Origin of the sequence: Thalassobaculum litoreum DSM 18839 (assembly GCF_900102465.1) — a bacterium.
In the GTDB taxonomy this organism is placed as follows: domain Bacteria; phylum Pseudomonadota; class Alphaproteobacteria; order Thalassobaculales; family Thalassobaculaceae; genus Thalassobaculum; species Thalassobaculum litoreum.
In genome coordinates this window covers 1-55,743 of sequence record NZ_FNBW01000015.1, presented here as the reverse complement: position 1 = coordinate 55,743, position 55,743 = coordinate 1, and the positions used below count along the sequence as shown (strand labels likewise).

The 55,743-nt window shown below is 68.4% G+C and carries 51 protein-coding genes (1 of these 51 only partly in view); 28 read left to right on the top strand and 23 right to left on the bottom strand.

The window, feature by feature from the left end; translation table 11 throughout:
- Positions 1–1,379, top strand: partial view of a Na/Pi cotransporter family protein gene (locus BLS34_RS20435; RefSeq protein WP_093153382.1) — the 3' portion only. 262 nt of this gene lie to the left of the window's left edge; the window shows 1,379 of its 1,641 coding nt (coding positions 263–1,641); the start codon falls outside the window, past its left edge; it ends in the stop codon at positions 1,377–1,379.
- A gap of 33 nt (positions 1,380–1,412) precedes the next feature.
- Complete coding sequence (gene hisE, locus BLS34_RS20430) at positions 1,413–1,724, top strand: phosphoribosyl-ATP diphosphatase (protein ID WP_028794444.1); 312 nt, start codon at positions 1,413–1,415, stop codon at positions 1,722–1,724.
- Positions 1,725–1,775: 51 nt separating this feature from the next.
- Here hisE and BLS34_RS20425 read toward each other — a convergent pair whose 3' ends face one another.
- Entirely contained in the window at positions 1,776–2,684 is a 909-nt protein-coding gene (locus BLS34_RS20425; protein WP_093153379.1) for a LysR family transcriptional regulator, read from the bottom strand.
- 104 nt (positions 2,685–2,788) lie between these two features.
- Here BLS34_RS20425 and tcuA point away from each other — a divergent pair, with 104 nt between their 5' ends.
- Positions 2,789–4,291: an FAD-dependent tricarballylate dehydrogenase TcuA gene (gene tcuA / locus BLS34_RS20420; RefSeq protein ID WP_093153376.1), complete on the top strand. Its 1,503-nt coding sequence runs from the start codon at positions 2,789–2,791 to the stop codon at positions 4,289–4,291.
- A 47-nt stretch (positions 4,292–4,338) separates the two neighbouring features.
- Here tcuA and BLS34_RS20415 read toward each other — a convergent pair whose 3' ends face one another.
- On the bottom strand, positions 4,339–4,845 hold the full coding sequence (locus tag BLS34_RS20415; protein WP_093153374.1) for a 4'-phosphopantetheinyl transferase family protein: 507 nt from the start codon (positions 4,843–4,845) through the stop codon (positions 4,339–4,341).
- A 53-nt stretch (positions 4,846–4,898) separates the two neighbouring features.
- On the opposite strand from BLS34_RS20415, the gene BLS34_RS20410 reads away from it, so the two are divergent.
- Positions 4,899–6,185, top strand: a complete 1,287-nt coding sequence (locus BLS34_RS20410; RefSeq protein WP_093153371.1) for a DUF2254 domain-containing protein — start codon at positions 4,899–4,901, stop codon at positions 6,183–6,185.
- 84 nt (positions 6,186–6,269) lie between these two features.
- Positions 6,270–7,118 carry an alpha/beta fold hydrolase gene (locus BLS34_RS20405; RefSeq protein ID WP_028794439.1) on the top strand — a complete coding sequence of 283 codons (849 nt, stop codon included), beginning with the start codon at positions 6,270–6,272 and terminating at the stop codon, positions 7,116–7,118.
- 68 nt (positions 7,119–7,186) lie between these two features.
- Here the strand turns inward: BLS34_RS20405 and BLS34_RS20400 are convergent, their stop codons facing one another.
- Genes BLS34_RS20400 through BLS34_RS20385 form a run of 4 tightly spaced genes read right to left on the bottom strand, consistent with a single transcriptional unit; the run spans position 7,187 to position 10,621 of the window.
- Positions 7,187–7,867 (bottom strand): cysteine hydrolase family protein, encoded by a 681-nt coding sequence (locus BLS34_RS20400; RefSeq protein ID WP_093153368.1) that lies wholly within the window; start codon positions 7,865–7,867, stop codon positions 7,187–7,189.
- Between the two features lie 40 nt (positions 7,868–7,907).
- A complete protein-coding gene (locus BLS34_RS20395) occupies positions 7,908–8,813 on the bottom strand; it encodes a polysaccharide deacetylase family protein (protein WP_093153365.1) in 906 nt (301 codons plus the stop codon).
- Positions 8,810–9,727 (bottom strand): polysaccharide deacetylase family protein, encoded by a 918-nt coding sequence (locus BLS34_RS20390; RefSeq protein ID WP_093153362.1) that lies wholly within the window; start codon positions 9,725–9,727, stop codon positions 8,810–8,812. The genes BLS34_RS20395 and BLS34_RS20390 overlap by 4 nt, the downstream gene beginning before the upstream one ends.
- A 12-nt stretch (positions 9,728–9,739) precedes the next feature.
- Positions 9,740–10,621 (bottom strand): isocitrate lyase/PEP mutase family protein, encoded by an 882-nt coding sequence (locus BLS34_RS20385; RefSeq protein ID WP_093153359.1) that lies wholly within the window; start codon positions 10,619–10,621, stop codon positions 9,740–9,742.
- A 157-nt stretch (positions 10,622–10,778) separates the two neighbouring features.
- Between BLS34_RS20385 and BLS34_RS20380 the strand changes: the two genes are divergently transcribed.
- Entirely contained in the window at positions 10,779–12,146 is a 1,368-nt protein-coding gene (locus BLS34_RS20380; protein WP_245702096.1) for an acyclic terpene utilization AtuA family protein, read from the top strand.
- A complete protein-coding gene (locus BLS34_RS20375) occupies positions 12,146–12,475 on the top strand; it encodes a DUF4387 domain-containing protein (RefSeq protein WP_028794433.1) in 330 nt (109 codons plus the stop codon). Before BLS34_RS20380 ends, BLS34_RS20375 begins: the two co-directional genes overlap by 1 nt.
- Before the next feature lie 10 nt (positions 12,476–12,485).
- Here BLS34_RS20375 and BLS34_RS20370 read toward each other — a convergent pair whose 3' ends face one another.
- Positions 12,486–13,154, bottom strand: a complete 669-nt coding sequence (locus BLS34_RS20370) for a GntR family transcriptional regulator (RefSeq protein ID WP_028794432.1) — start codon at positions 13,152–13,154, stop codon at positions 12,486–12,488.
- Between the two features lie 287 nt (positions 13,155–13,441).
- On the opposite strand from BLS34_RS20370, the gene BLS34_RS20365 reads away from it, so the two are divergent.
- Positions 13,442–14,833 carry a dihydroorotase gene (locus BLS34_RS20365; protein ID WP_093153353.1) on the top strand — a complete coding sequence of 464 codons (1,392 nt, stop codon included), beginning with the start codon at positions 13,442–13,444 and terminating at the stop codon, positions 14,831–14,833.
- A gap of 4 nt (positions 14,834–14,837) precedes the next feature.
- On the opposite strand, the gene BLS34_RS20360 is transcribed toward BLS34_RS20365, so the two are convergent.
- Entirely contained in the window at positions 14,838–16,235 is a 1,398-nt protein-coding gene (locus BLS34_RS20360) for a nitroreductase family protein (protein WP_093153350.1), read from the bottom strand.
- 246 nt (positions 16,236–16,481) lie between these two features.
- Here BLS34_RS20360 and dctP point away from each other — a divergent pair, with 246 nt between their 5' ends.
- From dctP to BLS34_RS20345, 3 genes are all read left to right on the top strand, one after another.
- Complete coding sequence (gene dctP / locus BLS34_RS20355) at positions 16,482–17,507, top strand: TRAP transporter substrate-binding protein DctP (RefSeq protein WP_028794429.1); 1,026 nt, start codon at positions 16,482–16,484, stop codon at positions 17,505–17,507.
- A 97-nt stretch (positions 17,508–17,604) separates the two neighbouring features.
- Positions 17,605–18,150 carry a TRAP transporter small permease subunit gene (locus tag BLS34_RS20350; protein ID WP_028794428.1) on the top strand — a complete coding sequence of 182 codons (546 nt, stop codon included), beginning with the start codon at positions 17,605–17,607 and terminating at the stop codon, positions 18,148–18,150.
- Between the two features lie 10 nt (positions 18,151–18,160).
- Positions 18,161–19,471, top strand: coding sequence for a TRAP transporter large permease (locus BLS34_RS20345; RefSeq protein ID WP_028794427.1), 1,311 nt, complete (start codon positions 18,161–18,163; stop codon positions 19,469–19,471).
- Positions 19,472–19,671: 200 nt separating this feature from the next.
- Here BLS34_RS20345 and BLS34_RS20340 read toward each other — a convergent pair whose 3' ends face one another.
- The 3 genes from BLS34_RS20340 to BLS34_RS20330 are packed head-to-tail and all read right to left on the bottom strand — an operon-like array spanning position 19,672 to position 23,131.
- The gene (locus BLS34_RS20340; RefSeq protein ID WP_093153347.1) at positions 19,672–21,024 is read right to left on the bottom strand and encodes an FAD-dependent oxidoreductase; all 1,353 of its coding nucleotides are present in this window, start codon (positions 21,022–21,024) and stop codon (positions 19,672–19,674) included.
- A gap of 3 nt (positions 21,025–21,027) precedes the next feature.
- Entirely contained in the window at positions 21,028–22,413 is a 1,386-nt protein-coding gene (locus tag BLS34_RS20335) for an MmgE/PrpD family protein (protein WP_093153344.1), read from the bottom strand.
- Between the two features lie 10 nt (positions 22,414–22,423).
- A complete protein-coding gene (locus BLS34_RS20330) occupies positions 22,424–23,131 on the bottom strand; it encodes an isochorismatase family protein (RefSeq protein ID WP_028794426.1) in 708 nt (235 codons plus the stop codon).
- Positions 23,132–23,237: 106 nt separating this feature from the next.
- Here BLS34_RS20330 and BLS34_RS20325 point away from each other — a divergent pair, with 106 nt between their 5' ends.
- Positions 23,238–24,131, top strand: a complete 894-nt coding sequence (locus tag BLS34_RS20325) for a polysaccharide deacetylase family protein (protein WP_093153340.1) — start codon at positions 23,238–23,240, stop codon at positions 24,129–24,131.
- A gap of 189 nt (positions 24,132–24,320) precedes the next feature.
- Here BLS34_RS20325 and BLS34_RS20320 read toward each other — a convergent pair whose 3' ends face one another.
- The 3 genes from BLS34_RS20320 to BLS34_RS20310 form a co-directional block, all read right to left on the bottom strand.
- On the bottom strand, positions 24,321–25,652 hold the full coding sequence (locus BLS34_RS20320; RefSeq protein WP_093153337.1) for an amidase: 1,332 nt from the start codon (positions 25,650–25,652) through the stop codon (positions 24,321–24,323).
- Positions 25,653–25,776: 124 nt separating this feature from the next.
- Entirely contained in the window at positions 25,777–28,050 is a 2,274-nt protein-coding gene (locus BLS34_RS20315) for a DEAD/DEAH box helicase (RefSeq protein ID WP_093153334.1), read from the bottom strand.
- A 182-nt stretch (positions 28,051–28,232) separates the two neighbouring features.
- The gene (locus tag BLS34_RS20310) at positions 28,233–28,484 is read right to left on the bottom strand and encodes a DUF7218 family protein (protein ID WP_093153331.1); all 252 of its coding nucleotides are present in this window, start codon (positions 28,482–28,484) and stop codon (positions 28,233–28,235) included.
- A gap of 195 nt (positions 28,485–28,679) precedes the next feature.
- Here BLS34_RS20310 and BLS34_RS20305 point away from each other — a divergent pair, with 195 nt between their 5' ends.
- From BLS34_RS20305 to BLS34_RS20295, 3 genes are read left to right on the top strand one after another with little or no spacing between them, the layout of a single operon-like run.
- Entirely contained in the window at positions 28,680–31,556 is a 2,877-nt protein-coding gene (locus tag BLS34_RS20305; protein WP_093153328.1) for a hypothetical protein, read from the top strand.
- The gene (locus tag BLS34_RS20300; RefSeq protein ID WP_093153325.1) at positions 31,556–32,548 is read left to right on the top strand and encodes a lysylphosphatidylglycerol synthase transmembrane domain-containing protein; all 993 of its coding nucleotides are present in this window, start codon (positions 31,556–31,558) and stop codon (positions 32,546–32,548) included. Before BLS34_RS20305 ends, BLS34_RS20300 begins: the two co-directional genes overlap by 1 nt.
- A gap of 10 nt (positions 32,549–32,558) precedes the next feature.
- The gene (locus tag BLS34_RS20295) at positions 32,559–33,650 is read left to right on the top strand and encodes a glycosyltransferase family 9 protein (RefSeq protein WP_093153322.1); all 1,092 of its coding nucleotides are present in this window, start codon (positions 32,559–32,561) and stop codon (positions 33,648–33,650) included.
- Between the two features lie 10 nt (positions 33,651–33,660).
- Here BLS34_RS20295 and BLS34_RS20290 read toward each other — a convergent pair whose 3' ends face one another.
- Positions 33,661–34,686, bottom strand: coding sequence for an ABC transporter permease (locus tag BLS34_RS20290; protein WP_215906175.1), 1,026 nt, complete (start codon positions 34,684–34,686; stop codon positions 33,661–33,663).
- 309 nt (positions 34,687–34,995) lie between these two features.
- Between BLS34_RS20290 and BLS34_RS20285 the strand changes: the two genes are divergently transcribed.
- The 6 genes from BLS34_RS20285 (at position 34,996) to BLS34_RS20260 (ending at position 42,220) form a co-directional block, all read left to right on the top strand.
- Positions 34,996–35,988, top strand: a complete 993-nt coding sequence (locus BLS34_RS20285) for a sugar-binding protein (RefSeq protein ID WP_093153319.1) — start codon at positions 34,996–34,998, stop codon at positions 35,986–35,988.
- A gap of 80 nt (positions 35,989–36,068) precedes the next feature.
- Positions 36,069–36,836, top strand: a complete 768-nt coding sequence (locus BLS34_RS20280; protein ID WP_028794418.1) for an SDR family NAD(P)-dependent oxidoreductase — start codon at positions 36,069–36,071, stop codon at positions 36,834–36,836.
- Between the two features lie 95 nt (positions 36,837–36,931).
- Positions 36,932–38,026, top strand: a complete 1,095-nt coding sequence (locus tag BLS34_RS20275; protein WP_093153315.1) for a substrate-binding domain-containing protein — start codon at positions 36,932–36,934, stop codon at positions 38,024–38,026.
- A gap of 86 nt (positions 38,027–38,112) precedes the next feature.
- Positions 38,113–40,389 (top strand): ABC transporter permease, encoded by a 2,277-nt coding sequence (locus tag BLS34_RS20270; RefSeq protein ID WP_093153312.1) that lies wholly within the window; start codon positions 38,113–38,115, stop codon positions 40,387–40,389.
- Complete coding sequence (locus BLS34_RS20265; RefSeq protein ID WP_093153309.1) at positions 40,382–41,131, top strand: ATP-binding cassette domain-containing protein; 750 nt, start codon at positions 40,382–40,384, stop codon at positions 41,129–41,131. Before BLS34_RS20270 ends, BLS34_RS20265 begins: the two co-directional genes overlap by 8 nt.
- A 45-nt stretch (positions 41,132–41,176) precedes the next feature.
- Positions 41,177–42,220: a sodium:calcium antiporter gene (locus tag BLS34_RS20260; protein ID WP_028794415.1), complete on the top strand. Its 1,044-nt coding sequence runs from the start codon at positions 41,177–41,179 to the stop codon at positions 42,218–42,220.
- Positions 42,221–42,264: 44 nt separating this feature from the next.
- Here BLS34_RS20260 and BLS34_RS20255 read toward each other — a convergent pair whose 3' ends face one another.
- Together BLS34_RS20255 and BLS34_RS20250 are read right to left on the bottom strand one after the other, a co-directional pair.
- Positions 42,265–43,047: an SDR family oxidoreductase gene (locus BLS34_RS20255; protein ID WP_093153543.1), complete on the bottom strand. Its 783-nt coding sequence runs from the start codon at positions 43,045–43,047 to the stop codon at positions 42,265–42,267.
- Position 43,048: 1 nt separating this feature from the next.
- Entirely contained in the window at positions 43,049–44,407 is a 1,359-nt protein-coding gene (locus BLS34_RS20250) for an MmgE/PrpD family protein (protein ID WP_093153306.1), read from the bottom strand.
- 256 nt (positions 44,408–44,663) lie between these two features.
- Between BLS34_RS20250 and BLS34_RS26025 the strand changes: the two genes are divergently transcribed.
- The 4 genes from BLS34_RS26025 to BLS34_RS25590 all read left to right on the top strand — a co-directional run bounded on the left by BLS34_RS26025 (position 44,664) and on the right by BLS34_RS25590 (position 47,822).
- The gene (locus BLS34_RS26025; RefSeq protein WP_028794412.1) at positions 44,664–45,221 is read left to right on the top strand and encodes a DUF4347 domain-containing protein; all 558 of its coding nucleotides are present in this window, start codon (positions 44,664–44,666) and stop codon (positions 45,219–45,221) included.
- A gap of 170 nt (positions 45,222–45,391) precedes the next feature.
- A complete protein-coding gene (locus tag BLS34_RS20240) occupies positions 45,392–46,399 on the top strand; it encodes a dimethylarginine dimethylaminohydrolase family protein (RefSeq protein ID WP_093153303.1) in 1,008 nt (335 codons plus the stop codon).
- Between the two features lie 533 nt (positions 46,400–46,932).
- On the top strand, positions 46,933–47,337 hold the full coding sequence (locus tag BLS34_RS20235; RefSeq protein WP_093153300.1) for a hypothetical protein: 405 nt from the start codon (positions 46,933–46,935) through the stop codon (positions 47,335–47,337).
- A 176-nt stretch (positions 47,338–47,513) separates the two neighbouring features.
- Positions 47,514–47,822, top strand: coding sequence for a hypothetical protein (locus tag BLS34_RS25590; protein ID WP_139189409.1), 309 nt, complete (start codon positions 47,514–47,516; stop codon positions 47,820–47,822).
- Positions 47,823–47,961: 139 nt separating this feature from the next.
- On the opposite strand, the gene BLS34_RS26020 is transcribed toward BLS34_RS25590, so the two are convergent.
- The 3 genes from BLS34_RS26020 to BLS34_RS20225 are packed head-to-tail and all read right to left on the bottom strand — an operon-like array spanning position 47,962 to position 49,744.
- A complete protein-coding gene (locus tag BLS34_RS26020) occupies positions 47,962–48,114 on the bottom strand; it encodes a hypothetical protein (protein ID WP_175474319.1) in 153 nt (50 codons plus the stop codon).
- Positions 48,115–48,156: 42 nt separating this feature from the next.
- Positions 48,157–48,960, bottom strand: a complete 804-nt coding sequence (locus BLS34_RS20230; protein ID WP_139189408.1) for a maleate cis-trans isomerase family protein — start codon at positions 48,958–48,960, stop codon at positions 48,157–48,159.
- 1 nt (position 48,961) lies between these two features.
- Positions 48,962–49,744, bottom strand: a complete 783-nt coding sequence (locus tag BLS34_RS20225; protein ID WP_028794408.1) for a gamma-glutamyl-gamma-aminobutyrate hydrolase family protein — start codon at positions 49,742–49,744, stop codon at positions 48,962–48,964.
- A 262-nt stretch (positions 49,745–50,006) separates the two neighbouring features.
- Between BLS34_RS20225 and BLS34_RS20220 the strand changes: the two genes are divergently transcribed.
- Positions 50,007–50,699, top strand: coding sequence for a DUF6655 family protein (locus BLS34_RS20220; RefSeq protein ID WP_093153294.1), 693 nt, complete (start codon positions 50,007–50,009; stop codon positions 50,697–50,699).
- Between the two features lie 45 nt (positions 50,700–50,744).
- Here BLS34_RS20220 and BLS34_RS20215 read toward each other — a convergent pair whose 3' ends face one another.
- A complete protein-coding gene (locus BLS34_RS20215; RefSeq protein ID WP_093153291.1) occupies positions 50,745–52,310 on the bottom strand; it encodes an OpgD/OpgG family glucan biosynthesis protein in 1,566 nt (521 codons plus the stop codon).
- Between the two features lie 188 nt (positions 52,311–52,498).
- Here BLS34_RS20215 and BLS34_RS20210 point away from each other — a divergent pair, with 188 nt between their 5' ends.
- A complete protein-coding gene (locus tag BLS34_RS20210; protein ID WP_028794406.1) occupies positions 52,499–52,753 on the top strand; it encodes a hypothetical protein in 255 nt (84 codons plus the stop codon).
- Between the two features lie 57 nt (positions 52,754–52,810).
- Here BLS34_RS20210 and mdoH read toward each other — a convergent pair whose 3' ends face one another.
- Positions 52,811–54,583, bottom strand: coding sequence for a glucans biosynthesis glucosyltransferase MdoH (gene mdoH / locus BLS34_RS20205; RefSeq protein WP_093153288.1), 1,773 nt, complete (start codon positions 54,581–54,583; stop codon positions 52,811–52,813).
- A 190-nt stretch (positions 54,584–54,773) separates the two neighbouring features.
- Here mdoH and BLS34_RS20200 point away from each other — a divergent pair, with 190 nt between their 5' ends.
- Positions 54,774–55,412, top strand: a complete 639-nt coding sequence (locus BLS34_RS20200) for a glutathione S-transferase family protein (RefSeq protein WP_093153285.1) — start codon at positions 54,774–54,776, stop codon at positions 55,410–55,412.
- Positions 55,413–55,438: 26 nt separating this feature from the next.
- On the opposite strand, the gene BLS34_RS20195 is transcribed toward BLS34_RS20200, so the two are convergent.
- Positions 55,439–55,743: transposase (locus BLS34_RS20195; protein WP_139189407.1), on the bottom strand; the 305-nt coding region annotated here is incomplete at its 5' end.

Below are 55,743 nucleotides of genomic sequence, written 5' to 3'. Positions count from 1 at the left end.
GTGCGGATGTCGGCAGTACGGTCGTGGTGCAGGTGCTGGCCTTCGACGTCTCCTGGATCTCGCCGCTCTTTCTGTTCGTCGGCGTGACCGCCTTCCTGACCTCCGACGACTCCCGCCGACGGGCCATGGCCCGGGTGCTGATCGGCCTCGGGCTGATGCTGCTGGCGATCAAGATGGTGATGCTGGCCTCGGTCCCGCTGCGCGAGGGGCCGACCCTATCGGTCCTGCTGGCGCCGATGGTCGACGAGCCGATCCTGGCGATCCTGCTCGGCGCAGGGCTGGCCTGGCTGGCCCATTCCAGCCTGACCGTGATCGTGCTGGTGATGACGCTCGTCTCCCTGCACGTGGTCGAGGTTCAGCTCGCCATGGCGCTGGTGCTGGGGGCGAATATCGGCAGCTCGATCACCCCGGTGGCGATGAACTGGCGGGCGGATCCCTCGGCGCGGCGCATTCCGGTGGGCAACCTGATGATGCGGACGGCAGGCGTGGCCCTGGTGTTCTGGATGGTGCCCTGGATCGTGCCGTATCTGCGCGACATCTCCGACGATCCAGCCCGGCTGATCGCGAATTTCCACACCGGCTTCAACCTGGCGGTTGCGCTCCTGTTCCTGCCCTTCGTCGGCCTCGTTGCCGCTCTGGTCACCCGGATGCTGCCGGACAGTCCGGCGGCGGAGGACGAGAAGGCGCCGAGACATCTGGAGGAGTCCGCGCTCGATTCACCCGGCGTCGCCCTGTCCAGCGCCGCGCGCGAGACCCTGCGGATCGGCGATACGGTGGAATCGATGCTCGAACGCACCATGGAGGTGTTCAAGAGCGGCCGCTCCGACCTGATCAAGGAGATCGAGCGCGACGACGACGTGGTCGACGTGCTGCACGAGGCGGTGAAGCTCTATCTCACCCGGCTGTCGCGCCAGGAACTGGACCCCCAGGAAAGCCGCCGGGTGGTCGAGATCCTGACCTTCAACACCAACCTGGAGCATATCGGCGACATCATCGACAAGAACCTGCTGGAGCTGGCGGCCAAGAAGATCAAGGACGGTGCCCGCTTCTCCGATGCCGGCATGACCGAACTGCAGGCCATGCACGGCGAGGTGGTCGCCAACCTGAAGCTGGCGCTGAGCGTGTTCATGAGCGGCGACGCGCTACTGGCCCGCCGGCTGATGGAGCAGAAGGTCCATATCCGCGAGCTGGAGCAGAAATTCGCCGAGGCCCACTACGCCCGCATGCGCGACGGCACGCCGGAATCCCTGGGCAGCTCGTCGCTGCACCTGGACGTGCTGCGGGACTTGAAGCGAATCAACAGCCACATCACGTCGGTGGCCTATCCGATCCTGGAATCGACCGGCCAGATCGCCGAGAGCCGCCTGATCGATGCCTGACCCCACTCACGTTCAGAGCCCCGCGGAGTGCCCATGACCCATCCGATCGACCAGCTCTTCGAGATGGTCCAGACCTCGCGCGCGGATACCAAGGTCGGCAACCGGACCGCGCAGCTGCTGCGCGACGGCAACCCGAAGATCGCCAAGAAGGTGGTCGAGGAAGCCGCCGAAGTGGCGCTGGACGCCGCCGTGGCCGACCGCGACGGGGTGATCCGCGAGTCCGCCGACCTGCTGTACAATCTCACCGTCCTCTGGGTCTGGATGGGCATCACCCCGGCCGAGATCTGGCACGAGATGCACCAGCGCGAGCGGGATCTCGGCCTCGCCGGGAAATGGCCGAAATAGCCCTCGGCCGAAACAGCCTTCGATTCAGCCGTCGCCGCAGCGGGTGAAGACCTAACCGGTGTCGCCGAAGCGTTCGAATTCGGCCAGGGTGAAGGCTTTCAGGATCTCCGCCGCCGGCGACAGCTCCGCGCCGCGCCGCTGCACCAGGACGATGGTCCGCCGCATGTCCGGCGCCACCAGCGGCCGCTGCAGCAGCGCCCCCTCCTCCTGCCCAGCCATCGCCAGGGTCGGCACGATCCCCACGCCCAGCCCCGCACGCACCAGGCCGAGCAGGGTGGAGAGGTGCTGCACCTCGTAGCGCCACTTCCCCGTCCGAGGCAGGCCGGCGAGGCGTTCGTGCATCAGCCGGTTGGTGCCGCTGCGCGCGCCATAGGTGACCAGCGGCAGCTCCGCCAGATCGGCCCAGGCCACCGCGCCCGACGGCACGCCCGGATAGTCCGGATGGAACACCAGCACATAGCGGTCCTCCAGCAACGGCGTGACCTCCACATCCGGATCCTGATCGGCGGTCTCCATGTCGATGCCGAACTCCGCCTCGCCCCGGCGTATCCGACCGGCGATCTCCAGCTCCGGGTCGTCGAAGATGCGCACGCTGACATTGGGATGCGCCGCGGTGAACCGTTTCAGCGCGCCGGGCAGCACGTAGGTGGCCACCGAGATCAGGCTGGCGATGGTCACCTGGCCGGTGCGCGCCCGGATCAGGGTGTTCAGATCCTCCATCGACTGCTCGAACTGCACCAGCATGCGCTTGGCGACCGGCAGGAAGCTGCCGCCGACCACCGTCGGCGCCACCGTGCGGGTGGTGCGCTCGATCAGCCGCACGCCGACCGCCTCCTCCAGCTTCTTCAGCCGCTGGGTCAGCGCCGACTGGGTCAGGTTCAGATCCTCGGCGGCCGCCCTGAAGCTGCCCAGCTCGATGATCCTGACGAAAACGGCAATTTCCTTGAGCAGGTAATCCATCGATAATTCATGTTTCCTAATCAATATCTGAGAATGTTTCAATTTACTGTCGAAACACCGGCTGTCAATCTCGACGCCAAGATCCAAACGTCCCGGAGGAAAAAATGGCGGAGTATGATGTGGTCGTGGTCGGCGCCGGCAACGCGGCGCTGTCGGCGGCGATGGCGGCCCGCGAGAACGGCGCCAGCGTCCTGATCCTGGAGAAGGCCAGCGAGGAGGAGAAGGGCGGCAACTCCTACTTCACCGCCGGCGGTTTCCGGTTCTGCCACACCGGCATCGACGATGCGGTCACCGACGTCCTGGTCGACCTGTCCGACGCCGAGCGCGAGCAGATCGTCCTGCCGCCGCACGACCGCCAGGCGTTCTACGACAACCTGATGAAGGTCACCCGCCACCAGTCCGACGAGGACATGGCCTGGACCCTGATCGACGGCTCCCGCCCGGCCATGGCCTGGCTGCGCAAGCACCGCATCCGCTTCATCCCGATGTTCGGCCGCCAGTCCTTCTTGGTCGACGGCAAGCACCACTTCTACGGCGGGGTGAACATCGAGTCCGTCGGCGGCGGTGCCGGCCTGATCGAGATGGAACTGGCCGAGGTCGAGCGGATGGGTTGCGAGATCCGCTACGGCACCGGCGCCACCAGGCTGATCCACGACAAACACCGCAAGATCACCGGCGTGGAAGTCTTCGGCCCGAACGGCTACGAGGAGATCACCACCGACGCGGTGATCCTTGCCTGCGGCGGGTTCGAGTCCAATCCGGAGATGCGCGTGCGCTATCTCGGCCCGGGCTGGGACCTGTGCCGGGTGCGCGGTACCCGCCACAACATGGGCGACGGCATCCGCATGGCGCTGGACATGGGCGCGCGGCCCTACGGCAACTGGTCCGGCTGCCACTCGGTCGGCTGGGACATCTCGGCCCCGGCCTATGGCGACCGGGTGATCCTCGACAACTTCCAGAAGCACTCCTATCCCTGGGGCATCATGGTCAACATGAACGGGGAGCGCTTCGTCGACGAGGGCGAGGACGTCCGCAACCACACCTATGTGAAGTTCGGCCGCGCCATCATGAGCCAGCCCTACCGCACGGCGGTGCAGATCTTCGACCAGAAGACCATTCCCCTGCTGCGCGACGAATACCGCATCCGCGAGGTCACCAAGGTGACCGCCGACACCATCGAGGATCTGGCGACGCAGCTCGAGATCGCGCCGGACGCCCTGAAGGCGACGATCGAGGAGTTCAACGCCGCCTGCAAACCGGGCAAGTTCAACCCGTCGGTGCTGGACGGGGTGACGACCGAGGGCCTGGCGATCAACAAGACCAACTGGGCCCTGCCGATCAACGAGGGGCCGTTCGAGGCGTATGTGACCACAACCGGCATCACCTTCACCTTCGGCGGCCTGAAGATCAACGACAAGGGCGAGGTCCAGGACATGCAGGACCAGACCATCCCCGGCCTCTATGCCGCGGGCGAGCTGGTCGGCGGGCTGTTCGTGGAGAACTATCCGGGCGGCAGCGGCCTGATGGCCGGCACCGTCTTCGGCCGCCTCGCCGGCAACAGCGCCGCCGCCTATACCGGCGCCAGTGCGGCGGCGGCCGCCGAGTAACACACCTCTGCTCCCGAGGCGGCACCGCCGCTTCGGGAGCGCGTCCGTCAGTCGGGCATCCCGCGCCACGCCACCTGTCCCGGGCCGCGACAGCCGACCGCGAGGTGGTAGTCGCCCGGTATCACCCGGTGGTCGAAGCCCCAATGTTCGGGGTCTTCCGGCAGGTCCGGCGCTAAGCCGATGCGGATCGGTCCCGAGGACGGATCGGCGAACCAGAACCGGTCGAGTTCCTGGGACAGCCCCTTCCCCGTCGCCTTGATGAAGGCCTCCTTCGGGGTCCACAGGGTCATGAAGGCCCCGCCTCGCTCCGCCTCCCCCTGGGCCCGCAGCCAATCAAGTTCCGGCGGCGCGAAATAGCTGTCGGCGATGGACAGGTCGACCGGCTCGAACATGCCCGGGACCGTGGTCGGCGCCAGAACGAAACCGTCGCTGCTGTCCGGATCGGCACGGTCCCACCCTGTGCGACGGCGCCGCAGGTACTGGCGCGGCCGGTCCGGTATCGGTGGTTGTGCTGGACGTCGTCCCCTCGCCGTGGCACTCCAGAACCGAACCATTCCGTCGCAAACCTTGCTGCAGACTTTGCCGCAGACACAGAACGGCCCCGCCGATGGTCCTGACCCCGTTTCGCCGAACGATCCGCGTCCTGCGCGGCTTCCTGACCATTCCGGGGGCGATCAGCCTGTCCGGCCTGCTGGTGGCGATCGGGATATGGCACCTGGAGGCCTATCTGCGCGACGCGCATGCCGGTCTCGTGCCGAACTTCCTGGTGGTGCAGGTGGAGACCGCGCGCGCGGTGTTCACCGTCTCCGCCGGGGCGTCCATGTCGGCGCTGGTCATGGTCTATTCCATCGTCCTGCTGGTCTACACCATGGCCGCCAGCGCCATCGGCCCGCGGCTGCTGCAGCGTTTCGGCGACGACCGGGTCAGCCAGATCGCCGTGGGGTCGCTGGGCGCCACCTTCCTGTATTCGCTTCAGTCGCTCTGGTTGACCCGCAACGACGCGGTGCCGGACCTGACCGTCGCGGTCGGAGCGGCCTATATGGTGATCTCCGTCCTGTTGCTGCTGCTCTTCGTGCAGCGGGTATCGAGGCGGGTCAGCATCGACCAGGAGGCGGCGGAGATCGCCCGGGCCCTGGACCATCAGGTCGCCGACGCCCTGGCCCGCAGCACGCCGATCCTGTCCAGCGAGCTTGTCCTGCCGGAAGGCGACGAGCGCACGGTGTCGTCCCCGGGCGACGGCTATGTGGATGCCATCGAGCCGGGCCAGCTCCTGCAGGCGGCCCAGGCCGTCGGCGCCACCGTGTTCTACGACGTGCAGCCCGGCGATTTCGTCATCGCGGGTGAGCCGGTCGCCACCGTCTTCAACGACCCGGACCGGACTCTCGACGGCCACGTGATCGCGGCGCTGCCGCTGCTGTCGGTGCGCACGCCGGAGGGCGATCTGCGGTTCTCGGTGAACCTGCTGGTCGAGATCGCCCTGCGCGCCCTGTCGCCCGGCGTCAACGACACCTTCACCGCCATCGCCTGTGTCGACCGGCTGTCGGCGGCGCTGGCGACGGCCCGGGCCGAGCGGCTGTCGTCCGGGGTCTATCTGGACGGCGACGGCGTGGCCCGGGTGGTGTCGCCGACCACCACCGCCGACACCCTGTTTCAGGAAGCCTTTCCGCCGATGCGCCGCGCGGCCCGGCGCAACGGTCTGATGAGCCTCGCGCTGCAGCGGGCGATAGCGCGCATGGTCGCCATCGCCGAGCCGGACCAGCGCGAAACGATGGTCGCCGAGCTGCGCCTGCTGGCCGAGGAGGTCGAGGCCAGCGATCAGCTGTCGGCCGACAAGAACGAGCTGATCGGCCGGATCGAGAACACCCTGGAGCAGTACGCGCGCCCCGCCGACTGACGCCGCGGCCCGAACGCGGATTGCCGCCGGCGGCCGAAGCCGATATTGGAGTCGGGACCCACCAGCCAGATCAGGACCGCCGCCATGAAGACTTTGCCCGTGAACGGCTTCGACATGGCCTATCTCGATATCGGCCAGGGCAAGCCGCTGCTCTGCATCCACGGATCGCTGAACGACTTCCGAGCCTGGATGCCGGTGCTGAAGCCGCTCTCGAGCGGCCGCCGGCTGATCGCGCCGAGCCTGCGCCACTATTTTCCCGATACGTGCAGCGGTACCGACGGCACCTTCACCATGGCCCAGCATGTGGAGGATGTGATCGCCTTCATCGAGGCGCTGGATGTCGGTCCGGTCGACCTGGTCGGGCATTCCCGCGGCGGCCACCTCGCCTTCCGCCTGAGCCTGAAACGCCCGGACCTGGTGGACCGGCTGGTGCTGGCGGAACCGGGCGGCGCGCTCGACGAGACCCTGATGCCGACCGACGGCCCGGATCTCGGCGCCGGCGCCGGAACCCGCGCCCATGTGGCCCAGTCGGCGGAGAAGATCGCCGCCGGCGATCTGGAGGGCGGCCTGCGCGCCTTCATCGAGGGGATCAACGGTCCCGGCGCCTGGGACCGGCTGCCGGCGGCGGACCGGCAGATGCGCGAGGACAATGCGACCACCCTGCTGGCCCAGGTGAACGAGGGCCGCCTGCCCTTCTCGCGCGCCGAGGCGGAGGCGCTGACCCCGCCGACCCTGTTCGTCGGCGGCGCCGACACGCCGGGCATGCTGCCGGTGGTGCTGCGGGCGCTGGCGGCGCATGTGCCGGGTGCGAAGACCGTGATCATTCCGGAGGCGGGGCACAGCATGTTCCGCCAGCAGCCCCGGGCGTTCGGCGACGCGGTACTCGCGTTCCTCGCGGAGACGCCGTCCTCTATGCGAGGGAACCTCCAATAATAGTCTAACAGGGAATACTAAAATAAGACCTACGGCCGAGGCCCGGGCCTCGGCCGACCAAGACAACACTACAGGTTGAGTTCCGCCACCACCTCGTCGGTGCTGCGCACCCGGCCGAACAGGCGCTGGAAGTTCTGCATCGTGCCCTCGTGCAGCTCCTTGCGGGTGGTGGCGCAGCCGTCCTCGACCATGGTGACGTGATAGCCCCGGTCGGCCGCCTCGCGGGCCGTCGTCTCCACGCACATGTTGGTGGAGACACCGGTCATGTAGAGATTGTCCCAGCCCATCGAGCGCAGCAGATGGTCCAGCCCGGTCGACGCGAAGGCGCCGATGCTGGTCTTGCGCACGATCAGCTCGCCCGGTTGCGGCTCCAGCCCTGCCACCACCTTGTGCTCCTCGCTGCCGACCCAGTTGTTGGTCTCCTGGAACATCTTGCGCATGTGCGGCGGAGCGTCGGCCGCATCCTCGCGCTGGGCGCCGAGGGTGACATAGACAACGCCGCCGCCCTTGGCACGGAAGCCGTCCAGCATGCGGCGGATGTTCGGCACCACGAGGGTCTCGATCCGGTCGAAGCGGTAGTCGGTGGAGGTCGACCCCTCCGCCTTCATGCGGCGGCCCAGCGCGCCGGTACGCGAGCCCGACGCGTTCTGCATGTCGACGATCACCAGCGCCGAGCGCTCGAACACCACCGGGCGTTCGGTCATGAACGCGCGGATGTAGTCGACATTGTCGATGCCTGCGGTGGCCATGTCAGTCTCTCCTAAGGGGCGAGCAGATTGGGGGCGAAGATCAGTCGGATTGCAGCGCGCGGAAGTGGCGGGCGACCGCGCCGGCGGTGGTCTGCCACACGCCGTCGCGCGGCGGGGCGATGCGGTCGAGCACCTGCTCCAGGAAACGGATGCGGTGGAACTGGCCGACGATCCATGGGTGCAGCGACAGCGAGAAATACCGCCCGGCCGCCCGCTCCTGATAGAGCCGGTCGAAGGCGGAGACGACCATCTCCTCCCAGGTCTCGCGCGGCACCTTGCGCAGCCACATGATCTCGCCGTCGTCCCATTCGGGCTGGCGCGGAATCGAGATCAGTTCGGGCTTTGTGGTCAGCATGTAGGGCTGGTCGTCGTTCGGCCAGTCCATCACGTAGTCGAGCCCGGCCTCGGCCAGCAGGCCGGCGGTGATCTCGCTCTCGCCGTAGCCGGGGCCGGCCCAGCCGGTCGGCCGCCGGCCGGTGATGCGCTCTATGGCATCGACGCTCTCGTCGATCATCCAGCGCTGGGTGTCGGCGTCGAGCTTGGAGGTGATCATCCGGTCGGCATGGGTGCCGGCAGCGACGAACTCCACGTCGCGGTCCATCAGACGTTCGACGATGGCCGGATAGCGCTTCAGGGCCGCCGCGTTCGCCGGCACCGTGAGCTTCAGGCCGTGGCGGTCGAGCCGGTCGAGCACCCGGAAGAAGCCGATCCGGTTGCCGTATTCGCGCTGGGTGTAGCCGGTATAGTCCGGATAGAAGTTGCCGAACGCGCCCTGATAGCGCGGGTCGCGCCAGTCTTCCTTCGGCGGGTCGAGCCGCCAGAACTCCAGATGCAGTACCACGGTGAAGGCGAGCCCGTTGCCGTCGGGCCAGGAAATCGCCGGCCGCCGGTCCATCGCCGAATAGCGATAGAGGTCGTGGTCCATGCCGGGACGCGGTTCGGTCATGGCGCGTCCTCCCAGCCCAGATGGGCCTTCATCGTGTCGAGATGATTGGCGATGTACCAGTCGGCGATCTCCTCGCCGGTGGCCAGCCAGACCTTGTCGTGGCCGGTGATGTAGGCGAGCGCGCGGTCCAGATGCTTGATCCGGTGCGGCTGGCCCAGGATATACGGGTGCAGCGCCAGGCAGAGCACCCGCGGCTGCTCCTCGCCCTCCTTGTACAGGGTGTCGAAGGCGTCGCAGGTCCAGTTGGCGAAATCCTCGCCGTCGAACTGGTTGCGGTACATGACCGCGTCGTTCAGTTCCATCGTGTAGGGGATGGTGATCAGCGTCTTGCCCGAGCGGGTGCGCATCGGGAACGGCTGATCGTCGTGGTACCAGTCGCAGTAGTAGTCGATCCCCGCCTCGGCCACGAGGTCCGGCGTGTTGAAGGTCCACGACCCGGCCGGCGAGAACCAGCCCCGCAGCTTGCGGCCGGTGAGCCTGGTGTGCAGGTCCAGGCTCTCGTGGATCGCGTCCCGCTCCTCCTCCTCGGAATAGCCCCAGTGATAGCGGGTGTTGTACATGCCGTGGGACATGATCGCCCACCTGCGCGCCTCGCAGGCCTCGAAGATCTCCGGGTAGTGGACGAAGTTCGACATGCTGAGCGACAGGGTGCCGCGCACGCCGTGGGCGTCCATCACCTCCATCATCCGCCACAGGCCGACCCGGTTGCCATAGTCCCGCACCCCATAGCCGTGCACGTCCGGATGGGGCGTGCGCGGCCAGGGATCGCGGATCCGCGACGGCCGGGGCAGGAACTCGTAGTGCTCCACATTCGGCACCACCCACACCGCGATCTTCGCGCCGTTCGGCCAGGTCAGCTTCGGGCGGTCGACGATGGCGGAATACGGGGCCCTATCCTCGTAGGCGAAGTTCATGCGGACGCTCTCCTACTCCTCGACCGCGTAGGTCTTCTCCATGGCGTCGTAGGTCGACTTGTGGACCAGCCGCTGGCGCTCGACGAAATCGGCCAGCCGGTCCTGCACCGCGTCGAGATTGCCGTCGCGCTTCAGCGCCCCCAGCACCTCGCTCATGGCCCGCATGGCGGCCTGCAGCGGCGTATTGGCGTAGAGCACGATGGCGAAGCCGATCGTCGCCAGCTCTTCCTGGGACAGCATCGGGGTGCGGCCGCCGACGACGAGGTTCGCGACCTGCGGCACCGGCAGCTCGGCGCAGATCCGCTGCATCTCCTCCACCGAGATCGGCGCCTCCACGAAGGTCACGTCGGCGCCCGCCTCGATATACATCCGGGCGCGGTCCAGAGCAGCGTCGATGCCCTCGATGGCGCGGGCGTCGGTGCGGGCGATGATCAGGAAGTTCTCGTCCTCGCGCGCGTCGGCGGCGGCGCGCACCTTGGTCGCCATCTCCTTGGCCGGGATCACCGCCTTGCCGTCGAAATGGCCGCACTTCTTCGGGAAGACCTGATCCTCGATCTGCACCGCACAGGCGCCGGCCCGCTCCAGCACCCGCACGGTGCGGTGGGTGTTGATGGCATTGCCGAAGCCGGTATCCATGTCGACGAACAGCGGCAGGCTGCTGATCTCGGCGATCGCGGCGGTGGTCGTCTGGATCTCGCTCATGGTGACCAGGCCGATATCCGGCACGCCGAGCAGGGTGTTGGCGATGCCGGCACCGGTGACGTAACAGGCTTCGAACCCCTGATCCTCGATCACCCGGGCGGTCAGGGCGTTCGCGGCCCCCGGCACCAGAACGGCGCGCCGTTCCTCCAGCATCGCCCGGAATTTCTTTCGGCGATCAGCAAGCGTCGTCATCTGTTCCAAACCTCCCGGCCCTGTTTCTATCGGGACTTACCGCCCGCCCGGATTACAGCGGGGTCGGACAATATCGTCAACTGTTGACAGTTATTGATGCCGCCGGGGATGATCCGGCCAAAGAAACGGTCCAAGAAACAACCGCGAGGAAACCACCGTGAGCAGCGGCGCCTACCGAATGCTATCGACCAGCGGCATCCTCGGCTACGGATTCCCTGAATCGTCCCTGCTGAAGGGCGAGGCGCGCGGCGTCGACATGATCGGGGTCGATGGCGGCAGCACCGACCCGGGCCCGTTCTATCTCGGCTCCGGCAAGACCCTGAGCTCGCGCCGGGCCATGAAGCGCGACCTGCGGCTGATGATCCAGGCCGGCAGGCGCCAGGGCGTGCCCGTGGTCATCGGCACCGCCGGCGGTGCGGGCGGCACGCCGCATCTGCAGATCACCGCCGACATCGTGCGCGAGATCGCCCGCGAGGACGGCATCCACCTGCGGCTGGCCACCATCGACGCCGAACAGGACAAGGCGGCGCTGAAACGGGCGACCGCCGAGGGAAAGATGAAGCGGCTGACCGGCGGTCCGGCGATCGACGCCGAGGCCATCGACCGGGCCGAGCGGGTGGTCGGCATGATGGGCCCCGAGCCCTTCGCCGCGGCGCTGGACGGCGGCGCCGACGTGGTGCTGGCCGGCCGGTCGAGCGATCCCGCCCCCTGGGCCGCCATGGCGATCCGCGCCGGCAAGGCGCCGGCCCCCGCCTGGTATGCCGGCAAGATGCTGGAATGCGGCGCCACCCCGTCGATCCCCAAGGGCCATGACTGCCTCTACGTGACGGTCGACGACGACGGCGTGGTGCTGGAGCCGACCGCGCCGGAGCGGGCCTGCACCCCCTCCTCCGTCGCCAACCACGCGCTGCACGAGAACCCGAGCCCCTGCATCCATGTGGAGCCGGGCGGCGTGCTCGACACCACCGACTGCCGGTTCGACGCGGTGAACGACCGGGCGGTGCGGGTCTCCGGCATGACCTGGACGCCCTCGCCCTACACGGTGAAGCTGGAGGGCGTGGAACTGGTCGGCTATCGATCGATCAGTATCTGCGGCACCCGCGACCCGCTTTTGATAGACACGCTGGACGACTTCCTGAAATCGATCCACGAGTCGACCGCGACCAAGGTCGGCAATCTCGGGGTCACGCCGGACGACTACACGTTGATCATCCGGCGCTACGGCCTGGACGGGGTGATGGGCGCGGCCGAACCGCTGCGCAGCACTGCGAAACCGCACGAGATCGGCTTTGTGGTGGAGGCGGTGGCCGACGACCAGGACACCGCCGACGCGGTGCTGTCGGTCGCCCGGGTGACCATGCTGCACACCGACTTCCCGGGCCGGCTCTGCCGCGAGGGGAACATGGCCTTCCCCTATTCGCCGTCGGACATCCAGGCCGGACCGGTCTATCGCTTCTCGGTGTTCCAGACGATGGCCGTTGACGATCCGCTCGCCCCGTTCCCGATCACCTACGAGGACCTGTGATGCCCCGGATCCGCGATATCGCCAAGGTCTGCAAGTCGAAGAACGCCGGCCCGTTCCAGCTCACCATCGACGTGGTGTTCGAGACCCGCGCGACCTACGACGCGGTGGCGGCGACCGGCGTCCTGACCCCGGCGCTGATCGCCGGGCTGTACGACGTGGACGAGGAGGACGTGCTGTTCACGCCCTATCCGGCGGGTCTGGCGTTCAAGGCGACGATTCCCCGGCACATCCCTGCGGGCGACCTGGGCGACACCGACGTCTACGGCTGCCAGCAGCATGCGCCGATGCTCGATGTCGATATTCCGATCAACGATGTGCCGGTCGCCTGACACGCCGTCGTCAGGCGACGTCCGCCGTCACCAGATGGTTTATGCTGGCGCGGCTGTTGCGGATATGGGTGCGCATGGCAGCCTCGGCCGCGTCGGGATCGCGCGCCTCCAGCGCGGCCAGCACCGCCCGGTGCTCCTCCAGCGCCTGGGCGGGACGGCCCGGCGCCGTGCTCAGCCGCTGGCGGAACAGGCGCAGCAGCGAGTACAGGTCCTCGTCAAGCATCTTGATCAGCCGGTCGTTCCGGCTGGCCCGCACGATGCGGTAATGGAAGTCGAGATCGCCGCCGCCCTGGAAGTAGCCCTTGCCGGCGACCACGTGCTCGTCATGGGCATGGTCGTCCAGCATACGCTGCAGACGCTTGAGTTCCGCCGGCTTCATCCGCGTCGCCGCCAGACGGCAGGCCATGCCCTCAAGGCTCTCGCGGATCACCAGCAGGTCGAGAATCTGGGCCTGGTCGAGGGAGACCACCCGCGCGCCCTGGTTGGCCTGGCGCTCCACCAGGTTACGGCCCTCCAGCCGGCCGATCGCCTCGCGCAGCGGGCCGCGGCTGATGCCGTAGCGCCGTGCCAGCGTCACCTCCGACAGCCGCTCGCCCGGCTTCAGTTCGCCGGACATGATCGCCTGCTCCAGCCGCTCGAACGCCAGCGTCGACAGGTTCGTGGAGGTGATCGGTTGCATCGTCTCAATCGTCGCCACAGCTACGGTTCCTCAACCTATGGCCGGGCCTGTTTGCCTGCCCGGGTTGTTTATCATTCTAATCACAATAGCGCGGGAATGCCCGCGCATCTGTGTCAAATCCGTCCTTCGGGCGATGAATTTGCCACGCCGACTTGCGCCGCCACCATTTATTGGCGCCAACATTCCGAACCGCGGAACGGCCCCGACCTCGGCCCAGAGCGCGGGCCCGAGCGCGGCACCGGACGCCCGCCGGGACAGCATCTACAGCACAGGATGGAGATGACACGATGACGAAGATGGATCTGAGACTGGCCGGTGGATCGGTGCTGTTGCCGGGACAGGGATTCCGCGACGTCGACGTGCTGGTCGCCGACGGGCGCATCGCCGCGGTGACCGAGCCGGGCAGCGGCCCGGACGCCGCCGAAACGGTTCAGCTCGGCGGTCTGACGGTGCTGCCCGGCGCCTGTGACGTCCACCTGCATCTGGGCCACGGCAGCGACATCTCCAAGCCGCGGGTTCCCTCCGACGCGGCCAGCGAGACGGCGGCCGCCGCCGTCGGCGGCGTGACGTCCTTCATCCCCTATGTGATGAGCCCGGACCCCTACGCCGCCCAGTTCGAGGAGCTCAAGTCGGTGACCGAGGCCGGCGCGCGGATCGATTTCGGCTTCCACTTCGTCATCGCCACCGACGACCAGCTCGCCGAACTGCCGCGCTACATCAAGGAGTTCGGGGTTCCCACGGCAAAACTGTTCATGAACATCCGCGGCGACGAGGGCAAGCGGCTCGGCCTGCCCGGCACCGATGACGGCTTCATGCTGCGCCTGCTGGAGGTACTGGCCGAGCATGGCGGCATGATGTGTCCGCACCCGGAGAACATCGAGGCGGCCTGGGTACTGCGCGACCGGGTGATGGCCGCGGACCCCGAAGGCAAGAACGGCCTGGCAAGCTGGAACGCGACCCGCCCGCCCTTCGTGGAGGCCGACGCGATCCGCCGCGCCGCCTATTTCGGCCGGGTGACCGGCGCGCGGGTCTACACCGTGCACACGTCCTCGGGCGAGGCGCTGGCCGCCGCCATCGAGCAGCGCAAGGCCGGCTCGAAGCTCACCATCGAGACCTGCACCCACTATCTGACCCACGACACCAGCACGCACTGGGGCGCCGTCGCCAAGGTGAACCCGCCGCTGCGCGACCCAGCCGATCGGGAGGCGCTGTGGGAGGGCATCCGGCGCGGCGATATCGACACGCTCGGCACCGATCACATCCACCGGCCGGTCTCCAGCAAGGACGGCGGCATCTGGAAGGCCCAGCCCGGCTTCCCGGGGCTCGACGCCTTCCTGCCGGCGTTCTTCACCGAAGGCCACGTCAAACGCGGCATCCCGCTGGAGCAACTCGCCAAGCTGGTCACCTGCCAGCCGGCCGACGCCATGGGGCTCGCGCCGCGCAAGGGCCGGATCACGCCGGGGGCCGACGCGGATTTCGCGATCCTCGACATGAAGGCGCCGTGGACGGTGGAGAAACCCAGCCTGCAGAGCGATGCCGGCTACTCGGTCTGGGAAGGCCAGGAGATGGCCTGCAAGGTGCTGCACACACTCGTGCGCGGCAATTTCGTGGTGCGCGACGGCGCGCTAACGGAAGGCAGCGAGGGCACCGGCCGGTTCATGGCCCGCACCCTCACTTGAGGCGTCAGGCGACCCGCCAGCGCCCGGCATAGAGCCGGCATCCGGTGCGGTTGTCGTCGGTGACGATGGTGGCGTCCTGGCTCACCGCCGTCCCGATCCCCTGCTCCACTTCCGGCGTGAACCGGGCGGCCATCCAGCCGCGCACGGTCTCCGCCGAGAGCGGGGTGAACGGGCCCTGGTTCGGGATGCAGCCCAGGGATTCGACCTCGCTCCAGTGGTCGCCATAGTCGGAGTCCAGGTTCCGCACGCTGGCGATCACCGCCCCGCCCGGCTTCAGCACCCGGCGCACCTCGTCCAGCATCGTCTCCGGCTCCGGCATCTGCTCCAGCACCTGGGGCAGGATCACCGCGTCCAGGCTGCCGTCGGCATAGGGCAGCGTGGGGCCGTCGATCCGGTCCCCGTAGGTGTGATCCAGGGCGAAGCCCTCGCGCTTCAGCCGCTCCAGGATGAAGGTCAGGTTGCCCTGGGCCAGCTCGGCCAGATGGAAGTCGACGCCGGAATCGAGGCGGCGGCGGATCTCCGCACTGTAGGTCCCGCCCCACGGCATCAGCTCGGCCACCTTCGCCCCCGCCTTCAGATCCGGCAGCAGGTCGAGTTCGGCCGCCGTCGCCTCGCCCTGACGGCGCGACACATAGACCCCGGCCAGCGGTGACTTGGCCCAGACGGCATAGCCACGGAAATCGCCGAGCTGGGCCCAGGACCAGCCGCGCGGATCCCACACGGCGAAGGGGTTGGAGGGGTTGGTGATCTCGAAATACGGATAGGCCTTGGCCGCCTTCACCGGATAGACCGTGTGGGCCGGGCGGGCGAAACCGTTCCACGAATGCACCTCCTCGAACGGCCGGCGCGGCGCCTTCATCGCCGGCGCGCTCGGCTTGGCCCGGCCGATCGCCAGGGCGCCGGTGATCTCGAAGATCGGCGGCACGCCGAACAGCTCGGCCAATGCCTTGTTGTCGCCGATTCCGGCGTTCCAGATCGTGTCGTAGCCCCGCAGATGGGCGCTCAGCATCATGTGGTAGCAGGCACCGGCCACCGACTGGACGACGGAGAAATTGCCGTGGGTCCAGCCCTTCTGGAAGCACAGGTAGATCAGGGCCGAGCATTCGGCGAAATGGTGATTGCCGCCGGAGATGTCGTGGCACCGCTGCAGCAGGTCGCGGTCGTCGACGATGACGAAGTGCCATTGCTGCTGGTTGCAGGAGGACGGCGCCTGCATCCCGTCGCGCACGATCTCGGCGAGGAGCTCACGATCCATCTGCGTGCCGTCGAAGTCGCGGCACGACCGCCGGTCGGCCAGGACCCCGAGGATCCGCTGCCAATCCTCTACGGCGTTGGCTTCCACGGCATTGGCTTCCATGGCATGGGTTTCCGAAGAATGCGGGCGCGAACGCGCGTCATCCATCCCTAGTCTCCTATCGGCGATTTCTCCTAGACTACCCCTGCGGAGGAGGCGTTGACAGAAGGGTGTCGGGGCGGAAAAATGTCAACAGTTGACTATTCTGGCACTGCCGACAGGCCATCCGGCCGGCCGGCGGGGCCGGAATATCTGGTCGACCCGAGGCCCCGGACCGCAGATGATGCGGAGCCGGTGCCGGCCCAGGGGACATTCCGCCACACCGGCGCTGAAACAGGGAGACGGAGAAACTCAATGAACAAATATATTGGAAACCTTATCAAGGGTGCCGCGGTCGCCGCATCGCTCGGCATCGCCGGCAGCGCCGTGGCACAGGACGAGGTCACGCTGCGCTGGGGCCATTATCTGCCGAACAGCCCGTTCCTCGAAGTTGAGCAGAACTTCGCCAAGAAGATCGCGGAGCGCACCGACGGCAAGGTGAAGATCGAGATCACCTATGCCGGCGGTCTCGGCAAGGGCAACGAGCTGATGACCCTCGCCGGCCGCGGCGCCATCGACATGGCGTCGATCGTGCCGGGCTACTACGCCGACCAGCTGCTGTTCATCCGCGCGTTCCAGATCCCGTTCGTGTTCGACACGCCGGCGGAGGCGATGACCCTGTCGCGCAACTCCTTCGCCGAAATTCCGGCGTTCTCCGAGGAGCTCGACAAGTTCAACGTCAAGTTCCTGTTCCACCAGCCGCTCGGCCAGTACTACCTGACCGGCCCTGACGAGAACTGCGACACGGTCGCCGGTCTGAAGGACAAGAAGATCCGCAGCTTCGGCGCGGACATTCCGAAGCTGCACGCCGCGGTCGGCGCGGTGCCGGTCTCGATCGGCGTCGGCGACATCTACGAGGCCCTGCAGCGCGGCACGCTGGACTATTCCTTCATCAACCCGGGCAACATCGTCACCAACCGCTTCTACGAGCCGGGCAAGTTCAGCTGCGGTCCGGTCATGGCGATCACCGGTCACCTGATCACCATTGGCAAGCGCGCCTGGGACAAGCTGACCCCGGAGACCCAGGCGATCTTCATGGAAGAGGCGAAGGTCTCCCAGCAGGCCTATCTCGACTGGATCGACGCCTTCGAGAGCAAGGCCGTCGAGGACATTCAGGCCAATGGCGGCGTGGTGAAGCCGTTCCCGGATGCCGAGCTCGCCAAGTGGAAGGACATGGCCCCCGACCTGCTCGGCGACTGGGTCAAGGACATGGAAGGCCGCGGTCTCGGCGACGAGGCCCAGAAGGTCTACGACCAGTGGCACGCCTGGCTCGGCCGCTGATCGGACGCATTCCCCCCCGGCCGCCGCTTTCGGCGGCCGGGATCTTTTACGGATCCCTTTTGTTAAGCCCTTTCATCCATACCGGCACGGCGGGACCATGGTTCTATTTTCAGGCATTCTGCGGCGCCTCGCGCTGACCATCCTGCTGATCGGCGGGGTCGGCACCATGGCGGCGATGTTCCTCGGCACCATCGAGGTGGTGGGCACGCAGATCCTCCACACGCCGGTGCCCGGCGCCCTGGAACTGACGGAAAGCACCATGGTGCTGATCGTGTTCGGCGCCCTGTGCTACGCGCAGATCCGCCGCAGCCACATCCGGGTCGAGCTGATCTACACCAACATGGGTCCCCGGGTGCGGGCCGGCATGGACGTCTTCGCCGACCTCTGCGGCCTGGTGTTCTTCTGTCTGCTGCTGTGGCAGGCCTATAACGAGGCGCTCTACAGCCTGCAGATCGGCGAGGCGACGGTCGGGCTGATCCGCTTCCCGCTGTACCCGGCGCGCATCATCCTGGCGGTCGGCACCGCGATGCTGATCCTGCAGCTGTGCCTCGACCTGATCACCGACATCCGCCGGATCATCGACGGCAGCGAGATCGTGCTGGCCGAGGACTACGATCCCACGCGCCCCCAAGGCACCGACTGAGGACCCCCGAATGCTCGATCCCGCCACGACAGGCATCATTGTCGGCATCCTGCTGTTGCTCTTCCTGGCTGTCGGCGTCCATATCGGCGTGGCTCTCGGGCTCGGCGGTATCCTGGGCATGTATCTGGCGATCGGGCCGGACGCCGCCTGGGCGCAGCTCGCCACGATTCCGTTCAGCACCACCAACGAGTTCACGCTGGCGGTCATTCCGCTGTTCATCCTGATGGGCTCGCTGGCGACGACCGCCGGCATCACCACGGATCTGTACAAGGCGGCCTATAACTGGCTCGGTCACCTGCGCGGCGGTCTCGCCATCGCCACCACGCTGGCCTCGGCCGCCTTCGGCGCGGCCTGCGGATCGACCGTGGTGAACGCCGCGGTCTTCACCCGCATGGCCCTGCCGGAGATGACCAAGTTCGGCTACGACAAGCGCCTGAGTGCAGGCTGTATCGCCGCCTCGGGCACGCTCGCCTCGCTGATCCCGCCGAGCATCCTGATGGTGATCTACGCGGTCATCACCGAGCAGTCGATCGCGGTGCTTCTGATGGCTGGGCTGGTGCCGGGCATTCTGTCGGCCGCCGTCTTCGTGGTCGGCATCTATATCTGGGCGTTGCGCCGACCGGACATGGCACCAACCCTGGACACCCGTCCCCCCGCCCGCGAGCGCTACAGGTCGCTTTACGGCGTGTGGGGCATCATCTTCCTGTTCACCCTGGTGATCGGCGGCATCTACACCGGCTTCTTCGTGCCGACCTATGCCGGCGCGGTCGGCGCCTTCGGCGCCTTCCTGATCGTGCTCGCCAAGGGCCGGTTCACCGGCAAGTCGATGGTGGAAACCTTCAAGGACGCGGGCGTGACCACCTCGGTGATCTTCATCATCGTGATCGGCGGCATCCTGTTCGCCCGGTTCCTGACCTATACCGGGCTGATCGCCGACATTTCGACGATCCTGCTGTCCTGGGACCTGAACCCGTACCTGTATCTGCTGGCCTTCGCGGTCGTCTATCTGATCCTCGGCATGCTGATCGAGCCGATCGCGATCATGGTGATGACCCTGCCGGTGATGTTCCCGATCCTGACCGGCGTCGGCTTCGACCCGATCTGGCTGGGCGTGATCTCGATCAAGCTGGCGGAGATCTCGCTGATGACCCCGCCGGTGGGCCTGAACGTCTACGTGGTGCGCAGCGCCTCGCCGATCCCGCTGACCCTGGAGGAGGTGTTCTCCGGCGTCATGCCCTTCGTGCTGATGGACGTGATCACCCTGGGCCTGCTGATCGCCTTCCCGGCCATCGTGACCTTCCTGCCGGAGCTGATGCGGTAGGCGAGACCGGCAGATCCGGACGGCAGCGGCCGCCCCGGGAGACCGGCGCGGCCGTCTTGCTTCACGCACTCCCCCATCGCGCACTCCCCGGATTCATTCCGGGGCCTACGCCGGGAAATTTCCTGCCCCTGATCCGTCACGCGGAAAGGTCGGCCCCGGAATGAATCCGGGGAGTCAGAGAGAAGGAAAGGGAAGGAGCCTCAGCCGCGCAGATCCTGCGCCGCCCGCAGCCCCGCCAGGCGGCCGAGCGCCAACGCCGTCAGCAGCCCGTTGCCGGACGCATAGCCGCCCGCGCCGCTCCGCCCGCTGATCCCCGCCGCCGCCCCGCCGCCGGCGAAGAGGTTCTCCACCACGCTACCGTCCGGGCGCAGCACGCGGGCGTCATCGTCGACCATCAGCCCGCCCTGGGTGTGGAACAGGCCCGGCTTCACCCGCACGATGGCGTAAGGTGCGGCCAGCGGCGCCAACTCGAACTTGGCGCGCCCGAAGGCGTCCACCGCCGCGCCCCGCGCCGCCGCGTTATAGGCGGCCACGGTCTGTGCCAGCGCCGCCCCGTCGACCGCCATGTGATCCGCCAGGCCTTCCGGCGTGTCGGCCCAGCGCACGCCGCCCATTTCGGCCAGCTCGGCGTATTCCTCTTCCAGGGCGGCGATCTCGTGGATGCGGCGGTCGTAGACGGCATAGGCCATCTCGCCCTGCCCCATCACGTTGGGCGCGAAGCCGGAATAGCCGGCATCCTCGTTGCCGAAGCGTTTGCCGTTGGCGGAGACCAGGATCCCGCCCTTTTCGATCGTGGTCCAGGACAGCAGGCTGCCCTGGGGATAGGCGACGGCGGCATAGCCCTGATAGGCGCCCATATTGCCCAGCGCGGCCCCAAGCTCCTCGCCCCAGGCCGCCGCCTCGCCGGTGCTGCCGAGCGCGCCGAAATACTCGGCCGGCGCGATCTCCGGACACCAGCGGGCGACCATCTCCCGGTTGCCGGCGAAGCCGTTGGTCGCCACCAGCACCTTGGCCGCGCGGATCGGCTCGCCCGCGACGATGGCGCCCTTCACGGCGCCGTCCTCGACGATCAGCCGGTCGACCGGATTGCCCACCGCCAGGGGAATGCCCCGGTCGGAGACGAAGCCCAGCAGGTCGTCCACCAGGTCCTGTCCGCGCCTTGAGCGGGGCGCATGCAGGCGCGGCACGCTGTGGCCCACATGCTTGTAGGCGGTGACCAGCTCCATGCGGGCGCCGAGATCGTCGATCAGCCATTCCACCAGCGGTGCCGACTGTTCCGCCATCCGTCGGGTCAGGCCGTCTGCGTCATGGTGCCCGGCGGTGGCCAGCAGATCGGCGACGAGTTGTTCGGGCGAGTCCTCGATCCCCGCGTCGCGCTGGAAGCGGCTGCCCGCCCCCGGCACCGAGCCGGTGCTGAGCGCGGAATTGCCGCCGGGACGGGCCAGCTTCTCGACGATGGCGACGGAGATCCCCTGGTCATGGGCGGCGATTGCCCCGGCAAACCCGCAGGCACCGGCACCGATGACCAGCAGGTCGGTATCCACCTCGCTCATCGGTCAGGCCGTCATCTCAACCACGGTGTCGGCCCAGGACCGGTCGAGGCCGGCCGGGTCGAGATCCAGCAGCCGCTCGAGCACCGCGCCCATGGCCGGGTACGGCGCGTCGACGATGCCGCGGATCTTGGCCCGAACCTCCGATGGGTCGAGCGGCCGGTCGGGGCCGCCCCGAGCGCTCAGGCATTCCTCGGTGACGCGCGCGCCGTCGGACAGCACCCAGGTCACCCGGGCCGGCCGGTCGTTCGGCCATGCCGGTTCCGGCTCGTAGGCGCCGATGGTGACCTTCTCGCGCATCGCCGCCAGCTCCGGCGCGGTCAGGGTGGAGGCATGGAACGCCTCCGCCCCGGCATGGCCGAACTGGGCGGTCGCCGCCAGGATGTGCTGCATGGAGAACTTCGCCGCCAGCGTCGTCGCCGGCTGGGCATTGTCCAGATGCCGGCCCTTCCAATGGGTGTCGATATGGATCTCGCGGATCGTCGACGCGTCGACCTTGGCGCAGAGTGCCAGGCTCGCCTCCACCGCCGAGTGGGCGTATTGGCAGCAGGCGTGCAGCTTGTGATAGCCGTCGGACAGCGCCCAGTCCTCGCCGAGCCCGTCGGTCAGTTCCTCCGGATGCGGCTCGCCGTTGAAGGCGCTGGCATAGACGTCGTGCAGGCTTTCCGGCCGGCCGGTGATGCCGCACAGGGTCCAGTCGACCGCCCGCAGCCCGCTCCACGCGCCCACGCCCGGCCAGACGTTGCGCACCAAGGCGCCTTCCACCGTGTGGTTGAACGGGCCGGGCACCACCAGGGTACAGGCGGTGGAGATCGCCTTGGCCATCTCCTGCGCCGACAGGCCCCGCAGGGCCGAGACGGAGGCGGCGGCGCCCACGGCGGCGAGGCTGCCATGGGGATGCAGGGTCAGGGTGGCCCAGCCGAAGGCCCGGGCCACACGCCCGGCGATCTCGTAGCCCACCGTCAGCGCCCGCAGCAGGTCGCGGGCCGTCGCCCCGCTCGCCTCGGCCTCGGCCAGCAGCGCCGGCACGCAATACAGGCCGGCATGGCAGATCACCCGCCGGTAGCCCTCGTCCAGCTCGCACCAGTCGGCGGCACTGCCGTTGACGGTGGCGGCCGAGTAGCGGTCCAGCCGGGTGCCCTTGCCGTCGAACACGGTCGCCTCGGCCGCCCCAGACGATTTCGCCATGCCTGCCGTCAGGCCGATCAGTTCCGGCTCGTCGCGCGCGGCGACGATGGCGGCGAGGTCGTCGACCAGCACCGTGGCGGCGCGGACGCGGATCGGCTCGGGAATATCCTCGAAGCGCAGAGCCGCCGCCCAGCGGGTCAGCGTCTCGATGCCGGCAACGATGCGGCTTGCGGAGTCGGTCGGCTGGGGGGAACCGTCGATCATCGTGTCGTCCTCACTCCCCGGCTGCGCGGTCGACGCCGGTGTCCAGCCCCTTGAGCAGGGCGAGCGCGTCGGATGTGGGCATGACGTCGGCGTATTTGGCGTTCATGTCGAACAGGTTGACCGCGTGGCTGGTCGGGCTGCGGTCGTAGACGCATTCCTGCGGCACCACGCATTTGAAGTTATAGGCGAAGCCGTCGGTCACCGAGGAGCGCACGCAGCCGCTGGTGGTGCAGCCGGTGACGAACAGGGTATCGACGCCGAGATCGATCAGGTGGCTGACCAGCGGCGTTCCGAAGAAGGCGCTCGGGTGCTTCTTCGGCAGCAGCACGTCGCCCTTCACCGGGGCGACCTCGGCCACGAACTCGTAGCCCTTGGCGTTCACGGTCATGATTGCCGGCACCTTCTCGGCCAGCCGGCCGGCATCGGTGTCGGCGTTCTTCGGCGCCACATGGGGATACAGCACCGGCAGGTTCTGGCGGCGGAACTCGGCCAGCAGCGGGACGATGTTGTCGACCGCCTCCCAGCCGACATCGCCGCAGGCGGTCGGGTATTCCTTGATGGCGTCCCAGTAGGGCCGGCGCTCGGTGCCGACGGTGCGGTACTGGACGTCGATGATCAGCAGGGCGGGCCGCTTGCCGATACCGCTGGACCGGCCGAAACCGGCCGCGTCGTAGCGCTTCTGCTCGTCTTCGGTGATTGTCTGCGACCACGGGTTCATCGCACCCTCCCCATCCTGCTTATCGGCCTGCTAAAGTGTCGACAGTTGACGATCCGTTGGCCTCACTTGTCAACATTCCGCAACCCTCCAACGCCGGTTATACGCCATGAAACTCGCCGTTCACGACCGTTACGACTACATCCCCCTGGACGACCGCCCGGTCTATGACTGGCCCGGCGGAAAGCGCCTGGCGGTGTGCTTCTGCAACAACATCGAGGTGTTCTCGTTCCTCGACGGGCTGGGCACGGACAGCACGGTGATCGGCGCGCCGCAGACCACGCGCAACTTCGCCTGGCGCGACTACGGCAACCGGGTCGGCCAGTGGTACATGTTCGACCTGTTCGAGGAATTCGGTGTTCCCGCCTCGCACAACCTGAACTCGCTGCTGATGGAGCATTGCCCGCAGATCGGCGAGAAGATCAAGCAGCGCGGCGACGAGGTGGTCGGCCACGGCCGCACCAATGCCGAGCGCCAGGACGTGCTCGACGAGGCCGGCGAGGCGGCACTGATCAAGGAGACCACCGACACGCTGGCGGAATACTTCGGCACCCGGCCGAAGGGCTGGCTCGGCCCCTATCTCGCGCAGACGCCGGTGACCCTCGATCTGCTGGACGAGGCCGGCTACGACTACGTGATGGACTGGCCGGCCGACGACCAGCCGTTCTGGATGCGCACCCGCAAGGGCCGTATCCTGTCGGTCCCCTACTCCATCGAGCTGAACGACAGCCCGGCCATGGTGTTCCGCCAGCATTCCGGTGAGGAATTCGAGCGGATGATGATCGACCAGTTCGACGAGATGCTGCTGCAGTCGAGGAAGCGGCCGCTGGTGTATACCGCCGTGCTGCACCCGTTCGTGGTCGGCCAGCCGTTCCGCCTGCGCGCCCTGCGCCGGGCGATGGAACACATCCTGAAGCACCGCGACGACATCTGGGTGACCACGCCGGGCGAGATCGCGAAATACTGCGCGGGCCTGCCGGAAGGCACGATCCCCGGCTCCTGAGACGATAGGCGGAGGAGCCGAGCGCGGCTCCTCCTCTCCTCAAAACCATTTCTTTTTCACTCCCCGGACCCGTTCCGGGGCCCACGCGTCCGTGACTTCGATCGCCGAAGCGTAATCTCCAGGCGACAAAGGCGGCCCCGCCGTAGGCCCCGGAACAAGTCCGGGGAGTGATTAGAAGAGGGAGTGGCCTCACCCCGCCGGGACGCGCGCCTTGCCGTGCCACGGATCGACCACCGGCGCCGCCGCCGCCGCCACGTCCAGCAGGGCGTCGTCGCCGTGGCGGAAGCCGACGAACTGGACGCCGATCGGCAACCCGGTCGGCCCGTCCCCCGCCGGCACGCCGATCACCGGCAGGTGCAGCAGCGTCCACAGCGAATTGAAGACCGAATTGCCGGTGCTCTCCAGCCCCGCATCCGCCTCGCCGGTCGCCCCGAAGGTCAGCACCGCGTCGAAGCCTCGGTAATGCCCCTCATACGCCATCCGCAGATGGGCGGCGTGGTCCTGGGCCGCCTTCAGGCTCATCGGGGTGATGCCGGTGCGGTACTCGGCGATGCCGCGCAGGGTGTCGTGCAGGTCCTCGCCCCGGGTCAGCAGCGCCGGCAAGAAGGCCGCCCGCCCTTCGCCGCGCATGATCGTGTCCTTGGCGTCGTCGATCTCGGCGAAGGACGCGGGAAGTTCGACCCGTTCCACCGTCGCGCCCGCTGCCGTCAGCGCCTCGGCCGCCCGGGTCAGGACGTCCAATGCGCCGTCGCGGGCCTTGTCGGCATAGGGAGTCAGGCACAGGGCGATGCGCAGGGACGCCACGGTACGCGCCGTGCCCGCCTGTTCGGCGATGCCGCTCGCCGCCGCCACCAGCCGCAGATCCTCAACCGAGCGCGCATACCAGCCGATGGTGTCGAGGCTGGCGGCGAACAGTTTCGCCCCTTCCCGGCTGACCACCCCCCAGGTCGGCTTCATGGCGTAGGTGCCGCAATAGGAGGCCGGGCGCATGACCGAGCCGCCCGTCTGGGTCCCGAAGCTGATCGGCACGTGCAGATCGCCGACCGCCGCCCCCGAACCGCTGGAGGAGCCGCCGGCGGTATGGGTCAGCCGGTGCGGGTTCACCGTCTTCGGCAGGCGTCCCAGCGCGGCGAACTCCACCGTGTCGAGCTTGCCGAGCGGAATAGCGCCGGCCGCACGCATCAGGGCAACGCAGCCGGCATCGTCCACCGGCACCCGGCCGTCATGCAGCGGCGAGTTATGGGTGCCGGGCATGCCGGCGACGTCGATGACGTCCTTCAGCGCGATGGGAATGCCGTGCAGCGGGCCGCGGACCTTGCCGGCCGCGCGCTCCGCGTCCAGCCGCTTCGCCTCGGCCATCGCGCCCGCGCGGTCGACATGCAGCCAGGCGCGCACGGCGGGATCTCGGGCGTCGATGCGGGCGAGCAGGCCGGTCAGGAGATCGACGGCCGTCAGGGAACCGTCCGCCATGGCGGCGGCGGCCTCGCCGGCGGTCAGGCGGCAGGGGTCGGATACGGTCACGTCGGGAGCCTCGTCTTCGGAGATGAGGCCTGATCATGGAGCGGCTAGCGGGGCCCCGGCAAGATGCCGTCTGAGCCCGCCCGGCAATCGCCGGCTTGGGACGCCCGGGCGGCGTCCGGGATTCCTAGCCCTTGCGGTGCGGGGCCTTCTTCGGCTTGTCCAGGCCGAGCCGGGTCTTCGCCGGGTGCGGTTTGCCGAATTTCTTGGCGCCGAATTTCTTGCCCTCTTTGGCGGGGCCGCCCTTGTTCGGACCGTCCTTGTTGGGGCCGTCCTTGCCCTTCCAGGCTTTCTTCGGCGCCGGGCCGCGGTCTTCCGCCGTGGCGATCGGGGTCGCGTCCACCGGGCCGGAGACGGGCTGTCCCGCCGGTGCCTGGTCGCGGTCGCGGCGGCGCTTCAGCGGCCGTTCCGCCGGGTTGACCGTCTCGCGCTTGAAGGTCGGGGCCGCCCGCCGGCGCTTCTCCTTGAAGGATCGATCCGGGAACGGGCTCTCGGCGCGCGGCGCCTCGACCGGGGCGGCGGCAGCGGTGGGTTCGGGGGTTGGCCCCGGTGCCGGGGCAGAGACAGTCTGCGGCTTGGGCGCCGCAGCACGCAGGGTGCCCTGCGGCTTCGGCTTACCCTCGGGCTTCGACGCATCCTCGGGCTTCGGCTTGCGCGGGGCGCGCTCGACCCGCTCCTTGCGCGGGACGGCGGCAGGTTCGACCGGCATCCCCTCGATCTTGTCGACGGTGATGCTCTTCTCGATCTTGCGACTCGGGCCCACGGCTTCCAGGAAGGCGCTCGCCGCCTCCGGATGCAGTTCCACATGGGTCTCGTTGTCGTGGATGCGGATGGCGCCCACGTGGTTCTTGGTCAGGTTGCCGGCGCGGCACAGCATCGGCAGCAGCCAGCGCGCCTCGGCACTATGATGACGGCCGACCGACAGGCGGATCCAGGTGCCGCCCCCGAAATCGCCGGGACGTTTGCCCCCGCGCTCGCCCCGGTCGCGTTCCGGACGGTCACGTTCCTTGCGCGGTCCACGATCGGGACGGTCACCCCGATCGTCGCGCCGCCCCCGTTCCGGGCGCTCGTGGCGCTCGCCGGCGGCGGGGCCGTCCAGCAGTTCCTCCGGCGCGGTCAGACCGGCCATGTGCTTGCGCAGGAAGGCGACGGCGACCGCCTGGGCGTCGTATTTCGCCAGCAGATCGGCGGCGAAGGCCTGCTCCTCCGGCGTGGTCTCCCCCGTGAGGTCGGAATCGTCCAGGATCCGCTGGCGGTCGAGCGCCAGGACCTCGTCGGCCGAGGGCGGCTTGCCCCAGGTCGCCTTGATGTTGGCGTTGGCCAGCAGCCGCTCGGTATGGCGGCGGCGGGGATAGGGCACGATCAGCGCGGAGATGCCCTTGCGCCCGGCCCGGCCGGTGCGGCCGCTGCGGTGGAGCAGGGATTCCGGGTTCTTCGGCAGGTCGGCGTGGATCACCAGTTCCAGGTTCGGCAGGTCGATGCCACGCGCCGCCACGTCGGTGGCGATACAGACCGACGCCCGGCCGTCGCGCAGCGCCTGCAGCGCGTGGGTCCTCGCACCCTGGTTCAGCTCGCCGGACAGCGCCACGACCGACAGGCCGCGGTTGGTGAAGCGGCTGGTCAGATGGTTCACGGTCGCCCGGGTGCCGCAGAACACGATGGCCGATTTCGGGTTGGCGTGGCGCAGCACGTTGATGATCGCGTTCTCGCGGTCGGTCGGTGCGCAGGTCAGGGCTCGGTACTCGATATCGCCGTGCTGGCGGCTCTCGCTCGCCGTGGTCAGCCGCACCGCGTCACGCTGGTAGCGCTTGGCCATCGACGCGATGGTCGGCGGCACCGTGGCCGAGAACATCAGCGTGCGCCGGGTCTGCGGCGCCGACTGCAGGATGAATTCCAGATCCTCGCGGAAGCCGAGATCGAGCATCTCGTCCGCCTCGTCCAGCACCACGACCTTCATCGCCGTCATGTCGAGCGAGCCGCGCTCGATATGGTCGCGCAGACGGCCCGGCGTGCCGACGACGATATGGGCGCCGCGCTCCAGCGCCGCGCGCTCGGTGCGCATGTCCATGCCGCCGACGCAGGAGGCGACTTTGGCCCCGGCGAATTCGTAGAGCCAGTCCAGCTCGCGCTTGACCTGAAGGGCGAGTTCGCGCGTCGGCGCGACCGCCAGGGCGAGCGGCAGGTCGGCGCGCTCTAGCCGCTCGGCACCCTCCAGTAGGGTCGGCGCCATGGCGAGGCCGAAGGCCACGGTCTTGCCCGAGCCGGTCTGGGCGGAGACCAGCGCGTCGGCGCCGTCCATCTCCGCGCCCAGAACCGCCTGCTGCACGGGGGTCAGCGTCTCGTATCCGCGCTTCGCCAAAGCCTGGGCAAGCGCCGGTACAACGCCTTCGATTTCCGTCATTTCGTGTCTTTCGGGTGCCTGCGATCGGCCGGTCGGGAAATGGATCTCTCCAGGCGGGATCGGCAGTCCTGCGCTCCGGGCGCAGGAGTCGTGTCAAAGCGGCGCGCACCATATGCCGCAGCGCGGCAAATGTACAGCATTCCGTCCAAGACGACCGCCGGCCAATCCGGCACCCGACAGGGTCAATGGCTGCGCAGGGCCTCGATCAGTTGCGGCTTGGTCATGTCCGACCGGCCCGCGATGCCGATCTCCCTGGCGCGGTCGTAGAGCTCGTCCTTGCGCCATTCCTCATAAGGCTCCGACTTGTCGCCCTTCTTCGATGCGCCCTGGGCGTTGGCGATGCGGGCCGCCTTCTCCTTGCTGGCGCCATCCTCGCGCAGGGCCTCGTAGGTCTCCTTGTCCTTCACGCTGGGCCCGGGTTTCTTACTCGGCATGTGCTGTCCTCCAAAACGGTATCCGGCATCCCCCTAGGTGAAGGCCCCTAGATGAGGGAACGCGGATCGGCGGCGACAGTTGCGCACCGGCCTGGGACAGCCCGGCGCGGCCCGCCCGGAAATCAGTATCCCCTGGAAATGCCTGACACCTGTACGCTATCAAGCGCCGCCCGGGACCGGAGAAGACCCTGCACGATGCCTGATGCCAACGCCGGAACGCCGTCGGTCAGCGCCCTTTCCGGGTCGCTGATCGCTGGGCTGGTTCTGGGCGGGGCGGCGGCGATCGCGGCGGTCGCGGTCGCCGGACCGGTCGCACCCGCCCATCATCCTAGCTTCGTCGCCGGCGAGATGAGCCTGCTCGGACTCGGCAAGGCGCTGGAGAGCCGGTTCGTCTGGACCCTGATGCTGGTCGCCGGCCTCGCCTTCGCCGGGCTGGAGACGCTGCGCCATCGGGTCCAGCCCGAGCTTCACAAGGTGCTCTGGCCGGCGCTGATGCCGGCGGTCTACTGGCTGACGACCCGCGTCATCGCCCCGCCCGCCCCCGTCGCCGGGGCGATGGGTGACACGATCTGGCTGTTCGTCTCCGCCGGGCTGATCGCGCTGACGGCCGCGAGTGCCGTGCTTGCCCGGCGGACGGACGCCGCATGGGTGCGCGACGCCCGCTGGGGGCTTTTGGTCCCGGTGCTCGCGACGGTGTCGGGCATCGCCGTGCTGACCGGTCTCGGACGCCTGGATCTGGACCTGTTCGCGATACTGTCCGGATGGAGCGCCTGGCATCTGGCGTGGTTTCCGGTCCTGCTGACGGCGCTCTGCCTGTTCTCCTTCACGCTGCCGCAGACGGCGCGGGGCACCTGGCTCGCCCGGCTGACCCTGGCGGCGCAGCTCGGCCTGGCGGCCGGGTTCCTGTGCCTGCTGCTGCCGCCGGCCGAGGTGGACGGCGCGCTGCTGCGCCAGGGGGGGCTGAGCGGTCCGGCGCTGCCGATCCTGCTGGCGCTGCTGTCGGTCGGCGCGGCGGTCGGCATCCTGCTCGGCTCCCGCACACCCGGCCGGCCGACCCTGTCCCCCTGGGCCGTCGCCGGTGCGCTGATCGCCCTCAAGCTCGGCGACGGCGGGGCCATCGCCTATGCGATGGACAACCCGCTGGACCTCTATCACCACGGCGAATGGCTGATCCCCTGGGACCAGTTCTGGCGCCACGGGGTGATCCCCTATGTCGACAGCGCTCCCTCCCACGGCCTGATCAACTTGGCAGTCGGCGCCGTGGCGGCGCTGGTCGGCGACGGCACCATGGTCGGGCTGCAGCAGGGCCAGCTTCTGGTGCGCGGCGCCTGCCTGACGGTGGCCGCCCTGGTGCTGGGCCGGTTGCTCGGCGGGCCGGCCGCCCTGCTCGCCCTGGTCCTGCTGCCGTTCAGCGGCCGCACGCCGATCCTGCTGCTGGTCGCGGCCGCTTTCGGCTGGTTCATCGCCCGGACCGAGGCCCGCCATCCGGTGGCCTGGCTCTGCGCCGCGCTGGCGGTCTGCATCGCCCTGGTCGGTCTGGCGCCGGGCCAGGGGGCGATCGCTTCCGTGGCCCTGCTGCCGGTCATCGTCCGGATGCTGTGGCGCGCCTGGCAGGGGCAGCGCCGCCCCCTGATCGTGGCGGTGGCGGTCGCCCTCGCCGTCTTCGCCCTGGTCGGAGTGCTCGGCCTGTTCGGACAAGGTCCGGGGCCGGTCCTCCGGGCGCAGATCCGCTTCATCCTGGAGAACCGCGCCCTTTACGAGGCGGTGCACGGCCTGCCCTGGACGGCGTCCTTCACCCGAGACATGCCGCTCGGCCCGGTGGCGTGGGAGGTTTTGCGCGCGCTCTGGATACCGGTCGCCGCCGGCCTGCTCGGCGCCCTGGTCCTGGCCGCGGCCCGACGCGAGATGCGCGGAGCCTGGATCTTTATGGGCGTCGCGGTGCTGGTCTACCTGCTCGGCACCATCGGCCACACGCTCGGCCGCATCGATCTCGGCGGGCCGTCGCGCACCGGGGCGCAGACGGTGTTCGCGCTGGCGATCCTGCTGCCGATGGTCGTCGCCCTGCGCGCGCCCCGGCATCTGCTGCCCGCCCTGTGGCTCGCCCTGGTGCCCATCGGCCTGCTCAGCCCGGCGTTCCGCGCCGTTCTCGATCCGCAGACGCTGGCCCATCTGCACCAGTCCCGCGACCGGGAGGACGCCGCCCGCCAGTGGATCGACGGGGCGGCGGAGGGCATTCCGGCGCTGGGCACCGGGCTGATGTCGCCCAGCCTGATCGTGCTGGTGAAGCCGGTGCACGATCTGATCGACAGCGTGCTGAGGGAGAACGAGACCTATCTCGACCTGACCGAGCGCAACGCCAACTACTTCTACCTGCGCCGCCCGGTGCCGGTGGAGAGCGGGGCGGTGGCGACCATGGCGACCCGGGGCATGCAGACCCGCTCCATCGCCCGCCTGCGCGCCGACCCGCCGCCGCTGGTGCTGGTCGATGCCGGATACACCTCGGGCCAGCCCTTCCCGCCGCCGCTGCGCACGCCGCTGCTGTACCGCACGCTGATGGACGAACTGGCGGCCGGCCGCTACGACGTCTGGACCGACGGCACGCTGACCGCCCTGATCGCCCCCGGCCGCGCGCCCTCCCCGACCCTGCCCGTGGCCGAGGGCATCGCCCGGCTCGACGGCATCTGGGGACGGCCCAAGCTGGACCGCCTGCCGACCGCCTGGGGAGCGTCCGCCGACACCATCGCCGACGACCTTGAACCGCTTGCCGCGACGATATCCTTGAACGACGGCCGTTCCGTGGCGGTCGCGCTGGAGAGGCCCGGGGCAATCGACTTCCTTGGGCTGACGCTGAGCTGTATGGGTGAGGCCGACCCGGCGACAATCACCTGGGCGGCGGGCGCGCAGACCCCGTCCTTCATCTTCAGCCCGAGCACCGGTTTGGCCCTCCTGCCCCTCGACATCTGGCCGTCCCAGGCCCTCACCCCGGCGGCGAGGACGGGCCGGTTCACCCTGTCCCTGCCGCCGGCCTGTTCGGTGTCCGACGGGGCCGCGTGGTCGCGGAAGGTTCCGTGATGGCCGGGTACCTGAAGACAGGGCTGAAGATCTGCGTCACCCTGGGTCTGCTCGCCTGGGTGTTCTCCCTGGTCGACCGCGAGGCGGTGCTGGCCCAGCTCGCCCGGATCGACCCGGTCCTCGGCGTCTCCGCCGTGCTGGCCCAATGCGCCCAGTTCCCGATCGGCGCCTGGCGCTGGCGGATGATCCTGGCCAAGGACGGCGTGGCGATGCCGTTCCGCGACGCCTTCTCCTTCCTGATGATCGGGCTGCTGTTCAATCAGGTTCTGCCGTCGACCATCGGCGGCGACGGGGTGCGGGTCTGGCTGTCGGCGCGCACCGGCATCGGCTGGAGCCGGGCCTTCGGCGCCGTCGCCGTCGACAGGGCGGCGGCGATCTTCATGATCCTGGTGCTGTCGGTGCCGCTGCTGCCGGTGCTGACGCCGATCATCGACAACGCCGTCGCGCGGACCAGCCTGACGGTGCTGGTCCTGCTGGGCGCCGCCGCCGTGGCGGTGGTCCTGCCGCTGGCCCCCGTGGTGATGGGCAGGCTGGTCGCCCGCCTGCCCGAGCGCCGGATCCTGCGCCCGCTTTTGGCCGCCGCCGGACAGAGCGCGATCCTGTGGCGCCGGGGCTCGACCACCGCGGTGCTGTCGCTGTGCAGCGTGCTGATCCTGACCAGCCATGTGGCCACCGTCTGGCTGATCGCCCTGTCCATGGGCGTCGCTCTCGATCCGCTGCGTCTGTTCGCACTTATCCTGCCGGTCATGCTGCTTCTGGCAGTGCCGATCTCCATCGCCGGCTGGGGCCTGCGCGAGGGGCTGATGGTCACCGCCCTGGGCTTCCTGGATGTCAATCCCAGTGCGGCCGTCGCCATCTCCCTGCTCTGGGGTGGGGTGACCCTGTTCGGCGGCCTGCTCGGCGGCATCGCCCTGCTGCTCGACCGCACCGACCCCGCCACCCTGTTCCGCAGCACAGGGTCCCCGCCGCCCGACGAGGAGCGCCCGCTATGAAGAGGTCGGCATGAAGAGTTTGCGCGCCAAGCAATGGGTCGACGACAAGCTCGGCAGCCTGCTGATCGCGCTGCTCAAGCCGATGGCCCTGGCTCTCGGCTTCCTGCTGCGCCGCGACCACGCGCTGGAGGTGCGCGGCGATATCGTGGTGATCAAGCTGCTGGGTGGCGGCAGCCTGGTCCTGGCGATGCCGGCCCTGCTGGCCCTGCGGCGGGCGCACCCGGCACGGCGCCTCAGCCTGCTGTGCACCCGGGGCACCCGCGCCTTCGCCGAGACACTGGGCGTGTTCGACGACTACATCGTCGTCGAGGATTCCGGGGTGCGTTCCCTGATCGTGTCCGGGTTGCGGGCGCTGCGACACTGCTGGCGGGTCGACACCGTCATCGACCTGGAGGTGCACAGCCGGCTCAGCACGGTGTTCGGCTGCCTGACCTGCGCGCGCAACCGGATCGGCTTCTACCTCGACACCGCCTTCTGGCGCCGGGGCGTGGCGACCCATCTGTTCTTCTACAACCGGGCCAGCGCCAGCCATGTGCACTACGAGCAGATCGCCCGGGCGCTGGGCGGCACCATCGCGCCGATCGCGGAGGTCAGGGCCGCCTACCGCGCGGCCAACGGCCTGCCCGCCGCGCGCAGCCCGCAGAACCCGGCCACCCGGATCGGCCTCGGCTGCTTCTGCTCGGATCTGAGTGTGGAGCGGATGCTGAGCGCCGAAGAGTGGGCGCGGATCCTCTCGCAGCGGCTGGGGGATGCGAAGGTCACCGTGCATCTGTTCGGCGGCAAGCAGGACCGGCCGGCGGCCGACCGTTTCATCACCCTGCTGGACACGATGGACCGGTTGTACTCGATCGACAGCGGGCTGCTGCACATCGCCCGGCTGATCGGGGTGGAGACCGTCTCGTTCTGGGGACCGACCGATCCGCAGACGCTGCTGCTGCCGCTGCCGGCGGGCAGTACGGACGAGGTGCATTACAGCCGCCTCGCCTGCTCGCCCTGCGTCCACCTGACCGAGGTGCCGCCCTGTCGGGGCAACAACATCTGCATGCACGCCCATCTCGACCCCGGCCTGGCCGACGAGCCGCCGATCTGGGTCATTCGGTGAGGTTCGGGCGCTAATCCGACTTCTGCACCGTACGCAGCCGGTCGATGGCGACGGCGACGATGATGAAGGTGCCGACGAAACTGCCCTGCCAGAAGGTGCTGATGCCGAGCAGGATCAAGCTGTTGCGGATCACCTCGATCAGCGCTGCGCCGATCACCGCCCCGAACGCCGTGCCCGACCCGCCGGCGAGGTTGGCGCCGCCGATCACCGCCGCGGCGATCACCGTCAGCTCCATGCCCTGGCCCAGATTTGTGGTCACCCCGCCGAGCCAGCCGACCTCCAGCACGCCGGTCAGCCCGGCGCAGAAGGCGGAGACCAGATAGACCGACAGCTTCATCAGCCGCACCGGCACGCCGGTCATGGTCGCCGCCTCCTCGTTGCCGCCGATGGCGAAGAGGTGGCGACCCCAGCGGGTCCAGCGGAAGGCGACGCCGATCACCAGCGCCAGCAGCACCAGGATGAGCACCGGATTGGCGATCCCGAACAGCGTCCCGCCGCCGAGCTCCAGCAGCAGGTCCTGATCCGGGCCGAACTGGTAGATCATCTTGTTGTTGGACAGCACCATGGCGAGGCTGCGGGCCAGCGCCAGGGTGCCCAGGGTCACCACGAAGGGCGGCATGCCCACATAGGCGATCAGCACGCCGTTCAGCAGCCCGACACACAGCGCGGCGAAGATCGCCAGGGGCATGGCGACGATCAGCAGCTGCCCCGCCTCCATCGCTCCGCCGACCACGATGCCCGCCAGCACCAGGGTCGAGCCGACCGACAGGTCGATGCCGCCGGACGCGATCACCGCCGTCATGCCCAGCGCCACGATGCCGACGAAGGCGAAGTTGCGGGTCACGTTGAACAGGTTGCGCTCGGTCGCGAAGGTATCGGTGACGGTCGACAGCACCAGGCAGGCGATCATCGCCGCCAGGAAGATCCAGAAGGTCTGCTGCCCGACCATCCAGCGCAGCCAGGTCGCATCCTGACGATGGCCGATCGCCGACTTCAGCGCATCGCCGGGGCCCGGCGCCGCCGTCTCACCCGCCACGGCGTCCGCCTCCGCATGCGACGGGAATATCAACCACAACCTGAACAAAGCCGACGCTCCACGGCGCGCGGTCCTGCTGTGCGATGGGCATTGCTTTCTCCCTCGGCGGGCCGGACATCGACACCGGCATCCTATTTTTTTTTCAAATTATCAATTTATTTAGACCCAAGCAACCAACATCGCCGCCACTGAGGTAGCAATCTTGCTTGACTCATGCCCCATGCCGACAAATAATTTTTCTTATTAACTAATTAATCCGCGGAACCGCCAAAACCGGTGGAGCAAACCGACGGACGGGAGGATACCATCATGAAACGCTTAACAGGCCTTGGCGCCGTGGCTCTCATGCTCGCTCTGGTGGCGGGTACGGGCAACGCGGCGGAGAAGAAGACCCTGGCGATCGTCGTGAAGGGTCTCGACAACCCCTTCTTCGAGCAGATCAATCTGGGCTGCCAGAAATGGCAGAAGGAGAACCCGGTCTCCGATTACACCTGCCTCTATACCGGCCCCGCCTCCAGCGCCGACGAGGCCGGCGAGGTGCAGATCGTCGACGATCTGCTGACCCGCGGCGTGGCGGCGATCGCCATCTCGCCGTCCAACGCGCCGGCCATGGGCAACCTGATCAAGCGCCGCGCGCCCGAGATCCCGGTCATGACCATCGACGCCGACTTCATCGAGGCCGACCGCGGGTTGCGGGTGACCTATCTCGGCACCGACAACTACCTGATGGGCGTGAAGATGGCCGAGCACGCGGCCAGGCTGAAGCCGTCGGGCGGCACGGTCTGCCTGCAGCTCGGCAACGTCGCGGCCGACAACATCAACGCCCGCGCCGCCGGCTTCCGCGACACCATCGCCGGCGCCAAGGGCACCGACCGGCTGACCGGCCAGAGCGGCTGGACCGAGATCGATGGCTGCCCGGTCTTCACCAACGACCAGGTCGACCTCGCCAACCAGCAGATGGCCGACACCTTCACCGCCAACCCGGACCTGGACGCCTTCATCCTGATCGGCGGCTGGGCCCAGTTCGCGCCCCAGGCCTATGCCCAGGTCACCGACCAGGTGATGGACAAGCTGAACAGCAAGGAGCTGATCATCATCGCCGGCGACACCCTGCCGCCGCAGATGGACGCGCTCAAGGCCGGCCGCAGCCATGTCCAGGTCGGTCAGCGGCCGTTCGAGATGGGCTATCGCGCGCCCACGGTCATGATCGAGCTGATCGAGGGCAAGAGCGTCGAGGACCCGCTCTATACGGGCCTCGACGAGTGCACGCCGGAAACCGCCGACAGCTGCCTCGCGCAATAGGCCGCTCCACGCCTGCCCGGTCCCGGCGGCCCGCCCGAGCGGCCGCCGGGACCGGCCCTCACGCAGAAGGAAGATCCGCGATGACCGAGCAAGTGGCGACCTATCCGAGCCTGGCGAACCGGAGCGTTCTGGTCACCGGCGGCGGCTCCGGCATCGGCGCCGAGATCGTCCGGCAGTTCGCCCGCCAGGGCGCCCAGGTGGCGTTCCTCGACATCGACGTGGCGGCGTCCCAGGCGCTGGCCGAGGAGTTGTCCGCCGCCGGCGGCGCGGTGACGTTCTACGAATGCGACCTGACCGACATCGACCGCCTGCGCGAGACCATCGCCGCGGCGGCGACCGTCCAGGGGCCGATCACCGTGCTGGTCAACAACGCCGCCAACGACCAGCGCCATCCCATGGAGGACGTGACGCCGGAGTACTGGGACGACCGGCTGGCGGTGAACCTGAAGCATCAGTTCTTCGCCGCCCAGGCCGTCGCCCCCGGCATGAAGGCGGCCGGCGGCGGCGCCATCGTCAATCTCGGCTCGATCTCCTGGATGGTCGGCCAGGGCGGCATGCCCGGCTACACCACGGCCAAATCCGCCGTGCTCGGCCTCACCCGCTCGCTGGCCCGCGACCTCGGGCCGGACGACATCCGGGTGGTCTGCGTCGTGCCGGGCTGGATCATGACCCAGCGCCAGCTCGACAACTGGCTCACCCCGGAGGCCGAGGCCGACCTGATGAAGGCCCAGTGCCTGAAATACAAGCTCTACCCGATCGACATCGCCCGGCCGGTGCTGTTCCTCGCCTCCGACGAGGCGCGGGGCTGCAGCGGCCAGCACTACATCGTCGATGCCGGCTGGCACTGACGCCGCAGCGATTTACGGGGCGGTCACAACGGCGGAACCGCCCGGCCAAGGAAACAAACGCCGACAGAAAAAATGAGAGAGTGGAGGACACGCCCATGTCAGCGCTACGCACACTGCTTCTCGCATCCGCCCTGAGCTTCGTAAGCGTCGGGCTCGCGGCCACCGGTGCCATGGCCCAGTCGGGCAGCATCGACCGCGCCGTCAGCGGCTACAGTTTCGAGGACGCCGCCAAGGAGGCGCCCGGGACCAGGGACTTCCACTCCAACGACGGCGTGCTGACCTTCGCCATCGTCACCCACACCGCCGGCAACGGCTTCTTCGATCCTGTCTATGTCGGAGCGCTGTCGGCGGCCAACATGATCGGCGCCAAGGTGCTGCTGCTCGGCTCGGAATCGCCGACCGACGACCCGGCCCGCGAGATCGAGATCCTGAACCAGATCATTCAGGACCCGACCCTGGACGGGCTGATCATGACCACGCCCCAGGTCGGCGCCTATGACGACATCGTCAAGGCGGCGATGGACAAGGGCCTGCCGGTCGCCACCACCAACTCCTATGACGGCTCGATCCTGAACCGCAACGCCATCAGCCACACCGGCCAGGACGCCGGGGCCGCCGCCATCGCCGGCGAGGCGCTGGTGCAGTGCCTGCAGGAGCGCGGCGTGACCGGTGGAACGATCCTGCTGCCGAACGACACCGCCATGGGCAATATCGAGGTGAACCGGCGCGTCACCGCCGCCTATGAGGCGATCGTCGCCGGTCTCGCCAAGGCGGGGACGCTGGGCAACTTCAAGGTCGATGCCGGCCCGGAGAGCGTCGGCGTATCGGCCGACATGAACGACCCGGTGAACAGCATCATCTCGCTGATCGAGAGCCGCGGCGACGTGGTCGGCGCCTTCGCCGGCAACAACGTCTTCACCCCGGCCCTGGCCAAGGCGGTCGCCCAGACCGGCAACAGCGGCAAGATGTGCGCCTACGGCTTCGACCTCGGTCCGGCCCAGCAGGAGGCGCTGCGCTCCGGCGACCTGACCGGCGCGTTGGGTCAGCAGCCGTTCCTGCAGGGGTTCTGGCCGGTGATGCAGCTCTATCTGCAGATCGACCGCGGCATCGCCGCCGCCAATCTCGACACCCGCGCGCAACTGGTGACGGGCGAGACGGTCGGCAGCGTCGGCAAGCGGTTCGAGAACTGAGCGCGTAGCCCCCGCCGCACTGCATCCGGCGGGAGGGTGTGTCCCTCCCGCCGAGCCAGCCCCCAGGGAAGCGGACCGGACCCTCCATGACAGACGTACTTCCCCGGCCGGCCTGGCGACGGCCCGGCGAGCTGGTCGGCGCCTGGGAAGCCGGGCTGCTGGCGATGATGGCGCTGCTGTTCGTCGCCGGCGCGGTGCTCAATCCGGCCTTCTTCGGCACCACCGACGCCCTGCACGCCCTGTTCCGCGACAGCGCCCGGGTGGCGGTGATGGCGGTCGGCATGACCTTCGTGATCGCCAACAAGGACCTGGATCTCTCCGTCGGCTCCACCCTGGGACTGGTCGCCGTCGTGTTCTCCATCGTCTTCGACCCGAACCGGATGGACATGGGCGTGGTCCCGGCCATCGCCGTCTGCGTCGCTCTCGGCACCCTGATCGGGGTGATCAACGGGGTGCTGGTCACCTATCTGCGGGTGCCGGCGTTCATCGCGACTCTGACCATGCTGTTCATCGGCCGCGGGCTGGTGCTCGGCCTGACCAGCGGGCGCTCGGTGCTGTATCCGATCAAGGCGCGGGACTACGAGGCGTTCTTCCAGCTCGGCGAGACCAACGGCTGGGGCTTCAACAACCAGATCGCCATCGCCCTGATCTGCGTGGCCGTCGGCGCCGTCGTGCTCGGCAAGACCCGCTGGGGCTACGAGACCATGGCCACCGGCGGCAACGAGCAGGCCGCCAAATATGCCGGCATCCCGACCACTCTGGTGCGGATCCGGGCCTATGTCCTGTCCTCGCTCTGCGCCACGCTCGCCGGGCTGATGACCGTCGCCCAGGACAAGGGCGTCACCTCCCAGGCCGGGCTGCTGACCGAGCTGATGGTGATCGCCGCGGTGATCGTCGGCGGCGCCTCCATCCTGGGCGGCCGCGGGCGGGTGATCGGCAGCTTCCTGGGCGCGCTGCTGATCGTGCTGATCAACAAGGTATTGCGCGAAGGGGTGCCGATCACCCGGATCGTGGAGATCGGCGGCCAGAAGATCGAGGTCAACGCCGTCTCCACCCTGCCCGCCGGCGCGGTGCCCGCCTTCATCGGCACGCTGCTGATCGTCGCCGTGCTGATCGAGCCCTATGTGATCCGCCGACGCCTGCTGGCCCGGCTCTGGGCACGGCTGCGCAACCGGCCACCACCGCCGATCCCGGATGTCGGCGGCATCGCCCTGGTCGGCGCCCAGACCCGGACGTCGGGCGGCGGCGAGCTCAGCCTGTCGACCAACCCGCTCGTCCGCTTCCTGGCGCGGCGCGACGCGCTGGCGATCCTGCTGACCGTCACGCTCTGGCTGATCGGCCTGGCCCTGCGGCCGGACTACTGGTGGCACCTGTCGAACAGCTTCGCGATCCTGCTGAACTATACCGAGCTCGCCCTGCTCACCGTCGGGCTGACCTATGTCATCGCCTGCGGCGACATCGACCTCTCGGTCGGCGCGGTGCTGGCCCTGGCGGGGAGCGCGGCGGCCTACGGGCTGAAAGTGCTGGGCCTCGACCCGGCCTCGGCCATGGCGCTGGGCCTCTTCGCCGGGCTGCTGGCCGCGTCGGTCAACGCCCTGGTGACGGTGGGTTTCGGCCTGCCGTCGTTCATCGCCACGCTGGGCATGTTCTACATCGCGCGCGGCGTGGCCGCCTGGATCGTCTCCGGCCAGCAGCTCACCGGCTGGTCGGAAGGCTTCAACCTGATCGGCCGCAAGGTCGGCGACATCCTGGACTACGGCGGCATCGCCCCGCCCGGCGGTTGGTTCGGCGCGCTCGCCGACGTGGTCAGCGTGCAGACCGTGTGGCTGCTCGTGGTCGCCGGGATCGCCGGGATCGTGCTGGCCCGCACGACCATCGGTCAGGCGGTCTACGCCACCGGCGGCAACCGGCGCGCCGCCGACTATGCCGGCATCAACACCAACCGGGTGCGGATCATGGCGCTGCTGCTCTGCGGCTTCTGCGCCGCCATGGCCGGGGTGATCAACGTCGCCTATTTCCGCAGCTTCAACCCGGTCGCCGGCCAGTTCCGCGAGCTCGACGCCATCGCCGCGGTGATCATCGGCGGCGGCTCGATCTTCGGCGGCTACGGCACGATGCTGGGTTCGCTCGCCGGCGCGGCGGTGATCACCCTGGTCCGGGCCATCCTGCAGCTCAACATCGTGACCGCCTCGGGCGAGTCCATCGTGCTGCCGCAGCACTGGGTCAACGTCATTATCGGCCTAATCCTGATCTTCTCGGTGCTGACCGACATCTGGCTGCGTCAGTCCCGTCCGCTGGCGCGGCTGGTCGCCGCTCTGACCGGCAGAAAACCCGACATCCCCAGGAGGCACCCCCATGCCTGACGCCCCGACCGAGCCGTTCATCGAGATGCGCGGAATCCGCAAGTCCTTCGGCGCGATCCGGGCGCTGAGCGATGTGGACTTCTCCATCGGCCATGGCGAGATCCTCGGCCTGGTCGGCGACAACTCCGCCGGCAAATCCACCCTGATGAAGATCCTGACCGGCGCCTATCACCGCGACGGCGGCGATGTCCTGGTCGACGGCAGGCCGACCGACTTCCGCAGCCCGCACGAGAGCCGGGACCGGGGGATCGAGATGATCTACCAGGACTTCGCGCTGTGTGGGAACCTGGATGTGGGCCAGAACATCTTTCTCGGCCGCTGGCCGCGCAAAGGCCTCTTCGTCGACCGCAAGAAGATGTACGCCGACGCCGAGACCGTCCTGCGCCGGCTCAAGGTCGACGTGAACTCGGTCTATCAGAAGGTGGAGAGCCTGTCCGGCGGCCGCCAGCAGTCCGTGGCGATCGCCCGCGCGATCTCCTTCCAACCGCGCCTGATCGTCCTGGACGAGCCGACGGCCAACCTGTCGGTCATGGCCACCACCCAGCTTCTGGAGACCATGGCGGAGCTGAAGCGGCTGGGCGTGGCCCAGGTCATCATCTCGCACCGGCTGACCGACATCTTCGAGGTCGGCGACCGGGTCATGGTGCTGAAACGCGGCCAGAATGTCGGCGAGCGGCGAATCGCCGAGACGTCCGAGCAGGAGGTTCTGGAGATCATCGTGTCCGGCACCCCGACCGCCTGAGCCAACTTTCCGCGAACCGGCGCCGGGCTGGCCCGTTGCCAAGTGATGTTCTCCGATCTCTCCACCGCGATGCTGCTGGGCATCTTCGCCGCCTGCGCCGTCGGGATTCTGCTCGGCGGCCTGCGCATGACCGGCCAGGCCGACCAGATCGCCGACCGCACCGGCCTGGGCGAGGCCCTGGTCGGCGGCGTGCTGCTGGGCGCGGCGACCTCCCTGTCCGGCTCCATCGTCTCCCTGACCGCCGCCCTGGACGGCAGGGCGTCGCTGGCCTTCTCCAACGGCATCGGCGGCATCGCCGCACAGACCGCGTTCCTGGCCCTGGCCGACATCCTGCACCGCAAGGTCAACCTGGAACACGCGGCGGCCGACCTGTCGAACGTGTTCCAGGGCGCGCTGCTGATGCTGATGCTGGCCCTGCCGCTGTTCGCCCTGACCGGGCCGGACGTGTCGGTGCTGGGCGTGCATCCGGTGTCGATCCTGCTGGTGGCGATCTATGTCGGCGGCGTGATCGCCACCCGGCGGATCCGCGAGGAGCCCATGTGGCGGCCGGTGAAGACCCGCGACACCCGCCCCGACGAGCCGGAGCCGGAGAACGGCAAGGGTCCCTCCACGCCGTTGCTGTTCGCCTCGTTCATCGCTCTGATGCTGATGATGGGGACGATCGGCTGGGTGATCGCCCAGATCGCCGAGACCCTGACCGACCGCTTCGATCTCTCCGCCTCGGTCGTCGGCGCGCTGATGACGGCGGTGGTCACCTCCCTGCCGGAGCTGGTCACGACCCTGGCCGCCGTGCGGCGCGGCGCCCTGCAGCTCGCGGTCGGCGGGATCATCGGCGGCAACACCTTCGACACCCTGTTCCTGACGATCTCGGACGTCGGCTACCGCGAGGGCTCGCTGTACCACGCGATCGGGCCGGACGACCTGTACTGGCTGGCGGTCGGACTGATCATGACGGCGGTGCTGACCCTGGGCCAGCTCTACCGCCAGCGCGAGGGTCCCGCCGGCATCGGCCTGGAGAGCGCCGCCATGCTCGGGGTCTACGCCGTCGCCATCGCCCTGCCCTTGCTGGTCGGCGGCAGCGGCGCCTGACCGTCACCCCGGGGTCACCGCCACCGTCGCATGTGACCAAGCTGTTAGGCGGCGAACCAGCCGCAATCGACCGGCAGGGCGGTCCCGGTGATGTCGTCGCCCGCCGGGCCGCAGAGAAACACCAGGGCGGCCGCCAGTTTCGCCGGATCCACGAACCGGCCCATCGGGCTGCGCTCCGACGCGTAGCGCTTGGCGACCTCCTCGACCGGTTCCCCGCTCCGCGCGGCGATGCCGGCGATGCGGTCCTCGATCGCCGGCGTCAGCACCGAGCCGGGGCACAGGGCGTTGCAGGTCACCCCGCTCCCGGCCGTCTCGATGGCGATCGCCCGGGCCATGCCGATCAGCGCGGTCTTGGTGGTCACGTAGTCGATACGGTTCTCCGCCCCCCGGAATCCGTAATAGGAGGACAGGTTGACGATGCGGCCCCAGCCCCGCGCTTTCATCCCCGCCAGGGACAGGCGGGCCAGGTGGAAGGCGGCGGTCAGGTTGACGGCGATGGACTCGTCCCAGTCGGCCGACGCGAACGCCTCGATCGGCGAGAAATGCCGGATCACCGCATTGTTCACCACGATGTCGAGCGACCCGAAGCGCCGGGCCACACCGGCGGCCATCGCCTCGATCTGCCGGGCGTCGCGCAGGTCGGCCGGATCGAAGGCAGCCCCCACCCCATGCGCCTCGGCCAGCCGGTCGGCGGCGGCGCGGCCCTCCGCGTCGGCGCACAAGCCGTTGATCACGACATTGGCCCCCGCCGCCGCCAGCCCCTCCGCCAGCGCATAGCCCAGTCCGGCGGCGGAGCCGGTGACCAGCGCGGTGCGTCCGGCCAGCATCTCAGCCTCCGGCCGCCAGCCGGACCACATCGCCGGCATCGGCCAGATCGTCCAGGGTCCAGAGCGCCTCGAGGAGCCGGTCCACCTCTCCGGCGAACCCGACCCCCTCGGCCAGAGTCGTCAGCTTGGCCTCCAGCTCGCTGTCGCTGAGCGGGTTGGTCCTGGAGCCCCGTGCCGCGTGGATCTCGCGGGTCAGGATACGCCCGTCCTTCAGGTGCAGCGTCACCACGGCGGAGGCGACGTCGCGTCCGGCCTCGTCGTGGAAGCGCACCTGCGGCCGGCCGGATGCCGCGGTCTCGGCCACCGCGGCGTCGGTGAACTCCGCCAGCCCGGCCCGTCCCCGCGCCAGGACGATGGCGATGGCGTGCTGCGCGCTGACCTGCGCCTCGCGCCCGGTGGCGATGTCCGGCCGGTCGGTGCGCTGGCGCAGCAGCGGATGGCCGGTCAGCTCCACCGAGGCCACGTCGCCGGCCCGCACCTCTTCGTCCCGATAGACCTCCAGGCAGGCATCGAGCACCGGGTTCAGCACCACGCCGACCGGATAGGGCTTGAAGGCGTTGTCGGCGATCTCCCAGCGGTGACCCAGATCGTCGCCCAGCGCCTCCGGCTTCGCCCCCTGGCCATAGACGGCGAGATATCCCCGCGCGCCGGTCAGCGGCCGGGCCGGACCGGAGAAGCCGCGCGACGCCAGATCTGCGGCGATCAGTCCGTTGCGGGCCGCGCCGCCGACGCTGGCGCTCTTCGCCATGGTGCCGAGCGCATCGACCAGCCCGGAGGATTGCGCCGCCGCGGTGGCGAAGGCGCTGGTCATCTGCGCGGCGTCCAGACCGAGCAGCGCGCCGCTTGCCGCCGCTGCCCCGAAGCCGCCGCAGGTCGACGTGATATGCCAGCCGTGGGAGTAGTGATACGGCGATACCGACAGGCCGACACGGCAGACGACCTCGCCGCCGATCACGAAGGCCCGCAGCGCGTCGATGCCGGAGAACGGGCTCGCCTCCGCCCGCGCGAAGATCGGGGCGAAGACCACCGATGCCGGATGGATGATCGTCGCCTCGTGGGTGTCGTCGAAGTCGAAGATGTTGGCGCCCATGGCGTTGACGAAGGCGGCAGTCGGCGCGTCCATGCGTTCGGTGCGCCCGATCACCGTGCTGGTGGCCGGGCCGCTATAGGCGGCGGACGTCTCCAGCATGATATCGACCGCCGGCTCGCGGCAGCCCGCCAGCGCCGTGGCGAAGATGTTCACCAGAGAGCGCTTGGCCTCGTGGCGCACATGGTCGGGGATATCCTCCCAGCGCAACGTCGCGGCGAAAGCGCAGAGCGCCTCGTCCCCAGTCTGGGCCGTGGCCCGATCCGTCTGCATTCCATCCCCTTCCACAGGTCTTGGCGCCTATGCCCCATCCGAGCACGGCTTGCCCGTTCGACGCCAGCCACCTTCGGAAACCCGAACCCGCACCTTCGGAAATCCGAAAATGAGACGCTGGCGCAAGATTATTGAGACGCCGGGAAAACCCGGCAGCGCGAATCTCGGCAATACTAAGGTTAACGCTGATCCGGTGGCGAGAAACGTGCCGGACAGCGGTCATCCGATGGCGTGGGATCCAGAAGGGAGACCTCATATGACTCTGCTAGAAGGCAAAGCCGCCAATTCGCAGGCGCCCGCCGTGGCCAAACCGGTCCTGGTGATCGACCCCGACGTTCGCGACGCCGACTGCCTGATCGCCGATCTGGGCAACGACGTCGACATTCTTCTGCTCGTGCCCGACCGCAGCGGCCTCGGCCAGATCGCCGACTTCCTGGCCGGCCGGCACGACGTTCCCTCTCTGCACATCCTCAGCCACGGCAGGCCGGGCACGCTGATGCTTGCCGGCAGCCGGATCGATCTCGCCGCCCTGGTGCTCAGCCATAAGACCCTGGAGTCCATCGCCGCCGCGCTCGGCGAAGCGCCCAGCGTCGTGCTCTACGGCTGCTCCGTCCTGGCCGGGCCGAGGGGCGCCAGCTTCGCCCGGTTCCTGAGCGTCGTCCTGCGCGCCGAGGTCTCGGGCTCGCTGATGCCGGTCGGCAGTCTCGCCCTCGGCGGCGACTGGATCCTGCGCAGCACCCATGGCGACTGGGTCGAGCCGATCTTCAGCCCGACGGCCCGCGCTCAGTACCCGGACCTTCTTGCCGGCGGCTGAGACCGAGGCCCGATCACATCTCCAGAGCTCCGGGGGGAGGCCCGGGGTCCGGATTGTCCCCTGGGGCGCCGGACCCCGGGTAAGGAGCGGTCCTGAAAATCAGCGGGTGGTGCCGGACGTCACCGCGCCGCACCATTGGTCCGGACACCGCGACCGATGAAGGACCTCCCATGACCGCCAAGCCGTCCGCCCACTGGGTCTACAACGAGACCATCCGCCTCTTCGCCGCCCCGGCCGAGCCCGCCTTCCACAGCGAGGGCGAGATGACCGCCATCTGGGGGCGGAACTGGGGCGTCGACAACGACGTGGGCCGGTTGCGGGCGGTGATGGTGCACCGGCCGGGGCCGGAGATGGACGTGGTCGACCCGTCCCAGCGGATCGCCGCCACCGGGTCCTTCGGCAATGTCGAGCACGGCTGGTATTTCCAGAGCGAGAGCGTCCCCGATTTCGACGAGATGCGCGCCCAGCACGACGCGCTGGTCGCCGCCCTAAGGGCCGAGGACGTGGAGGTGTTCGAGGTCCGGGGCGTGACCGACGGCCGGCTGAAATCCTGCTACACCCGGGATCCCTTCGTCATGGTGAAGGGCGGCGCCATCGTCAGCCGCATGGGTGCGCGCATCCGCCGGGGCGAGGTGCTGGCGATCACCCGCACGCTGGCCGAACTCGGCATCCCGATCCTGCGCACCCTGTCCGGCACGGCGCTGTTCGAGGGCGGCAGCTTCGCCTGGATCGACGCCAAGACCGTCGTGGTCGGCTGCGGCATCCGGGTCAACCGGGAGGCCGCCCGGCAGATCGGCGAGGTGCTGGCGACCCAGGGCGTGGAGCTGCTGGCCATCGACCTGCCCGGCCACGACATCCATATCGACGGCCAGTTCCTCATGGTCGACAGGGACCTCGCCCTGATCGACCAGGACCGCCTGCCCTACTCCTTCCTGGAAGTGCTGAAGGAGAAGGGCATCCGCACCATCGAGATCAGCCCGGCCGACAACCGCGCCATCATCAACTCCCTGGCGGTGGCGCCGGGCCGGCTGATCATGCCGGAGGGCGGCACCAACGAGACCCTGGACAAGCTCGCGGCCGCCGGGGTGACGTGGACCACCATCGCCTACGAGAAGATGATGCTGAACGGCGGCGGCATCCACTGCTCCACCATGCCGCTGATCCGCGATCCGGTTTAGGGGGCTGGGGGCTCGTCAGGGACCGTTCGAGACATTCGGATATTGAGTTCGATCGTCACTCTCGACCCAAAGTGGTCGTCCGGGACCAGTATTTGGCAGGCATCGCTCGTGAGTCGTATCGATGTTGCTAGACCTAACTGGCGCGTTGAAATCTGGCCTGTCCCAGAGATCTGGATGAGGTATTTGGCTGCATCACGGCAACCGTTTCGCACCGATATCCCCACAACGTCGATATGTCAGAGGACTATTTCTCTCACTTTCTTCGAAGCCAGCAGTGTAGTTGGATAAGATTTATTCAACAGTTCTCGATCAAAAATATGCTCCAGATCGATTTCACCGAAATATTTCTAAATTATGGCAAAATATTGACAGCTCTTGTCATTATTTTTTCACTCTCTCAATTCAGCCTGATCTTACATCTAATGGAATATTATTATAAGTTTATGCTCCAAATTCTAATTCAATAACGCTCATTCAATGAATGGGCATTAGCACTGATTTTGCAGGGGAACCACAAACACAGGGAGCGAACGATGACCAATAGCGACAAGAGCCTGAGCGAACGTTTTAGGGAGTATCGCCCGTCAAAAACGGCGCTAGCTTGGTCAAGCGTCGGTATGACCGTGGTCGTCCTGGCCGTCGGATTCACCGTCGGGGGATGGATGACGGCCGGCTCGGCCAGAGTCATGGCCAACACCGCCGCACAGGAGGCGCGAGCCGAGTTGGCGGCATCCATATGCGCTCATAACGTCCAACAGAGCGCCAATTTCGAAAAGACGATGTCTGCGCTTGAAGACGCCGAGTCCTGGGCGAAGGACGACGTGATTACGGAAGGTGGCTGGGTAACGATGGCGGGCGGCGACAGCCCTGTCCTAGGCGCAGCTGACATTTGCGCCGAACAGTTGGCGGATGCCGGGACATCCAATAGCAGATCTTAGGCACCGCCCTCAGTAATCTGTCTCAGCGCAATAGCGACTCGGTCGTGGGAAATAAGACCAACAATAATCCCCGCGACGCGAGACCAGGTCACCTGACCGTGGCTGCAAACCCACCGTATGTTCTGTGAAGGCAGAATGATCTCGGAAAAGCCACAGGGCGATATGAGGAACCAACCATGCCAATCCCAAGTTTCAGGACTGTCAGCATCATCGCAGGCATGCTGGCTTTCGCGCCAAGTGCATCCGCTCAGCTGTACTGTTCGCAACCAATCCGCCCGTATTGCTCGACACTTTCCAAGCCGTTCAGCGATACGTCGGAAACTCGCGAATGCTCTGAAGAAATTGAAGACTTCAAGCGCGCCTCGTCGACCTATCGAGACTGCCTGAAAGGCCTGATTGAAAAATCGAATCTCCTTAGCCAGAGGGTTTCCGATGGATTCTTGTCCAGAAAGGAGATTGAGCCAGCCCTGGGAAGAAAATCCTGATCTTCGTTCCGTCAGAGTGATCTGAATATCTCTACATGCCGAAGAATGGGCCGCCCAAGGGCGGCCCAAACCTTACGCAAAATTAGGCTGGCCACTGCGCCGGACCGCGAGCAGGGCCTCCGGCGCAGGGATCTGTGTGTCAGGCCGGGCCTGAGAGCGTCGTCACGGCTTCCCCCTCGATCTCATCCTCGGAGAAAAGGTCGGCCCCCTCGAACTCACCGGAGACAACAACGCGCTGGCCGATCTCAATTTTCTCGAGAACCTCATCATCGAGTGGGTTGTATGAAGACACGGTCGATTCAACGCGCGCCGATTTAGAGGTCCAGAACCTAGCTCACAAACCGAACAGGCTGCCGTAACCCGATACCTGCGCCCGCACGCCCGCAAGGCGCAGGCAGTGCCAGAGGCTGACCTGGTTGGCCGACAGGACCGGGCGTTGCAGGTCGCGCTCCAGGGCGTCCAGGATCGCCACGCAGCGGAAGCCGGTGCCGGCGATGAACACGCCGTCGGCCTCGGCCGGACAGGCGGCGCGGATCTGGGCGTAGAGCGGTTCCACCTCCTGCTCGAAGCCCAGGCCCTGCGGGTACATCTCGCCATGCGGCACCTCGCGCCAGCCGCGGCCCGGGTCGTAGCGCAGCGGGCCGACCGGCGCGACGCCGAGACCCCGGTAATAGGTCATGGCGGCCTCGGCGGTGGCGTCGTTGAACCAGGGCGGCAGCACGATGAAGGGCCGGCGCACGCCGGCGGCCAACATCGCCGCCTGGCCGTCGATCCCGTTCGTGGTGACCTGGGTCTCCGGCCGGACGATCCCGGAGATCGCCGCCACCGTCGCCGCGTCCCAGCCGGCGCCGCCCAGGATGCTGCTGGAGCTGTGGCCGATCACCACCGCGCCCAGGCGCATCCCGGCGAAATGCTCGGCCGCACGCTGCAGGTCGGGCTCGAGCGTCACCGCCGAGCGGTCCGCGTTCCAGCGCGCCCAGGGCGCCTTCGCCGCCACGCGGGCGGCGTGGACGGAGACATGGGGCGGACACATGGCCCACCACTCGGCCTCGGGGACCGCCTCGCTGGAGACGATGAACATGCCGATCCGCGCCTGCCATCCCCAATTGTCGGGCGAGGGACGGGTCTGCCCGCTCATCTCACGCCGCTCCGGCGAGGCGGCCGGCATGGCGCAGCTTCTGGCGGGCGCGGGCGGCGTCGCCCAGCCGCTCGAACAGCACCCGGCTGACCGGATCGGCGGCGGCGTTGTACTCCGCATGCCATTGCACCCCGACGGCGAAGCTCGGCGCGTCGGCGATGGAGATCGCCTCGATCGTGTCGTCGGCGGCGAGCCCCTCGACCACCACCCTGTCGCCGGTGCGCTGGATCGCCTGGCCGTGCAGCGAGTTGGTGACGATCTCCTCGGCGTCGAGCATCCGCGCCATCAGCCCGCCGGGGGTCAGCCGCACATGCTCGCGCAGGGCGAAGATGATCTCCGGATCCTTGCAGCCCTTCGGCATGCGGTGGCGGTGCTTGCCCGGCAGCTCGCCGACCTCCGGATGCAACGTGCCGCCGAAGGCGACGTTCATCTCCTGGATGCCCCGGCACAGCCCGAAGATCGGGATGCCCCGCTCCACGCAGGTGCGCACCATCGGCAGGGTCAGGCCGTCGCGGCCGTCGTCCATCTCGCCGTGGCGCTCGCTCAGCTCCTCGCCGTAGTGCCTGGGATGCACGTTGGCCCGGCCGCCGGTCAGCACCACCCCGTCCAGCACCTCCAGCAGGTCCGCCACGTCGACCGCCTCCGGCATGCCCGGGATCAGCAGCGGCGTGCAACCCGACACCTCGGCCACCGCCTCGATGGTCCGCTTGCCGGTCATCTGGGCCTCGATCACCCCTTCGGCGACGAAGCGGTTGCACTGGATGCCGATCACGGGCCGCGCCATGGAATCTCCCCAAGAAATGTCGTCGGCGCGAGCGCGCGTCCCTTCTGTTTTATCCACCGTCGGGGGGTGGCGTCCAGGCATCGACGCATGCAGGGTGGCCCAAAGGCGTCCCCGCCGGGCCGTCCGGACGGAATTTTAGACCCGGTCCGGCGGTCGCTTAGGCGAAGAGCCACAGCTGCGATCCGACCCATGCGCCCCCACCAATGCGGCCAGATACAGTTGACGGCGACCGCCCTCCCCACCCAGAACGGCGATCTCAGCGATGACATCGACGACCGACCTACTCGCGATCCCGCTGGCGGTGCTGGCGCTGTGTGCCGGCTGCACCGAGACCCGGACCAGCAATCCCGAGCGCACCGCCGAGGAGCAGCTCCTGCTGTCGACGGCGGTGGACCGGGCGGTCGGCGATGTCACCCTGAACGTGCCCAAGGGCACCAAGGTCTTCGTCGACGCCTCGCGGTTCGAGGCCTACGACAAGAGCTACGCCATCAGCGCCTTCCGCGACCGGGTGCTGGAGAGCGGCGCCCATCTGGTCAGCCAATTGAACGACGCGGAAGTCATCGTCGAGATCCGCTCCGGCGCGCTGTCGACCGACGGCACCAAGACCATCGTCGGCATCCCCGCCTTCGACGTGCCGGTTCCGCTGGCCGGCGACCTCTCGGTCCCGGAGATCTCTCTGGCGTCCCGCCGGCAGCGGCTCGGCGTGGCCAAGGTCGCCTACACGGCCTACTGGCGGGAGAGCGGCGCCCTGGCCGACCGCTCCGAACCGATCCAGGGGGTCGCCGGGTACCGGGACTGGGCGTTCATCGGCTTCGGCTGGCGCTCCGGCGACACGCTGATCACCGCCGATATCCCCGACACGGTCGCCGACGGCCCGGAGCCCGGCCCGCCGGCCGCGGAGGAGCCGGACTCCGACCCACCCGAGCCCGGCATCGGCGAGGGCAAGGGTCGCTGAGACGGATTCACCCCGTCCCAGCGTCCCAGCGGCCGGGGTCCGGTCTCAGCCGTCCTTCGGGTTCCAGGTATAGATCCAGGTCTCCGTCAGCGCCCCGCCGCGGTACCGCAGGAAGGCGCGCAGGTCGACGGAATCGGCCCCCTCCGGGTCCAGATCGAAATTCATCCGCCAGCCGCCCAGCTCCTCGATCGGCCGGCAGGCCACCCGGCGCACCGCCCCGGCCGAGCCGCTGACCACGGCCTCGACCGCGTCGCCCTCGCCCAGCCGGGCGAGATCGCCGCCGGTGAAGTCGACGACGAACTTGCGCACCTTCGGGTCGCGTTCCTCGCCTGGAATGCCGCCGATCCCAGTCCAGGTCGCCATCACCCGCCCCGGGGCGGGCAGCCGGTCCGGCATCTCCGTACCCCAGGTCATCCGATAGCCGACGGTGACCGGCTGGTCCGGCTGCGGCGTACTCTCCGGCCGCCAGTACACGACGACATTGTCCACCGTCTCGTCGTTCGCCGGCAGCTCCACCAGCTCGACCCGCCCCTTGCCCCAGTCGCCGCTCGGCTCGATCCACAGGTTGGGGCGCCGGTCGTAATAGACGCCGTCGTCCAGGTAATGGGCGAAGCTGCGGTCACGCTGCTGCAGGCCGAAGCCGCGCGGCGCGGTGTCGCTGAAGGTGCTGATCCGCGGGGCGGAGGGATTGCGCAGCGGCCGCCAGATCCACTCGCCCGCGCCGGTACGCATCACCAGGCCGTCCGAATCATGGACTTCCGGGCGGAAGTCGTCCCGCTTGCTGTAATCGTTCTCGCCATGCAGATACATCGAGGTGATCGGCGCCAGGCCGATGCCGTCGAGCTCGGTGCGCGGATAGATCGACGCGGTCACGTCCATCACCGTCGAGCGCCCGCTCTCGATGACGAAGCGGTAGGCGCCGGCGGTGCTGGCGCTGTCCAGCAGGGCGAGCACGATGATGGCGTTGCTCTCCGGGCCCGGCCGGTGGAACCAGAACGCCCGGAAGATCGGGAACTCCTCCTCGCCGAACTGGGCGGTGTTCAGGGCCAGGCCCCGGGCCGACAGGCCGTACTGCATCTCCTTGCCGACCGCGCGGAAATAGCTCGCCCCCAGGAAGGCGGCGATGTCGCGCTCGAAATCGAACCGGTCGAACAGCCGGAACCCGGCATGACCAAGCCGCTCGGTCTCGCCCTGGTCCGGAGCGGGGATCTCCTGCGGATAGGCGAAACGGTTCGGATCGAACGCCACCGGCTGGGTCCCGTCGGACCCGATCTGGTACAGCGCGATCGGATGCGGGAACAGCCAGCCGGCATGGAATGGCGCCATCCGGAACGGCAGATCGGTGCTGGACCAGACCTTCCCCCCCTCGGCCAGACGGATCGACATGTACTGATCGTGGTTGAGGTCGGTGAAGCGGCTCGGCACCCGTTGCGGCGCCTCGAACGGCGTCTTGGCCACCTCCTGGGCGAGGGCCTGCAGGTCCTCGAACGAGCCGACCTGGCCCATCCGCTCCCGCAGCCCGCCTTCCTGGGCCCAGACTCCCGCCATCGGGAACGTGACCGCGAGCGACGACGCGCCCAGAGCCAGCAGATGTCGACGGTCGATCTTCATTTCGCCTCCGTTAAGTGCTTTGAAACACGGGAATAAACGGATCAGGCAACCGTTTGCCCCGTTGCGCGTTAAGGATTTGGTGACGCCATTCCGGAATTTCCGGCGCGCGTTCACCGTCAGTGTCCATTGAGGCACGAGACGATCTACCGCCTCGTTGTCCGAACAAAGCGCCAGAAAGGGCCGGCCTCATGTCTTCCGCAGACATTGATCTTGAAAACCTGTTCAACGAGGGTACCGACGACGCCTCCGCGCTGACCCCGGCCCCCGCCCCGATGCCGATGCCTTCCCGTGAGCTGCGCACCGTCGGCGGGCTTATGATCTCGGCCATGTCAGGGCTCTCCGCCCTGGCACCCTCCGCCCTGGCACCCTCAGCCCTGCCGGCCTCGTCCCTGGCCCAACGCGCCGTCATGCCGGCCGTGGAGAACAAGAGCACGCCCCGATAGGTCCGGAACGCGTTCCGGCTGCCCTCCTCCGCGCTTCCCCGACAATCCGTCCTCGTCTCACCCGCCATCGGTCAGAACCTTCGGCGGGTGAACTTCTTCCGGGATCAGGAACAGCCTGGCCCGGCGCATCGCGGCCCCCAGAGCCGGCGAGCTGCCGGCCAGGGTCAGCGGTGCCGAGAGCACCAGCCCGGCGATCACAGGCGAGGCAATGGCCAGCGCCTCCAGCGACGCCCAGCCGATCGCGATAGCCGCCAGAACGCCGACGACCATGTGCATGCCATGGGCCCGCAGGACCTCGCCCAGGGCGGCCTGCTCGCCGGTGCGCTGGCCCGGCTTCCAGCCGCTGGATGAGCCGGCCAGGATCTCTACGACAAAGCGGGTGTGCAGCAACATCATCACCGGCGCGCTGAGGGTGCTGAACACCATCTCCGCCAGCATGCTGCCGAGCAGCGGGAAGACCCCGCCATGGCCGCGGCGCAGCGGGCCGTCGGTCAACACCAGCACGGTGCCGATGATCTTCGGCAGGAACAGCATGCCGAGCGACACGGCGACCAGCAGCCAGGGATTGGCGTCCACGATCGGCGGCAGCGACACCGGAGCCACGCCGGACAGCGCGGCCATGGCCGGAGCGCGGGCCAGCAGACCGACCGCGCCGGCGATCAGAAACAGCATCCAGATCGGCGAGGCGAGATAGGCCAGCGCCCCCATGAAGAAATGCAGCCGGTTGGTCCAGCCGATGCCGTCGGCGACGAGCAGCTGCATGTGCTGCAGGTTGCCCTGGCACCAGCGCCGGTCGCGGGCGGCATGGGCGAGCAGGCTGGGCGGCGGCTCTTCGAAGCTGCCGAGGCGGTCGGCCACGACCTTCACAGACCAGCCGCCGCGATGCAGCATCGCCGCCTCGACGAAATCGTGGCTCAGGATCTCCCCGCCCAGCGGCGCATTGCCTGGCAGCGCGGCCAGGCCGCAGCATTCGGCGAAGGCCGCCATGCGGATCATGGCGTTGTGGCCCCAATAGGTGGCGCTGTCGCCCATCAGCAGGCGCACGCCCTCGGCCGAGGCCTGGCCGTAGACCGAGGTGGCGAACTGCTGCATGCGGCCGAACGGCGTGGTGCCGCGCACCGGCCGCACCCAGGTCTGCACCAGGGCCAGCTTCGGATCGGCGTCGAGCTCGTCGGCCAGGCGCTGCACCGTGGGCCCGTCCATGCGGCTGTCGGCGTCGAGGATCAGCGCGAACTCGTAGGCGCCGCCCCAGGTCTCCACGAAGTCCTGGATGTTGCCGGCCTTGCGCCCGCGGTTGTCCTTGCGCTGGCGGTAGAAGATCCGGTCGGCCGCGTCGTATTTGCGGCGCAGACGTCGGCACACGGCGATCTCCCGCTCCACCTTGGCGTCGCTGCGGGTGTCGCTGAGGATGAACAGGTGGAAGCCGTAGAGCCGGGACTCGGCGCTGAGCGAGGCGAACATCCGATCCAGCCCGGCCTCCACGGCGTCGGGATCCTCCTCGTAGATCGGGATCGCAACCGCCAGCCGGCCGCCCACCACCCGGTCCGAATACGGCGCCCTGCTTCGCCGGCTGATCGCCAGCGAGACCGCGCCGATGACCGAGAGGCAGAAATTGGCGGAGATCCAGGCGGTAAGGATGGTGAAGAGCCCGACCAACAGCCACTGATACGGCCCGACGATCGACTGGGAGATGTAGTCCTGGAACTCCAGGACGATGCCGATGGTGAGCGCCAGGGTCATGGAAGCGCAGAGCACCGACAGGACCAGCGGCCGCACCCGGCCATGGCCGGTGGCTGTCCCGGGAGGAATGGGCCGGTTGCGATTGGACATGACGGTCGATCTCTTTCGCGGACGCAGCGGTGTGGCGTCGCGGAAACGAGATCTCGCCGCGCCACTCTAGACAGACGCCGGGGCACCGACAGTTATTCCCATCTGCCGGGTCCTGGGGCAGATTGACCCGGCCGGCGCCAGAAACCACGGTACGGCGCACCTTATCTGGTTAACTCGGAAGGAACTCCCGATGGTCCATACCCTGTACTGGAGCAGCTTCTCCGGGTCGCTGGCGCCGCTCTGCCTGCTGATCGAGGGCGGGGTGCCGCACGACACGGTGCAGGTCCGGACCAAGGAGAAGGAGCACAAGACCGACGTGTATCTGCGCGACATCCATCCGCTCGGTACGGTGCCCGCCCTGCGTCTGCCCGACGGCCGGGTGCTCCTCGAATCGGCTGCCATGGTGCTGCACCTGGCGGAGCTGGCGCCCGCCCTCGCCCCGGCGCCGGGCTCGACCGAGCGGCCGATGTATCTGCAGTGGGTCGCCTACGGATCTGGGACGCTCTACCCGGCCTATCAGCGGATCTACCATGTGGAAGACATGGTCCCCGACGAGGCCGCCCGCCCGGCGGCCAAGGAACTGGCGATGGCCGGTCTGGCCCCGCGCTGGAAAGTGGTGGACGACGCCCTGGCGGCGGGAAGCGGCCCGTACCTGTTCGGCGACACGGCCAGTGCGGCGGATATCTATCTGGCGATGCTGGCCCTCTGGCATCCCGAGCAGGAGCCCTTCGCGGCGGCCTGTCCGAAGGTCAGGGCGATGAAGAACGCGGTCTGGAAGATTCCGTCGATGCAGCAGGCCCTGAAGGTCCACGGCCTGCCGACGGAATAGGCGGGCTCCGCTAGAGCGTTTTCGGATCACTCATGATCGTACCCTGTAGCGGTGAAGTAGTTTCTGGCCTCTTCCGGCGTGACGGCATCGATGGCCTGAGCGATTGCGTCCCAGAGGTCTTGTAGGGTTCGGGCGGCGGCCTTTTTGAGTAGCGCCTTGATCTTGGAGAAGGCCAATTCGATCGGGTTGAAGTCTGGGCTGTAGGGCGGCAGGAAGCGGAGCTCGGCGCCGGCCCGCTCAATCGCGTCGCGGACTGCGGCGGGCTTGTGAGCCGGAAGGTTATCCATCACGACGATGTCGCCTGACCGCAGTGTCGGTACCAAGACCTGCT

Coding starts and splice junctions, on each gene's coding strand:
- hisE (WP_028794444.1), top strand. CDS start 1,413: ATGACCCATCCGATCGACCAGCTCTTCGAGATGGTCCAGACCTCGCGC.
- BLS34_RS20425 (WP_093153379.1), bottom strand. CDS start 2,684: ATGGATTACCTGCTCAAGGAAATTGCCGTTTTCGTCAGGATCATCGAG.
- tcuA (WP_093153376.1), top strand. CDS start 2,789: ATGGCGGAGTATGATGTGGTCGTGGTCGGCGCCGGCAACGCGGCGCTG.
- BLS34_RS20415 (WP_093153374.1), bottom strand. CDS start 4,845: ATGGTTCGGTTCTGGAGTGCCACGGCGAGGGGACGACGTCCAGCACAA.
- BLS34_RS20410 (WP_093153371.1), top strand. CDS start 4,899: ATGGTCCTGACCCCGTTTCGCCGAACGATCCGCGTCCTGCGCGGCTTC.
- BLS34_RS20405 (WP_028794439.1), top strand. CDS start 6,270: ATGAAGACTTTGCCCGTGAACGGCTTCGACATGGCCTATCTCGATATC.
- BLS34_RS20400 (WP_093153368.1), bottom strand. CDS start 7,867: ATGGCCACCGCAGGCATCGACAATGTCGACTACATCCGCGCGTTCATG.
- BLS34_RS20395 (WP_093153365.1), bottom strand. CDS start 8,813: ATGACCGAACCGCGTCCCGGCATGGACCACGACCTCTATCGCTATTCG.
- BLS34_RS20390 (WP_093153362.1), bottom strand. CDS start 9,727: ATGAACTTCGCCTACGAGGATAGGGCCCCGTATTCCGCCATCGTCGAC.
- BLS34_RS20385 (WP_093153359.1), bottom strand. CDS start 10,621: ATGACGACGCTTGCTGATCGCCGAAAGAAATTCCGGGCGATGCTGGAG.
- BLS34_RS20375 (WP_028794433.1), top strand. CDS start 12,146: ATGCCCCGGATCCGCGATATCGCCAAGGTCTGCAAGTCGAAGAACGCC.
- BLS34_RS20370 (WP_028794432.1), bottom strand. CDS start 13,154: ATGCAACCGATCACCTCCACGAACCTGTCGACGCTGGCGTTCGAGCGG.
- BLS34_RS20365 (WP_093153353.1), top strand. CDS start 13,442: ATGACGAAGATGGATCTGAGACTGGCCGGTGGATCGGTGCTGTTGCCG.
- BLS34_RS20360 (WP_093153350.1), bottom strand. CDS start 16,235: ATGGATGACGCGCGTTCGCGCCCGCATTCTTCGGAAACCCATGCCATG.
- dctP (WP_028794429.1), top strand. CDS start 16,482: ATGAACAAATATATTGGAAACCTTATCAAGGGTGCCGCGGTCGCCGCA.
- BLS34_RS20350 (WP_028794428.1), top strand. CDS start 17,605: ATGGTTCTATTTTCAGGCATTCTGCGGCGCCTCGCGCTGACCATCCTG.
- BLS34_RS20345 (WP_028794427.1), top strand. CDS start 18,161: ATGCTCGATCCCGCCACGACAGGCATCATTGTCGGCATCCTGCTGTTG.
- BLS34_RS20340 (WP_093153347.1), bottom strand. CDS start 21,024: ATGAGCGAGGTGGATACCGACCTGCTGGTCATCGGTGCCGGTGCCTGC.
- BLS34_RS20335 (WP_093153344.1), bottom strand. CDS start 22,413: ATGATCGACGGTTCCCCCCAGCCGACCGACTCCGCAAGCCGCATCGTT.
- BLS34_RS20330 (WP_028794426.1), bottom strand. CDS start 23,131: ATGAACCCGTGGTCGCAGACAATCACCGAAGACGAGCAGAAGCGCTAC.
- BLS34_RS20325 (WP_093153340.1), top strand. CDS start 23,238: ATGAAACTCGCCGTTCACGACCGTTACGACTACATCCCCCTGGACGAC.
- BLS34_RS20315 (WP_093153334.1), bottom strand. CDS start 28,050: ATGACGGAAATCGAAGGCGTTGTACCGGCGCTTGCCCAGGCTTTGGCG.
- BLS34_RS20310 (WP_093153331.1), bottom strand. CDS start 28,484: ATGCCGAGTAAGAAACCCGGGCCCAGCGTGAAGGACAAGGAGACCTAC.
- BLS34_RS20305 (WP_093153328.1), top strand. CDS start 28,680: ATGCCTGATGCCAACGCCGGAACGCCGTCGGTCAGCGCCCTTTCCGGG.
- BLS34_RS20300 (WP_093153325.1), top strand. CDS start 31,556: ATGGCCGGGTACCTGAAGACAGGGCTGAAGATCTGCGTCACCCTGGGT.
- BLS34_RS20295 (WP_093153322.1), top strand. CDS start 32,559: ATGAAGAGTTTGCGCGCCAAGCAATGGGTCGACGACAAGCTCGGCAGC.
- BLS34_RS20285 (WP_093153319.1), top strand. CDS start 34,996: ATGAAACGCTTAACAGGCCTTGGCGCCGTGGCTCTCATGCTCGCTCTG.
- BLS34_RS20280 (WP_028794418.1), top strand. CDS start 36,069: ATGACCGAGCAAGTGGCGACCTATCCGAGCCTGGCGAACCGGAGCGTT.
- BLS34_RS20275 (WP_093153315.1), top strand. CDS start 36,932: ATGTCAGCGCTACGCACACTGCTTCTCGCATCCGCCCTGAGCTTCGTA.
- BLS34_RS20270 (WP_093153312.1), top strand. CDS start 38,113: ATGACAGACGTACTTCCCCGGCCGGCCTGGCGACGGCCCGGCGAGCTG.
- BLS34_RS20265 (WP_093153309.1), top strand. CDS start 40,382: ATGCCTGACGCCCCGACCGAGCCGTTCATCGAGATGCGCGGAATCCGC.
- BLS34_RS20260 (WP_028794415.1), top strand. CDS start 41,177: ATGTTCTCCGATCTCTCCACCGCGATGCTGCTGGGCATCTTCGCCGCC.
- BLS34_RS20255 (WP_093153543.1), bottom strand. CDS start 43,047: ATGCTGGCCGGACGCACCGCGCTGGTCACCGGCTCCGCCGCCGGACTG.
- BLS34_RS20250 (WP_093153306.1), bottom strand. CDS start 44,407: ATGCAGACGGATCGGGCCACGGCCCAGACTGGGGACGAGGCGCTCTGC.
- BLS34_RS26025 (WP_028794412.1), top strand. CDS start 44,664: ATGACTCTGCTAGAAGGCAAAGCCGCCAATTCGCAGGCGCCCGCCGTG.
- BLS34_RS20240 (WP_093153303.1), top strand. CDS start 45,392: ATGACCGCCAAGCCGTCCGCCCACTGGGTCTACAACGAGACCATCCGC.
- BLS34_RS20235 (WP_093153300.1), top strand. CDS start 46,933: ATGACCAATAGCGACAAGAGCCTGAGCGAACGTTTTAGGGAGTATCGC.
- BLS34_RS25590 (WP_139189409.1), top strand. CDS start 47,514: ATGCCAATCCCAAGTTTCAGGACTGTCAGCATCATCGCAGGCATGCTG.
- BLS34_RS20230 (WP_139189408.1), bottom strand. CDS start 48,960: ATGAGCGGGCAGACCCGTCCCTCGCCCGACAATTGGGGATGGCAGGCG.
- BLS34_RS20225 (WP_028794408.1), bottom strand. CDS start 49,744: ATGGCGCGGCCCGTGATCGGCATCCAGTGCAACCGCTTCGTCGCCGAA.
- BLS34_RS20220 (WP_093153294.1), top strand. CDS start 50,007: ATGACATCGACGACCGACCTACTCGCGATCCCGCTGGCGGTGCTGGCG.
- BLS34_RS20215 (WP_093153291.1), bottom strand. CDS start 52,310: ATGAAGATCGACCGTCGACATCTGCTGGCTCTGGGCGCGTCGTCGCTC.
- BLS34_RS20210 (WP_028794406.1), top strand. CDS start 52,499: ATGTCTTCCGCAGACATTGATCTTGAAAACCTGTTCAACGAGGGTACC.
- mdoH (WP_093153288.1), bottom strand. CDS start 54,583: ATGTCCAATCGCAACCGGCCCATTCCTCCCGGGACAGCCACCGGCCAT.
- BLS34_RS20200 (WP_093153285.1), top strand. CDS start 54,774: ATGGTCCATACCCTGTACTGGAGCAGCTTCTCCGGGTCGCTGGCGCCG.